Source organism: Nostoc sp. 106C, from assembly GCF_002154725.1.
GTDB lineage: Bacteria > Cyanobacteriota > Cyanobacteriia > Cyanobacteriales > Nostocaceae > Aulosira.
This window is the reverse complement of the sequence record NZ_MTAW01000131.1, coordinates 1-57,671: the sequence shown is the minus strand read 5'-3', so window position 1 is coordinate 57,671 and position 57,671 is coordinate 1. Positions and strand designations below refer to the sequence as shown.

Sequence of the window (57,671 nt, the reverse complement as noted above, 5' to 3'; positions counted from 1 at the left end):
ATTGGGGCGTGTGCAGGTGTGGTTTACTTAAAAATGCTGGCCAAAGACGTTGAGCGACTCGGTGGTGAGAAAAAGCGTCTGAGTAAAAGTCGTTTTGCTCTATTTATTGGGTTGATTGTATTAGCAACTCAATGGCATGAGCTACAGGTTATGCCCATATTCTTGGGATTTTTAACTTACAAAGCCACGCTCCTCGTCTACACCGTGCAAACTGCGTTCCTTCCTGATTCTTAATAAAGTCAGGCTCACAAAGACAATACTCCCATCCTCGCTCGTTGGGGAAAATGCTTGAAGAATGCAAATGCTTAGTGTCTTAAACGCCTTTAATTCATTTCCCCTAGCCGAATTAGAAGTAGGTCATCATTTCTACTGGCAATTGGGCAATCTGAAAATTCATGGGCAGGTTTTTCTCACCTCATGGTTTGTGATTGGCGTTCTAGTAATAGCTTCACTAGCTGCTACTCGCAACATACAAAGAATTCCCAGCGGCATCCAAAATTTGATGGAATATGCCCTAGAATTTATTCGGGATCTGGCAAAAAACCAACTTGGTGAGAAAGAGTACCGCCCTTGGGTGCCGTTCATTGGCACATTGTTCTTGTTTATCTTTGTATCGAACTGGTCAGGCGCGCTCATTCCTTGGAAGCTAATCAAGTTGCCTTCTGGTGAATTGGCAGCTCCCACCAATGATATCAATACGACCGTAGCATTGGCATTGCTAACTTCTTTAGCGTACTTTTACGCGGGTTTTAGCAAGCGGGGTTTGGGCTACTTTAAAAAATATATTGAGCCAACGCCTGTTCTGTTGCCGATCGCGATCCTAGAAGATTTTACCAAGCCCCTCTCCCTAAGCTTCCGTCTATTCGGAAATATATTGGCGGATGAATTAGTAGTAGCGGTGCTGGTTCTGCTTGTTCCTCTATTTATACCTCTGCCTGTCATGGCTTTAGGTTTATTTACCAGTGCCATTCAAGCCCTGGTATTTGCTACCCTGGCCGGGGCATATATTCATGAGGCAATGGAGGGGCATGGTGGAGAAGAGCATGAGGAGCATTGACGCTTCTCAGTAGATAGCACAGTTCCGACGAGCGTCAAAGCTCAAAACGTCGCCAAGCGCGATTTGTGAGAACTTGGTGCAGCGTGAACAACACGTCTTTACTAGTTAACCTACTTTTGTTAGTTCTGTACTTCAAGCAAGGAAAATCATCATGGATCCATTAGTTTCTGCTGCTTCAGTTCTGGCTGCTGCTCTAGCAATTGGTTTAGCTGCAATTGGCCCTGGTATCGGTCAAGGTAATGCCGCAGGTCAAGCAGTAGAAGGTATTGCCCGTCAACCTGAAGCAGAAGGAAAAATTCGGGGTACTCTGCTGTTAACCTTGGCGTTCATGGAATCCCTGACCATTTACGGTCTGGTAATTGCTCTGGTATTGCTGTTTGCTAACCCCTTTTCCTAAAACCTAAGAGTTTTGTTAGTGTAGAGACGTGAATCCTCACGCCTCTACAGATCGAAATTTTTTGGGTATTTAGTCGTTCTGATGTAAGTTGACCCTTGTTGGCTATGGGTCTCTAAAATTATGAAAGGTTGGATGTTGTTGCTAGCCATGAAAACTGCTACTCCAGCCAAAGAGGAGAGAAATGTTTGATTTCGATGCTACCTTGCCCTTCATGGCATTGCAGTTCCTGCTATTGGCAGCTTTGTTGAATGTAATTTTCTATAAGCCACTGACCAAGGTACTGGACGATCGCGATAATTACATCCGAACGAATACCCTTGATGCCAAGGAACGTTTGGCTAAAGCTGAGCGTTTAACCCAAGAATATGAGCAGCAGCTAGCAGAAGCTCGCAGGCAGTCGCAAGCTACTATAGAAGCAGCTCAGGTTGAAGCTAAGAAAATTACTGCCCAGAAAATCGCTGAGGCGCAACAAGAAGCTCAGCAAGAGCGAGAACGTGCTTCTATTGAAATAGAGCAACAAAAGCAAGAAGCTATGCGTTCCTTAGAACAACGCGTTGATGCTCTAAGCAGACAGATTCTAGAAAAACTATTAGGACCGACTCTAGCTAGATAAGCGATAGTACAGGTTCTGTGAAAGCATAGGCGCAAATGGGCAATTATCCCAGAGCGCATAATTAAGTGTCAAAAAAGGCACTTTTTTCCTTCGGGAAATTAAGACAGTTTAATTTCCCTGCGGGAAAATACAACGTATTAACAAGCGAGCAGCGCACTTGTAGATGGGTAACATGGGCACATTCTTATTACTTGCCGCAGAAGCGAACGCTGTTCACTCTGAATTGGCAGAAGGCGCAGCAGAAGGTGGTTTCGGTCTAAACCTAGACCTTTTTGAAACCAATCTCATTAACCTAGCGATTCTGGTTGGCATATTATTCTACTTCGGACGTAAAGTTTTAAGCAATATCCTGAACGAGCGACGCTCAAAGATTGCAACTGCAGTTCAGGAAGCAGAACAGCGCTTAAAAGAGGCACAAATTGCTCTATCTCAGGCACAAGGGCAGTTGACCCAAGCTCAGGCAGAGGCACAACGCATCCGCAAAGCTGCTGAAGAAAACGCTCAGGCGGCTAAAGAAGCTCTATTGGCACGAGCTGGGCAAGACGTGGAACGCCTGCGACAAACAGCAGCAGCAGATTTGAACACAGAAAGAGAACGAGCGCTTGCCGAACTGCGGCAGCGAGTAGCCGCGCTGGCATTGCAAAAAGTCGAGTCACAACTGCGGACTGGTATTGCTGACGATGTTCAACAAACAATAATTGACCGCAGCATCGCACAGGTGGGAGGACGCTGATGAAAAGTAATGTAGAAACAGCCGAAGTAGCCCAACCTTATGCACAGGCTTTGATGTCAATAGCCAAATCCCAGAATCTGAGCGAACAGTTTGGCGAAGATGCGCGTGCGTTGGTGAATTTGTTGAAAAATTCAGCGCCACTGCAAAACTTAATTGACAATCCATTTATTCAGCCTGAACGGAAAAAGGCAGTGCTCACTCAAATACTGGGTGATGGCGCAAATCCCTACTTACGCAGATTTTTGCTGTTGTTAGTAGACAAACGCCGTATTTTCTTCTTGGAAGCAATTTTACAGCAGTATTTGACGTTGTTGCGCCAGCTGAATCAAACCGTATTAGCGGAAGTCACTTCAGCCGTTCCCCTCACAGAAGCTCAACAACAAGCTGTAATAGATAAGGTTCTTGCAATCACTAATGCTCGCCAAGTAGAACTAGACACCAAAATCGACAGCGACTTAATTGGTGGTTTGATCATTAAAGTAGGATCGCAGGTAATTGACGCCAGTTTACGTGGTCAATTGCGCCGCCTTTCTTTACGCTTAACCAGTTCCTAAACAGTGAGGAGTTAGGAGTTGGGAGTTAAGAGTTAAATAAAAAGTAAAAAGTAATTTATTTTGAAATTTAACTTTTAGCTTTTGCATTATTAACTCATAACTCTTAACTTCTATAAAGATTACTCTGTTCAGTCTCCCAAGAAAAAAGATAGACACATGAGCATTTCCATCAGACCTGACGAAATTAGTAACATTATTCAACAGCAAATCGAGCAATACGACCAAGATGTCAAAGTTGCTAACGTCGGTACCGTCCTGCAAGTCGGTGACGGTATTGCCCGGATTTATGGTCTAGAAAAGGCTATGGCTGGGGAGCTATTAGAATTTGAAGACGGTACAGTTGGTATCGCCCAGAACTTAGAAGAAGACAACGTCGGTGCGGTATTAATGGGTGAAGGTCGGGAAATTCAAGAAGGTAGCTCTGTAACCGCTACTGGTAGAATTGCCCAAGTACCCGTAGGGGAAGCGTTGATTGGACGAGTTGTGGATGCCTTAGGTCGTCCCATCGATGGTAAGGGAGATATCAAGACATCAGACAGCCGTTTGATTGAATCTCCAGCTCCTGGTATTATTGCTCGTCGGTCTGTGCACGAACCGATGCAAACCGGAATTACAGCTATTGACTCCATGATTCCCATCGGTCGTGGTCAGCGGGAATTGATCATTGGTGACCGCCAAACTGGTAAAACTGCGATCGCAATTGACACAATCATCAACCAAAAATCAGAAGATGTAATTTGTGTCTACGTTGCTGTTGGTCAAAAAGCTTCCACTGTAGCTAACGTCGTGCAAACACTGCAAGACAAAGGCGCAATGGACTACACCGTAGTCGTCGCCGCTAACGCCAGTGACCCTGCAACTCTACAATTCCTCGCTCCCTATACCGGAGCCACCATTGCTGAGTACTTCATGTACAAAGGCAAAGCTACTCTCGTAATTTACGACGACCTTTCCAAGCAAGCCCAAGCTTATCGCCAAATGTCCTTGCTGCTACGTCGTCCACCCGGACGGGAAGCTTACCCTGGAGACGTATTCTACATTCACTCTCGCTTGTTAGAAAGAGCAGCGAAGCTGAGTGATGAATTGGGTAAAGGTAGCATGACCGCCCTGCCAATCATCGAAACCCAAGCAGGTGACGTATCAGCATACATCCCCACCAACGTAATTTCGATTACAGACGGTCAGATCTTCTTGTCTTCTGACTTGTTCAACGCTGGTATCCGTCCTGCGGTAAACCCCGGTATCTCCGTATCCCGTGTGGGTTCTGCGGCGCAAACCAAGGCGATGAAGAAAGTTGCTGGTAAGATTAAGTTGGAACTAGCTCAATTTGATGACCTGCAAGCCTTTGCGCAATTTGCTTCTGACTTAGATAAAGCTACTCAAGACCAGTTGGCACGGGGTCAACGCTTACGGGAACTACTGAAGCAGCCCCAAAATGACCCACTATCTGTATACGAACAAGTAGCAATTCTCTATGCGGGTATCAACGGTTATTTAGATGATATTCCTGTAGAAAAAGTTACTAGCTTCACCAGAGGACTCCGCGATTACTTAAAGACAGGCAAACCTCAGTACGCCCAAGCAGTGCAAACCTCCAAAGCACTAGGTGACTCTGAAGAAGCTGCTTTGAAGGAAGCGCTAACCGAATTCAAGAAGACCTTCAAAGCGACAGTGTAATACTGTGCTGAGTGCTGAGTGTTGAGTGCTGAATAAGACAAGGAGTTGAGAGTAAGAAAACGCAAGTTCTTATAATTTAACTTCCTACTAAGCTTAGTACTCAGCACTTTATGCCACTCGGAACTCAGGACTCAGGACTCAGGACTTAAGAATATGCCTAATCTTAAAGCAATACGCGATCGCATTCAGTCGGTTAAAAACACCAAAAAAATCACCGAAGCCATGCGGCTGGTAGCTGCGGCGAGAGTACGCCGGGCGCAAGAACAAGTATTAGCAACCCGTCCATTTGCTGACCGTTTAGCACAAGTTTTATACGGTCTACAAACCCGTCTGCGGTTTGAAGAAGCCAACTTACCCCTGCTGAGAAAGCGGGAAGTGAAGTCAGTGGGCTTACTGGTGATTGCAGGCGATCGCGGTTTATGTGGTGGTTACAATACTAACGTCATCCGTCGCGCCGAAAATCGTGCTAAGGAACTCCAAGCCGAAGGTGTAGATTACAAATTTGTGTTGGTGGGACGCAAGTCTATCCAATATTTTCAACGCCGCAATCAACCAATCGATGCTACCTACAGTGGCTTAGAACAAATTCCTACAGCAGCAGAAGCTAACAAAATTGCTGATGAATTGCTTTCTTTGTTCCTATCAGAAAGTGTAGACCGAATTGAGTTAATTTATACCAGATTCGTCTCCTTGGTGAGCTCCCGTCCAGTGGTGCAAACTCTGCTTCCTCTCGATCCTCAAGGTTTAGAAGCAGCGGATGACGAAATCTTCCGCTTGACAACTCGTGGCGGTCAATTTGAAGTAGAACGGCAAAAAGTGACTACTCAAGCCCGTCCTTTAGCCCGCGACATGATTTTTGAGCAAGATCCCGTACAAATTCTCGATTCTTTATTGCCCCTATATTTGAGCAACCAGCTATTACGGGCACTGCAAGAATCAGCGGCTAGTGAACTAGCAGCACGGATGACTGCGATGAACAACGCCAGCGACAACGCGGGTGAATTGATTAGAACCCTATCGTTGTCTTACAACAAAGCTCGACAAGCTGCAATTACCCAAGAACTTCTAGAAGTTGTTGGTGGTGCTGAGGCATTAACTTAGGGAATTGTCAATTGTTACTTTGTAATAAATAGCCAATTGCTAATCTTAAAATAACTAGCAATTGGCTATTTTTAGTATTTAGCTGTTGAGTAGTGAGAAATTACTCTAATCCAGCATCGCAAAATTTTTTGTCTTAACACACAATTTAAAAACAGCGTATTATAATTGAAGTATGAAGCACATGGGTCCGTCACGGTTTCGACAGGTTGGCGAACGCTGCTCTGTGATTCAGGTCGAGAGTGAGTCTCCTCTCGGAAATCCAAGGCTCAAAACAAAAGTAAATGCGAATAACATCGTTAAATTTGCTCGTCGGGAAGCTCTAGTAGCTGCCTAAACGCCTCTTATAGGTTCGAGCGTCTTTAGTCCGACTCCGTTAAGGGCTAAGGACAAACCCCAACGGATGCTCTAGCAAGTGTTCTCTGGTTAGCTTGCTAGAAAAGACTTAATCAGAGCATCCTACGTTCGGGATAATGAACGATTCCCGCCTTGAGGGTCAGATAGGCTAAACCTGTGAATGAGCGGAGGGTCAATACCCAATTTGGACAGCAGTTCGACTCTGCTCGGATCCACTAAAAGTATTAACAAGTCCACCTGGTAATTTGATATCCAGGTGGATTTTGTTTTTAAAATTATATAGATTTAAGTATTACTTGGTTGTAATTTACTTGGTGATTATACGGTTTTTTAAACTAGTAAGAATAGATTAAATTTGACTTTATAAGTTAAAAAAATATATCAAAACTGGGGCAAAATCCTAAGCTTCAAGGGTAGTTTAGCAAAATAAGGTAATTATATGTCTAGCGACCAAGCTGCTAAATCAATGGCATCCCGAATTGCTCTATCATCCTCAAAAATTGCTTTGGCAGCATTTGAGAATTATATAACAGAAAAACTTAATGAGAATACAGAGAGCCAGGTAAAAACGAACTCGAAGCCCAAAGTAAATATTAATGAACCCAAATCCTTCTAAAATTCTGCGATTGTTTGCTGAATTGCAGGATTGTTTATACCACGGCGACACTGTAAAAAACGCAATTACCCAGATATGCAAGCATACAAGAGACGAAAGTATTATTAAAACTTGCCAAGTTATTGCTGAAGTTTTAGAAATAAAATTTGATATTAATTTTGCTCAAGTTAACACTGACTCCCATTTTCAAGCAGTTCACCAATTGCAAAAGCATCTGAACTGGGTAATGCAAAAATATGAGGAAATACAAAAATGTGTAAATGAGTACAATCCAAAGTGGTCTGATCCTTTATTGAAAATCATCGATACTGAATTAGCAAGACTATCGCAGTTAATCATACTTCTAGATAGAGAGCCTGATATCTGTGATCATAAAGGTAATTTAATACGTCCCAACGATTTAGTTGTCTATCCATGTAAAGATGAACAAGGTAGAGATTATGACCACTATGGTGTTGTAAGAGCTACTGCAAGGGGTTACAGAATTGCACACTTTTTTACAGGTAAGACGGTAAAACCGACAGGTAAAATTGTAAGTGTGGGAATTGGATATGTTCACTTTGCTCCTTACACACCAGACTGGTTGTTTAAAGAACGTCCTGAACAAAAACATCCTGAAAAAGCTTCAGACATCGAAATTGAGGCGCGTATTCAGAAATCTAGAGAAAAAATTCTCTGTGCAAAAGATACTCTGTGGAATCTACTAAACTACAACTGCGAACATTGGGCTAGAGAAATGGTATACAATGAGCCGAGTTCTACTCAAGCCGAACAGATAAAAGCAAGAAATTAAGTTTAACAATTGAATTTAGCAGAGATAAATCGAGTGATTGCACTCTGCAATTCCCTAAATATCTTCTGGGTTAATTCCCAAATCCCGCAGCTTTTGTGCCAGTCTATCAGCGCGTTCTCTTTCTTGTTGCACGAATTCCTCTGGTGTCAGTAATTTCCGTCCATCTTGGTCGTACCAGTATAACCACTCTCGCGTTCGGCCCAAGTAAGTACCGCGTTCTTGCCCTATTGCTAAACCAATTTCTGGCATCCACACCCGTGAGCCTGGTTGCAAAATATAGTTGCCCTCAATTAAGCGATAAACTTCTAGGGGTTCTCGTTTGCGGCGATATTTGCGACTAGGCACGTAAATGGCGTAATATAAAATTCCTAATTGGGCATAATCAATTTTTTTCTGTTCATACTCGCCACCATAAGTTTTCGAGACGACTTCTAGGGCTAAGATAGGAACAGTACCCGCCTCTTCCCAAAGTACATAACTTAAGCGCCCCTCTTCTTCTACAAAGCGTTCTACTCCTAAGCTGAGAAATCCATCTGGTACTAATGGCGGTTGTAATGGTGCATAATAAATGCCCATATCTACACCAAAAAACCAGTCAGCACGGTCATTCCATGCTAAAGCCAAAATCGCTTCTAATAAATTAGGGATGAGGTTTTGCAGCTCGTTATCCACTGGGGTATCGTCAGAGTCGGGAAGTTCTCCCGAAGATGGCAAACAGTCAAGGGGGTTGTACTGTACCATGACAGTCTTGAGTTAGTAATGGTAACTATATTTTAAGGTTAAAATAATCAAGCTTCTGGGAATATCCACCTCTCAACAGTCACATTACGCCTGTTACAGATAACATTTATATATGAACGCTACACAAGAACAACTAAAACATAAATTTGAACAGGCCTTGGTGGCTGCGTTTGGCGCTGAGTATGCTGGAGTAGATCCGATTTTGGTTCCTGCTAGCAATCCTAAGTTTGGTGATTATCAGGCGAATGTGGCTTTATCCCTGAGTAAAAGATTAGGAAAGCAACCAAGGCAGATTGCAGCTGCGATCGCTGATAAACTAGATGTATCAGAAATCTGTGAATCACCAGATATAGCTGGGCCTGGGTTTATCAATCTGAAACTGAAAACTGCATACTTGGAGGCACAATTAAACGCTATTCAAGCAGATTCCAGATTAGGTGTGCCAACGGCAAAAACACCACAGCGAGAAGTTGTAGATTTTTCCAGTCCGAATATTGCTAAGGAAATGCACGTTGGGCATCTGCGCTCAACTATTATTGGTGATTCCATTGCCCGGATTTTGGAATTTCTGGGACATGATGTACTGCGGTTAAACCATGTGGGTGATTGGGGTACTCAATTTGGGATGTTAATCGCCTATCTACGAGAAGTTTACCCAGAAGCACTTACCACTGCCAACGCTTTAGATATTGGCGATTTAGTGACTTTTTACCGTAAAGCGAAACAGCGGTTTGATGCAGATGAAGCATTCCAAGAGACAGCACGGCAAGAAGTTGTCAGATTACAAGCAGGTGCGGAAGATACAATCCATGCTTGGAAACTGCTGTGTGAACAGTCAAGACAGGAGTTTCAGGTAATTTATGACTTGCTGGATGTTAAGGTAACAGAACGTGGCGAATCTTTCTACAACCCCTTACTACCGGGAATTGTGGAAGATTTAGAAAAATCTGGGTTACTGGTAGAAAACCAAGGAGCGAAGTGTGTATTCTTGGAAGGATTTACCAATAGAGAAGGTGAACCTCTACCTTTGATTGTGCAAAAATCTGATGGTGGTTATAACTACGCGACAACAGATTTAGCCGCCTTATGCTACCGGATTCAAAAAGATGAAGCAAAGCGGATAATTTATGTAACGGATGCTGGACAATCAAACCACTTTGCCCAATTCTTTCAGGTTGCACGTAAAGCCGGATGGATTCCCGATGATGTGGAATTAGTTCATGTACCTTTTGGTTTGGTGCTTGGGAAAGATGGTAAGAAGTACAGAACTCGTGCAGGAGATACAGAAAGGTTGCGGGATTTATTGGATGAAGCAATTTCTCGTGCCCGTGCAGATTTAGAAGTTCGATTAAAAGAAGAAGAGCGCGAAGAAACAGAAGATTTTATTAACAATGTTGCTGAGGTAGTTGGTATTAGTGCAGTGAAATATGCTGACTTAAGCCAAAATCGCACGAGTAACTACATTTTCAGCTACGACAAAATGCTGGATCTTAAAGGTAATACTGCACCTTATATGCTGTATGCTTATGCACGGATTCAGGGAATTAGCCGCAAGGGTGATATTAACTTTGAACAGTTAGGAGAAAATGTCAAAGTCCTATTGCAACATGAAACAGAATTAGCACTGGCAAAATATTTACTGCAACTCGATGAAGTTATTAGTACTGTAGAGCAAGACTTGTTACCCAATCGGTTATGCGAGTATTTGTACGAACTGAGTAAAAAGTTTAATCAGTTTTATGATCGTGAGCATGGTGTTCAAGTGCTAAATGCTGAAGAACCTCTGCGGACATCTCGCCTAGTTCTATGCGATCTGACTGCTAGAACCCTCAAGTTAGGTTTATCCCTGTTGGGAATTCAAGTACTAGAAAGAATGTAGAAGTTGGGATTTATGAGAAAGCGATCGCAAATGCTATAACAAGGCAGAATTAAAGTGCGATCGCTTTTTATGTTTTCATTGATGTAGGGGAATTTCAATCACAAATTCTGTACCTTTACCAGGAGTAGAAAAACATCGGATTTTTCCTCGATGTTTTTCGGTAATAATCTGATAACTAATAGATAAACCTAAACCAGTACCTTTACCAATTGGTTTAGTAGTAAAAAACGGTTCAAATAATCTCTTTTGTACGCTTTCTGGAATACCAATTCCATTATCGACAATACTAATAATTAGATGTTTAATCTCTGTAACTTTAGTTACAATCCGAATCTGGGGAGCATTTATTTTTGCTTGTTCTAAAGCATCAATGGCATTCACTAGAACATTCATCAATACTTGATTGAGTTGTCCAGGATAGCATTCTATCAACGGAAGATTGCTGTATTCTTTGATAACTGCGATTTCTGGACGGTTATTTGTAGCCTTGAGGCGATGTTCCAGAATCATTAAAGTACTGTCGATGCCTTCATGAATATTTACTGCTTTCATTTCTGCCTCATCCAAGCGAGAAAAGTTTCGCAGAGACAGCACAATTTCTGTAATTCGTTTAGCTCCTACTTTTATAGAAGTAAATAACTTGGGTAAGTCTGCCATTAAAAAATTTAAGTCAATAGCCTCAGCTTCCTCCTGAATTTCTGGGACTGGATGAGGATAGTACTTTTGGTATAGTTGCAGTAGCCTGAGTAAATCTTGAATATATTCATTGGCAGGGGTGAGATTGCCATTAATAAAGCTAACTGGATTATTGATTTCGTGTGCTACACCAGCTACTAACTGACCCAAACTAGACATCTTTTCGCTTTGCACTAGTTGGGATGCTAGCTGCTTTGCTTCTTCCTTTAACTGTGCCTCGGAGTGTCGTAATAACTCCTCTGCTTGTTTGCGCTGGGTAATGTCGTGGAGAATAACAACATATTCCCGAAAATCTTGATGGGGTCGGTCTGAAATCGAAACTTCTAGATTCCTAACGTGACCTTTGTACAGTAGTGTCTGTTCGCTGCGTGTTGTCCATTGTTTTGGGTAGTAGGCTAATTCTGGGAACCATTTATTAAGATGATTGCCCCGCAATTCCAATCGGTTGACACTAAAAAAAGATTCAGTTGCGGGATTGGCTTGTAGGATAATACCCCGATCGTCCACTGCTAAAATGCCATCTTGGGCCACAGTAAATAAGTGTTCGGCAGCTTCTCGTGCTTCTGCGATCGCTACTACCTGAGGTAAACTTGTCCAACAAGCGATCGCTACCCCAACAAATGCTACTGTTATCAGCAAAACCACAACCAAATTGCCAAAATTAGTGGTAGCAACTTTATTCAACTGCCAACCAAATAAGCAGCCAACTAAAACAGCACTGCACAAAAGAAAAATCAGGATACTCACCTGTAGCATCACAGAATCTTGGAATTGATTTGTCCGCCGTAATTGATATAGCTTAAACCACCAACTAGAGCGAAAAATAGCAATAGGAATGTAGCGCACTAAGGCATCGATTGCTAATACAATAAAGGGAGCTAATAATCCGGTAAAAAAATCTTTCCAACCCCAAGCATAGGCTCCGACTAATAAGATTACTATCTCTAGGAAAAAGATACCCAAAGTCAGACGGGGAAGCACTATATCCAACTTAGCTCGTTGTCGCCATAAACCTAAATGCAGCAGCATGAATGATATAAACCAAGCAGAATTTGCAGCCGCAACGATGTGAGCTACATCTCCCCAAATAAAATAAATCATGCCTAAAATCAGGCTGAGAGTCAAAGATGAACCAAAGACTCCGCGACGTGACACTACAGAAAATACTGGTGCTAAGTGTTTGTCTATAGCTAACTGATAGATGATGCGGGGACAGTTAGAAACTGTTGTTGCCGAACCTAATAAACAGGAACCTGCTAGCAAAAAAGTGGCGATCGCTGGGGCAAAATGTCCCCAAAATGGTGTAGAAGCTGCAACAAAATTTAAAAAAGCATTATCACTTAAATCTGGGGCATTTGCTAAACGCATAATCACCCAAGAACCACCCACAAACACAGGTAGCATTAACCAAGCAGCTATGTCTAGAAAGCTGAGAGTTCTCTGCGGATCGCGACTATCGGCTACAAAAGATGTAGCAGTTTCACAACTATAAGTTGTATAGCTGACGAAATAGAACCATTTTGCCCAGTCAATAAAGCTGAAAGTTGACCAGTTACTAGGAAAAAAGCCAGGACTAACGCTAGAAAAAGCTAAAAATCCTAAACCTTGTAGACAAAAGGTAAATAGCAAAATGAAGGCTGGGATGGCAAAAAATAGATGCAAAATGCTTAAAGCCCGTGTACCACTGAAAGCAACAATGAAAGGCAGTAATATAAAGCTAATTTTTAAAAGTGCCTCTGGACAGTTAATACTTAATGCCTCAAGATTGACTTTGATGATATCTGTGAGTACAACAGCATTGACCGAGAGAAAGGAAAGCCAACCTAGGAGATATCCAATTGCTGCATAGCGAGCAATCAAAGGATGGCGTTGCCACAGTTGAGTTGTATAGTTAGGAGTTCCTCCAGCTACATCAACTAAATTTCTACCTAAATGCTTCATCTGATAATTTAGCAGCATCCCAACAATCACACCAGGAACCCAAACAAAAACTGCTTGCGTTCCCAAAGCAGCATGAACAGCCGGCACTACTGATGTCCAACCCAGATGGGATGTCAGCCCAAAGGCCCAAGTTTCCCAAGAACTCAGGCTTCGTGGCAAACCACGAGATGGCAATTGATACAAAGCAGTACTATCAGAATGGAGCATAAGTAGCAGTTTAAGGAAACTTCTGTCAACCTTACTAGTTAGAGTTCCCACTCTGTAGGATCGATCAACATACCTGGTAGCCTAATAAAGCGTACTTTTAACAGTCAGTAGTAGCAAAATTAACAAAGCATGGATGGCAAATTAATTGTGTTTGAAGGAGTGGAAGGCTGCGGTAAAACAAGCCAAATGAAGCTTTGTGCCCAGTGGTTACAAAGTCTAGGCATTTCTGTGGTAATCACTCGTGAACCGGGGGGAACAGAATTAGGTTTGGATATTCGTCGCTTATTGCTGGAAAAAGCGGATAACAAACCAATTGCAGAGTTGACAGAAATATTGTTATATGCTGCTGACCGAGCGCAACATGTTGAACAAGAACTTAGGCCAAATTTAGCAAAAGGGAAATATATCTTATGCGATCGCTACACTGAATCTACTATTGCCTACCAAGGTTATGGTCGGGGTTTGGACATGAGTTTAATTAAGCAACTAAATTATATTGCTACTGGTGGTTTAGAAAGTGACCTAACTCTCTGGCTAGATGTCGATGTGGAAGTGGGACTGGCTCGCAAACGCGGAGATGAGCAAGTATTTGACCGCATCGAACAAGAAACTATCGCCTTTCATCACCGAGTACAGCAAGGATATGTAGAGTTAGCTGCATTATATCCACAACGCATTATCCGGATAGATGGAAGTTTGAGCAAGGAAGCTGTACACCAGATAATTCAGGCAAACTTGCGCGATCGCCTCCAATCTTGGCTTGCCTTTTAGATCAACTCGTAGCATAGTAATATTTTTAATTTTACACAGGATGCATAAGTATTACTGTGTGGTTGATATAGTATGACCATCTTAAAGTATATTCTGGTAACTGAATAGCTGTATTTTCCACATTGATCGCAAGTTATGCGATCGCGTAACTTGCCGAGCTTTGTGCCAAATAAAATTTCGGAAATTTTTTGGATTTACAATTATGAGTTCAGAACAAGCTACAAACCAGCCTCTTTGGATACAGGACAGAGATACTGTGATTGCGAATGATGCTAATGTTGAGTGGCGATATCAAACACGTCCTGATTACTCCCGTACCAATCAATTTCTGCAAAAACAGAGCCAATACAATCACCTTGAAGGTTCTTTAGAAGCGATCGTCCAAAACCTTGTGAGAACCTTTGAGATGGAAGCATCTTTTAAAAGCAATCCCCAGCAGTGGATCTCGATTGTGACGGAAAAGTTTCGGATGATGACAAATGCTGGACCAGCTTACACTGCTGAGGATATAGCAGATGCAGGAACATACAATTTATTTCTTGGTGACACAGAACAATATAAATCCTCAGAAGAAGACTTTGAATCATCAGCACAAATCTTCCATAAAGCATTTCCCAACGGATTTTTATGGGAGCTAGTTGAAGTTTTAGCAGGCCCGCCAAACGTAACATTCAAGTTGCGTCATTGGGGAACCTTTAGCGGCCCATACAAAGAACACGCACCTACAGGCGAGACTGTAGAAATAGTTGGCATCAGTATTGCACGCGTCAACGATGACTTGAAAATTTTATCCTTAGAACATTTTTTTGATACCAGTTCCTTTTTGAATAAACTGGCAACAGGTTGTCCTTTCCACTGAAGAACTGCACACTTGCTAGAAAAATAATTTAGCTGCAATAGTCAATAGTAAAAGCGCTTGGGATTAAGTTTTGAGCGCTTTCTCTATGTCGCTACTATGTTACTCAATCTAAAATGGAATAATGACTAATGACCCATTTACACCAGTTCTAGGACAACAGCAAGCTATAGAATTACTCACTCAGGCTGTCAGACAAAAGCGAGTTGCTCCAGCCTATTTATTTGTAGGTCCAGATGGTGTGGGACGGAGTTTAGCAGCACGGTGTTTTGTAGAGTTGCTATTTTCTAGTGATATGGAGGCAAGAATAATTGCGTCTTTACAAAGCCGCTTACGTCAAGGCAATCATCCAGATGTATTGTGGCTAGAGCCAACTTACCAATACCAAGGGCAACTACTAACAGCAGCAGAAGCAGCCGAGAAAGGAGTGAAGCGCAAAGCACCCCCAGTAATTAGGCTAGAGCAAATTCGGCAAATTACCGAATTTCTTGGACGACCGCCTTTGGAAGCACAGAAAAATGTCGTAGTGCTAGAACAAGCAGAAACAATGGCAGAAGCAGCAGCCAATGCTTTGTTGAAGACTTTGGAAGAACCAGGACAGGCAACATTAATTTTAATTGCACCTTCACCTGATTTGGTGTTGCCAACTTTAGTATCACGCTGTCAACGCATTCCTTTTTATCGCTTAGATACAGCATCTTTAGCTCAAGTATTAACTCAAACTGGGCATCAGGAGATTTTACAAAATCAGGCATTATTGAATATAGCAGCTGGTAGCCCAGGGAGTGCGATCGCATCTTACCAACAACTACAGGCTATCCCTCCTGAGCTACTCCAAGACGTCACCAAAGCGCCTGCTTCCTATCGTCACGCTTTAGAATTAGCTAAGAAGATTGATCAAGATTTAGATACAGAAGCACAACTATGGTTAGTTGATTATCTCCAGCAATCTTATTGGCACCAATGGTATCGAGCAGGAATCATCCAACAGCTAGAACAAGCTCGTAAATCTCTACTCTGTTACGCCCAGCCACGCTTGGTTTGGGAATGCACCCTGTTATCTCTGTATCAACAATGCAATATGTAAGATTAATATTCTGATCTAGAAAGCACCACTTTTCTTTAAAACAACCTTTAGAGTTTTGAGGATCAATTTTATATCGTAAGCAATAGACCACTTACGTTGATATCTAATATCCATAGAAACAATATCTTCAAAATCTTTAATGCTAGAGCGACCATTAGCCTGCCATTCCCCAGTAATACCCGGTTTGACATTCAACCTTTGCCAATGGTGATTTGAGTAATGCATCACTTCATCAATAGTGGGAGGACGAGTACCTACTAGGCTCATGTCCCCCAACAGTACGTTCCAAAACTGAGGAAGTTCGTCCAAACTGGTGCAGCGAAGAAACCTGCCTACACGGGTAATCCGAGGATCATTCTCGTTTTTGAAGATATGATTACCTTTGGCTTCGTTATTAACCAGATGCTTGAGTCGCTCAGCTCCAACCACCATAGAGCGGAATTTCCAAATCCGAAAAGAGCGTCCGTTTAGACCACAGCGAATTTGACTGTAAAAGATAGGGCCAGGGTTATCTAATTGAATAGCTATAGCAAGTGGAATCGTAATCAGCCCTATTATTCCTAGCCCTACAACAGCACCCAAAATGTCAATCATCCGCTTTGTTTTGCTAGTAACAGAAGGATGCACTGGAAGCTCAGCAAAATGAGCAGTGTAGGCATCATCTAGAAATCGTATGGGAATGGGGTGAGAAGTAGAGGGCTTAGACATGGTAATCACTGTTTCCGTGAGTCAGCTGAGAAAGTCGGTAATTTCAGGAAATTGCTCAGATTTTATAGAATTGCCAAGTCGGCAGAGCAAGCAAATGGCTAAGAGGGTAGTACTTGGTTAATATCGGTCAGGACGGCGTTGTAATTCTCAAAAATTTCAAATACTGAATCCATCTGAGTCAATTCAAAGATGATTCGGATAGGTGCTTGGAGATTGCAAATTACCAAACGGCAGCCTCTAGAACGTGCAGTGGAAAGACCAGTTACTAAAGTGGTTAACCCTGAACTATCCATAAAATCAACTTGAGCTAGATCAATTACCCAGAGATGGTTAGCTTGAGGCTCTAAAGTAGCCAGTTGCTCTCTTAATACCTTACTATGCTGCAAGTCTAAACGTCCTTGCGGTTGAAGCACAATCAATTGATATTCTTGTGTGAGAGCCATAAATCTTGTTATTGATTCCGGTGTTAAATCTCTATTGCAGGATTGAGAAAATGTTGGCGGGTCTTGGCTGTAAGTTTTGCGTTTTTATGTTGTTTGTTCGTCTTGACGTAGGGAAAAGGCGTAGGCCATAACCAAACTCAAAAAGACAAAGTTGCCTATGATATAGCGTCTCCATAGTCGGTTAGGCTCCATTGCTAGCCGCCACAGCCACTCCATACCAGCAGCACGTATCAACTGTGGGGCACGAGGTACACGTTTCGCAACAAAATCGAATAGACCACCCACACCCATACAAGTGATACCAGGTAGTTGGTTAGCGTATTTATCAATCCAAATTTCTTGCGTTGGTACGCCCATTGCTACTAATAGCAGATGTGGTTTGGCGACCCGAATGTTTTCTAATACCTTCTGGATTTGTGCTGGAGAAAAATATCCGTGCTGAGTTCCTGCAATTGTTAAGCCTGGACATGCTTTAGCCAGGTTAGCTGCCGCTTCTTCGGCTACGCCTGGCTTAGCACCAAGCAGATAGACTGATAGTCCTTTTACTGCTCCATCCTTACATAGAGCTGGAACTAGGTCAGTGCCATTGAGGTTGTGCACCAACGGTGTACCTAGCAAGGCACTACCCCAGCGAACACCACTTCCGTCCGCTAACACCAAATCACCCTGCTCTAATGCCTCCGCTAGTGCTGGGTTATTGGCGGCAGTTACCATAGTGTGCGCGTTGGCATAATACACGCAACCGCCTTCCCGCTTCAGTAACCGCCCCAGTAAGACATCGATTGTCTCAGACAAGGACATACGATCAAAATGGGTGTTGAGAAAACTAACTCGGTCTGCCATATGAAGCTCCTCATTTCAAATCAAGAAATACTGGAATGCAAAGCATAGGCAGTTTATATACTGCCTCTTGCTTAGGTAATATCAAGCTCGTTCAATTGTTTGGATGAAAGCGATACTTGACAACAGGTTCAAATGTTTATCTATTGAGGCTTTCAGCATAGTTGCAGTACATGCTTATGCGTAACCTTAATCAAAGACTTGGTCTTGTCTGAGACTTGATTTGTAAGTCTTGTTATAGTTTCTACTTAAGTAGTGATCGCAAATACTACCTGATGACTATTTCTGATGGCTACTTAAAGTCTGACGTCTACAGCATCCTAGTGTGAAAACAAAATTGTCCACCTAGCTATCCACTTGGCTGTATCGTACAAAGACACTAAAGCGTCATACTAGTTTTATTGAACCAATAACGCCAAAATTGCTAAGTCAAATTTTGGTTCAAAGTCTTAGCTATAATCCGGGTTACACGACTAGATAATTATTATTCTAGAAATGCAGCATCTAGGCTATTACTCTGGTTTATTCATTTAGAGTTAATCAAGAAGAAAAGACTTTACTCATCTTATTTCTCTCGATCGCTATGTCTCTTGTATCAGCCCTATATGTGCAACATCCTCTTATTAAGCCTATAGTTGCTATGGAAAGGCCTCGAATTATGGTCATTGGTAGTGATGTCACTACTGTACAAAGCGTTAGCAGCTACTGTCTGAAAAAGAATTTAGAGGTTTTTCCCTACTATGGTCTTCCCACAGTTGAAGAGATGACTCTATTCGCCCCCCATGCTTTGGTACTATGTATACCCATACCTGATGACTTCCAGTCCCAGATACTTCAACCTTGTATTTTTTGGTCAGAACAACCTATTGAGAAGAAATTACCATTAGTTTCTACCTCTACAGAACTGTATATTTATCTAGAGAAAGTCCTGGCAGCTTAAATTAACCCTTCACGGACAGCCAGAGCTGCCGCTTGGACCCGATCGTCAACGCTGAGTTTGTTCAGTAGCATACGCACATAGGACTTAATGGTTCCAAGAGAGAGGTAGAGCTGATTGGCAATCTCTTGGTTTGAATGTCCTTTGGCAATAAGTTTGAGGATTTCTAGCTCACGAGGACTAAGAAGTGGTTGTTGGAGTGGCTCAGGTTCAGGAACCTCTGGGGTTAAGAGGGTCGGTTTAAACATCCGGGAGACCTTTTGAGCTATTTGAGGATCTAGATAAGCACCACCTTGGAGGATTAATTGAATAACAGCGATAAGTTGTTCCCATTCAATAGTCTTAAGGCAGTAACCATCGGCACCAGCAGCTAGCATCCCCATCACTTGAGTATCGCTGTCAAATGCACTTACAGCAAGAATACGAATGGTAGGGCGATCGCTTTTTATCCGCTGCGTAGCTGTGATCCCATCCATAACTGGCATATCAATATCCATCAAAATAACATCAGGCTGGAGTTGAGCCGCCAATTCGATAGCCTGTGCACCATTACACGCCTCTCCAACTACACTAAAGCCAGGTTGTAGGGTGAATTGGCCTTTCATCCCTCGACGGATCAAAGCATGGTCATCTACCAGCAAAATCTTCACAGTATTCTGTTCTACACTCTCGGACATCTGTACTTCTCCTCAATTTGCTTTCATCCTGAAATCTAGCCTCATCTGTGTGAACTGGCAGAGTAAACCAGAAGGTACTACCTTCTCCAAGGGAACTCTCAACGCCAATGCTACCTCCATGAGCCTCGACGATTTGACGGCACAAATAAAGACCAAGCCCAGATTTCCCACGGCGAGTTCGTCCCTGAATAAAGCGGTGGAAGAGTCGTTCTTTCTCCTCTGGCGCAATTCCTAAACCCCGATCGCGCACACAAACTTGTACTTGGGACTCCCCGAGGGTTGCTACCTCTAGAACAATTTCCTTGTTAGCCTCACTCACCCGGACTGCATTTTCTAGGAGATTTTGTAAAACTCGTCGAATCTCTAACTCATCACCATAAATGGTCGGTAGTGATTGAGAAATTCTATAGATGAGAGCTAACTCAGACTTTAAAGTAGCTTTTATCTGAGTAATTACTTTCACAAAAATCTCTTCCCAATTAAGAGGCTCGTAGTTGAGTTGAATCCCACAACCAGCTTCATAACGGGAAACATCTACTAAGGCTTCCACAAGCTTGAGAAGATCAGTATTAGCCTGGTGGTAATCTTCAAACACTTCCCTCCAGGTATCATTTACGGGGCCAAAAGCTTCTCTGAGCATGGCATCCAAAGTATTGCGGGTGGCAAGCAGAGGTGAGCGTAGGTCGTGAGAGAGGGCGCAGATCAGATCTTCAAGATGCTGGTTGCGCTCTTTAATACTTGTTTGACGCTGATGAATTTCATTTGTCATTGCATCTAGAACTTCTGCTAATTCACCGACTTCGTCAGGAGAGGAATAGCCAATTTGCACCTCCATCTCTCCTTTCCGCCACAGTTTGCTCACTTCTGCCAATTTGTGCAAAGGAACTTTGGCGCGGCGATGCAAAACCTGGATGTTAAAACTTGCTAATAGCAAGATTGCTACTGAGCTAAAGAAATTTATAAAAATGTTTATCTGGTATAGATTGAATAAAAAATTCTTACGATCGCTCAAAAGTTTTTCTTCGTACACAATCAAGTTATCAATCTGAGTTCGCAAAGCATCGAATAAAACTATTTCCTCCCCGCTATGGCTCCTGGGAGAATTAGCAACCTTTTCTTGGCTGAACTCACTTTGCCACTGCTTATAGAGATATTTGATTCTATCAAGTTGCTTGAGTTGGCTAGGGTTATCCTTGAGTAGCTTGTATAGGCTGTTTAAGCTGTCGTTGAAAACGAATTGCTCTTGCTGGTAACCCTCTAGTGTGCTTCTTTCCTTATCTATTACAGCGTTGAGTAGATGCTGTCCTTCTCTTTCTACTACTAAAGTATGAGTAACCCTTTGACATGCTTTGTGATTAAGATAGACTAGCCAAAGGTTTAAACCATGTTGACCAAATATCAGTAAAACTAACATGAACAAGCTAGTATAAACAGGTCTAAATAAATGACTTTTGCGAGTCAATGGACTTATTGAACGTAGTAAATTAGTCGCCAACACTATTTAGAAAATCCGTAAGTTTATTACAGGTAATACGTAAGAGTTAACTGATATATTTGCTATACCCTGAAGCTTCTGCCAGTCCTAGATTTTGGTAGTACTTATTTAAGGTGTAGCTATGCCATATATTACATGCTCTCCTCTACATTTGTAGACACTCTAGTAGAAACTTCATCCTTATCATAATTATTACATTAACTATATCTATTAAAAAATATTTGTATCAATGAATACTTTAAAATTAACAGTACTTATTTTATTTTTTATCTGTCTTAGGAATTATGCCTTTTGTTAATTTAATAAATTTTATGATACAATTTCCGAGTTTATTTTATGATTTTACATACGTAAATGTACCATAAAATTTAACAATTTTATTTATGAAAATAGGAATTGACAGAAAATAGCAGATATGGTGTAGTATTTCAGGAATATAGCTTGATTTTTGACACTTACTAAGCAGGCACTAATCATTCAAAAGATGATTGAGAAAATACTGAAAAATCCCTTTTAGGTAGTAGATTCAATATTTATTGAATACTGGGATGCTTAAAGTAATTGCAATCAGCCCAGCTATCAGCAGTTTATTTCTAATACTAAGTTAAGTATCTGCTTTCAAAGTACTAAACTTCATCATCATAATGTATTTCATTACGAGCAATTAATCGAAGAAAGTACCATATTACGGAATAATTTTATCGATATTATCTTTAGTGGGCAATATAGTAAAGTTGATATATTGAGCAATATATTTTTTTTATTTACTTAAAATGCATACTTTATTACTTTTGTCAATTAATAAAAATAACTATTATAAAAAATTGATTACTTGGTTGCTATAGTTGATAAGGTTAGGGTATTCCATAGTAAATTCCCCTACCGCTAGTACCAATAAAGACTAGACCGAATTGCTGCCTGCTAGCTTCCATGACATTAGGGTGATCACCTATGAGTTTGTGCGTTTCCCCGATGTTTGACCATGTTTTTCCATCATCTAAAGAACGAAAGATTCCGTCACCTAGCCCAGTGACTTTACCATACAGATAAAGCGCTGGAAATATGCTTCCGTTTTGCGGCTTACCAAACGCAAATAAATAAGCTCTCTCTACTCCAACAATCTTTGTAAACTTTGCACCGCCATCTGTTGAACGATAAAGTCCATGCCAGTTGACGCTGACCCAGACTTTACCACTGCTCCCCGGAACCGTTTTGAGCATGGACCAGTCTTCGCTGGGAAGTGATGAGTTTACAACGCTGAAGGATGCTCCTCCGTTGGTGCTGCGATAAACTTTGCCTCTACTGTAGTAGTAAAAGATATTACTGCTGACTGTATCTGCTGCCAAGGGTTGACCCCAATACCACGGTCCCAAGGGACCATTGGGCAATCCTGATACTTTACTCCAAGAAACTCCGCCGTTAGTTGTGCGTATAGGCTGTTTCTCACTGGCGATCGCCACAAATAGATTTGGATTAGTTGCCGAGATAGCTACGCGCAGGGGTATTGTATTCTCGGGAAATGATGAAAACTTCTTCCAAGTACGTCCGCCGTCTGTAGAAGTTGCTCCCGTATAGGTATTGTTCCATCGATTACCACCGACGCGTACTATGCGTAAGGGATCGCTTTCACTGTATACAATGCTGTAGGTGTCTTGAAATCTGGGGCTGCTACTGCCACCAAACTGTGCACCCGGATAAGCATCTAGTCCATTTTTATGATTAAACCCGTCTACATCAGCCACGCCACTCAACAATAGAGCACCTCTTGGAGGTGAGGCTAAGGCAAAGCTAACCACTTCCTCATGTCCTTTTTCATAGTTAGACCAGACAGACTTTTGTCCATTAATATTATTTGTCTGCCATGTTCCAAACCAGTCTGTTAACCAGACTTTGCCAGGAATTTGTGGGTCAAATTCAATCGCTGAGGTCGCCGAGCCAAAATACCACTCAGTCCACCAAGGCACTTGCGGGTTCAACGAATGCCTTTTCTGTTCCCATGTATCTCCACCATTCACAGATTGAAATACTTTGCAATCATTTTTTGTTTGCTGGTCATGAGCAACTAAAACACGATTAGGGTTATTTGGATCTACAGAAATGGCATTGAATCCTGTTTGAGCATTAGTTGGGGAGATCCGGCTCCAGACTGAGTTCGCATATTTGCTCACACCCAATGCGTGCGTTACATACAGGACTGAGTTACTAGCGAGAGCCATGCGATTAACTTGTGATGGACTTCCTGCTATTTTGCGCCAGGTAACACCCATGTCAGTGGATTGATATATCCCATCACCGTAGGCATTAGCGTAGATCAGACCAGGCACTCTTTTGTTAAACAAGATGCCTGCAATACCAATATCTACTTTAGGCTTTCCTGGGAAAGAGCTAACTTTGACCCATGTTTTCCCAGCATCCGCAGACTTCCATAACCCATTCAACCGCGAACCGAAGAAGATGACATTGGAATTTAACGGATTAACGACTAGTCTCTCTCCCACCCATCGCTTATTCTCGTTACCGCCCATTGGCAAGTCTAGATTCAGCTTGCTCCAAGTTTTCCCTTGATCGGTGGACTTAAAGATTGTCCCCAATCCAGACCAACTAGCAGTATATTTACCAGCCGCAATATAGACAATGTTGGGGTTGTTTGGATCAAGTGCTAGCGCTTCTCCGCCATAGTAGTTGCTCTGTTCCAGCCCAAACTGGTCAGTTAGTGGAATCCATTTTTTATCTCTTGAATTCCACCGATAAAAGCCACCTATATCAGTTCTGATATAGACGAGATCCTGCTGTAGCGGATGCAGATAAACACTTGTGACATAGCCCCCTCCCCCTATAGCTACATTACTCCAGTGATACGCCGATGTATTGCTGCAACTAGGCTTCAGGGGTGCAAGTGCTATGACAGTAGCCAGCGCAATCGTACTAATGCAGCTTGCTTTGACTAACACAGCGCAGAAATTGCGATCGCTCATATCGATTGCCTAGAGTTTTTAGTATAAAAGGTAATTTTAGATAAATAAATCTTCGCAAAGCTGATGCGAGCTCAACTTGTAATCAATGACTATATCTCGTGTCGATTCTGAAGCCTAGACTGTGGGGCAACAGGCAAGGTAAACCAAAAAGTGTTACCCTCACCAAGAATACTTTCAACGTTGATCCTCCCTCCATGAGCCTCTACAATCAGGCGGCATAAGTAGAGATTAAGTTCAGATAAATCACTGCGACCTCGTTGTTGACTAAAGCGATGAAAGAGCCTTTCTTTGTATTGGGGAGCAATCCCTGGTCCATTGTCGCGCACTGATACCTTGACTTCGGTATCTCCCAGCGCTACCACCGCCAAGCTAACTGACTGATCTGGCTTGGTGACTCGTAAAGCATTCTCAAGTAAGTTCTGTACTACCCGTTGAATTTCTAACTCATTACCGTAGACAGTTGGTAGTGAAGGAGAAATTTGATGTTTAATTATTTGCTTTTGCTGCCAATTGGCGTTGCTGCGGATAATGGCTTCGGCAAAGATATTTTTCCAGTTAAGGATCTCGTAGTTCAGATTCTTCAAAACTGGAGTTTGATGCCGAGAAATATCTAATAGCGCCTCGACAAGCTTCAAGACATCTTCGTTAGCCTGACGACAATCCTCAAGTCCTTCTCTGCAACTATCACTCAGGGTGCCAAAAGCCCCACCTAGCATAGCGCGCAGAGTACCACGAGTTGCTAGCAAGGGAGTACGCATATCGTGGGAAAGCGCAGAAATTAAATCTTCAGTCCGTTGGCGTTCTGCGGTGGTTATAAGTTCCAGCTTGTCTAAATTACTTCTGAGCTCGAATTGGGACATAACTTGACGACTTAAGATCCGCAATGAATTTTGCTGTTCTGGACTGAGATCTCGTGGGATACGATCAATTACACAAAGTGTTCCCAGCACATATCCGTCGGATGTAACCAATGGAGCACCAGCATAAAATCGAATATAAGGGTCGGAGGTTACCAGTGGATTATTGGCGAATCGCTGATCAAGTAATGTATCCCGAACAATCAAAATGTCATGGGGCTGCAAAATAGCATGGGCACAAAACGCCACATCCCGTGGTGTTGACTCAACATCTAATCCGACTTTCGATTTGAACCACTGACGGCAGTCATCAATCAAGCTAATTAAAGCTATAGGAGTGTTACAAATTTGTGCTGCTAAAAGGGTGAGGTCATCGAAAGCAGCTTCGCAGACAGTATCTAGAATCCGATATTGCCGAAGAACTTCCAGCCTCGCTATTTCATTTTCAGCCAGTAGAGATTTCATTGAGCTCGCTTACTATTAATAGCGTGCAGACACACATTGTTAAGTCTCCACTCTAAATTGGAACGGTGAAAATGTCAGCCATGAATTCTAATTCATACATAAATTTCAGCCTTTAGATAGAGTAAATTCACTTATCTATTCGCATTACTAATTAACTTTGGCAGCATCTGCTAATCAAATCTATAGTGCCTTTGCACTTCAACTGTTAATTTTGGATACGAGCATAGTCATCTTGAAAGCGGATGATGTCATCTTCTCCTAAATATTCGCCATTTTGGACTTCAATCAAGACTAAGGAAATTACGCCAGGATTCTCCAAACGATGAGTTGTACACTGGGGTACATAAGTAGACTGATTATTGCTCAGCAACAGTTCTCGATCGCCACAAGTTACCTTAAAACGCATTAGCAGCATACTTGATCATCTCCGCTGAACTAATGTCAGTCACAACTACAGGTACAGGTGGTAAAGATGAATCTGCGGCAAACTTGCGCTCTACAATTGGGGCATACAATTGTTCCATCATCGCGATCGCTTTGGGATTATTGCTACCCAGTACAATCCGATCTGGGTTAAACGTGTCATACACCGCCGAGCCTTCATGCAAGAACTCGGGATTGCTGACTATATCAAACTTTGGCAGCTTATCTAAAAAGGTCTCGCTACTACTGGTACCACCAGCTGTCACCAGAACTTTTTGACGTTCTGCAATTCCGTCCATGACAATCATGCGTACCCAATCACCTGAGCCAATCGGTACCGTAGATTTATTCACGATCACCTTATACCCTCCGTTCAGGTGATGCTAGTTAATTACAGCTATTTCCAACAGTGTCTGCACACAGGTATATGTAAAAGCGAAATGTTTAGGTAGTAGCAATCATATTTGAGTTAGCTCTATGACTGCTCCTGTACAATACGGCGTTTTTGAGTTGTACCTGTACTTTTTAAAGCAACAGCCTCAATTTGTCGATAAAGGGACTGGGGTAGTAGCCAAAGGAAATAGGCAGCAGCTAAGCTGATAAGAGTACGGCGCGGTTCCTCTAACAGGATACGCCAGTTCGTCGCCATAGCTCGATTAATCAGTTTTACAGCCATTGAACTATCTTGTTGACGTACAGCCCTGCGAGCTAAATACCGCAGTTGGTAGGCTCTAGCTAATGTTTCCCATTGAGTAATTATTTCTGGAGCGTAGGAGCGTGTCTTTTCAATCACTTTTTCCCAAGAATCTAACTGTTTGAGCATATTTGCAGAAAGCCCGCCTGTATTAACTCGGTATAAGGTTAGAGCTTCAGGAATGCCTTCTATTTGCCAATCAGTCTTAATAGAAATGCGAATCCAACATTCGATGTCTTCCGATTGGCGGAAGTGCTCGTCAAAATAAAAATCCTCTACATTACCGTGAAGATTACCTTGGAATTTAATAGCTTCAAAAACTTCTCTGCGAATTACCGCCGCTGAGCCATTACCAATTGGATTCCGGCAAAGTACGTGAGGTAGCGTAATGTCTTTAAGCTTAGGAATTTGATAGAGTCCTAAAGGTTGTCCCTCATCATTAATAAAAGTAGAGCAACTGAAGCTAACCCCTACCTTTGGTGAACTGTCTAGATGAATAACATGTTTTTCTAGCTTTTCTGGTAACCAAAGGTCATCTGCATCTAAAAAAGCTAGATACTCACCTTGAGCATGGCGAATACCAGTATTTCTAGCTCCAGCTAGTCCTCGATTTGCTTGATGAATAATTTTAATTCTGGAATCTATGAATTGCTTACAAATATCTATACTTTTATCAGGAGAAGCATCATCAATAATCAGAATCTCAAAATTTTTATAGGTCTGTCTAAGAACTGATTGAACTGTAGCAGCTAGATATTTTTCGGCTTTATAAACGGGGATAACTACAGAAACTTTCTTCATTGGTGAGTGACTATTCCTATTAATTTGAGTAAATTGACATTTGAAGCATTTCATTAGGTTCTATATATGCAACCTTTCTAATGCTCTAAAACCTGGTCTTGAAGAATACGGCGTTTTTGGCTAGCTCCTGTTGTCTTTAAAGCAACTACCTCAATAAAACTGTAAAGAGATTGAGGTAGTAACCAAAGAAAATAAGCCGCAGCCCAGGTCAAAAGCATAGGGCGTGGCTCTTTAAAGAGAATACGCCAGTTGGTTGCTAAAGCTCGATTGATCATTTGCACAGCAATTGCACCATCTTGCAGACGTACTGCATTGCGAGCTAAATACTGCAAATGGTAGGCTCTAGCTAGTGTTTCCCATTGAGTAATTATTTCTGGAGCGTAGGAGCGTGTCTTTTCAATTACCTTTTCCCAAGCATCTGACTGTTGAGGGATGTTGGCAGAAAGACCACCTGAACTTACTCGGTACAAGGTTAAAGCTTCAGGAATGCCCTCTATTTGCCAGTTAGTCTGAATGGAAATGCGAATCCAACATTCCAAATCTTCTGCTCGGCGAAAATGTTCGTCAAAATAAAAATCCTCTATAGTACCGTAAAGATTATCTTGAAATTTAATAGCTTCAAAAACTTCTCTGCGAATCACTGCTGCCGAGCCATTGCCAACTGGATTGCGACCAAGTAAATAGGGTGTGGTGATTTCTTGAAGCTTAGGCATCTGATAAGTACCTAAGAATTTTCCAGTTTCATCGATAAAAGCAGAACGGCTAAAGCTAACACCAACGGTTGGTGAATTTTCTAAGTGCGCAATGTGTTTTTCTAGCTTCTGAGGTGACCAAAGGTCATCTCCATCTAAAAAAGCTAAATATTCTCCTTGAGCATGGCGAATACCAGTATTTCTTGCTCCAGCTAATCCTCGATTTGCCTGGTGAATAATTTTAATTCTAGAATCTGTAAATTGCTGACAAATTTCTATACTTCTATCAGGAGAAGCATCATCGATAATTAAAAGCTCAAAATTTTTATAGGTTTGATCGAGAACGGATTGTACCGTAACTGCTATGTACTTCTCGACTCCATAAACTGGAATAATTACAGAAACTTTATTCATCTTTCATACTGACTATACTGAAGTCACCTTTTGAGGTTGTACTGTTAGTACAATAATCTCTGAGCTAGGCATGGAAATACTATCTGCTGGCTACGATCCCACATAATCTGCAAGCATCCAATTAAGTGTGAGAGTTATCCATCTGGCTATCCGTCTAGTTGTGGGACTGCCTCAACTCCCAATGCAGTCTAGACAAGACAAATTTACAACTGATGAAATTAAGCGATCGCTTAGAAATTTTATACATCCATTTGAAAGTCAGCCTCAACTTCCGTTCACCTTCTGAGTTAAGAGAAAGTCACTCAGTTGTTTACCGATAGCCTCAGGCGAAAAGTAGTTTTCTGCTCGGCTTCTAGCACGCTTGCCTAATTCACGTCCCCAAGTTTGATCATCCAAAACACGACCAAGTGCCAACGCCAGCGCCGTTGCATCACCACGAAGCACTACTAGCCCACCTGAAGTTTCACCTTCCTCAAGAATGTCGGGTACACCAGGAGCATCAGCTGCTACTATAGGTAAACCACAAGCCATTGCCTCAACTGGCGCTACTGGAAAGCCCTCTTGTCGGGACGGCAGGGTATAAACATCAGCAGCAGAGAGGTATTGTTGAATTCGGGTGCGATCGCGCACAAATTCGTTTACCCACACCACGCCCCGCAGTTGCATAGTTTCAAGGCGTTGGTGCAGTTTATTGGCATCGCTACCTGTTCCTACTAGCAGCAGCCGTAGGTCTTTACCTGGTCGTTTGTCGCATATTTCTTTCCAAGCGTCCAGTAGCACGTCCAGCCCCTTGCGCTCTATTTCAACACGCCCGTGCCATACTACCACAGAAGCATCAAGTGGGATATCGAGCGCCGCCCGTGCTTCGTTGCGGTCAATAGCACGCCATGTTTCTATATTTAGTGGGTTAAATATCCGGGCTATCTTGGCAGAAGATACCCCATAATCGGCACTTACCCGCTGAATTTCGGTTTGTGTGGGGATGATTAACCCTCTACATCCTCGCATTGCCAATGGGCGCAGGGGATATTCTAGAAAACTTTGCAGCTTGTCGCCACCCTGGAAAGTAGCAAACACTGGCAAATGTATCAACTGCCCCAAAAGCACACAAGCGTCAAATCGGGCGTACTCATACTCTTGACACAAGATAGCATTGCAGCCCTCGCGCCGTAGTTCCACAGCAAGCAAGCGCAGAGGTGTAGATAGGTAAGAGCCTAAATTTTTAACCGCATCTTTGAGTCCTACTAACAAAGAAGCGCGATCGCTCTTCGTAGCGTAGACATCGCTAAACTTTTCATTCTCGCTCACCCCGGAAACGTTGAGCGCTTGGCGTCGAACACCACGGTAGGCGCGGTAGATTCTGGCAGCAGGCAAAAGGCATATCGTAGCACCAGTTGGTACATGTGTAAAACGGGATGGTTCAGTAACATTTGCCGAAAAACAGAACAGCACCGTCCGCACACCTACCATTTGCAAAGCATCGATGTAGCCGAACATCCAACTGCCCATAAATTCGTTGCAGAAAACCTCGAATGAAACCCCGATGCTGTCTAAAAAGTCTTCGATCAGATCGCCATATGGTAATAAAGCGATCGTTGGCTGCGATGGGGTGTTTGTCAGTAGCGGGCGATCGCTGTTCTTTTCGTCCTGCTTGAAATTGGGATATGTCAACAAGTCTGGGGAAGTACTTAGCAACCTGGAAAACTTTTTCATCATTGGACTAGAGGCTGACGATTTGGGCGAATTTTGTTGATGGACTGGAGAAAATTGTTAGTAATACTAGGTGAAAATATTCTTAGCAATAAAAACTTGAGCAATAACTTTTGAAATCTTTTGTTTAGTAAAGTTTGTGGCTGTAGACGAATTGCCATCCACAAATGCTGTCCAGCTTCTTTAATTCCACTCATGTCGGTGCTGTGTTTGAGATATAAATCTGCACAGTACTTGTGAAAAGAAGTAAAGCTTTGATTTTTCAGATATTGAAGTTCCGGTGGAGCCGCTCGATATGCCTTTTCCAAAACAATCAGACATGCTTGCTTCATCACCTCAACTTTGGAGGACATTGCACCTGAAGAGCGACGATAGAGAATTTGATGCTTGGGGACTACAGCAAAATGCCAATGAGCCGCCAGCCGCAGCCAATAGTCCCAATCTTCACAAGATTTAAGTGTAGGATCGAATTCTCCTGTTGACTCAATCGCTTGCTTGCGAATTAAAGTATTTGAGCCGTTATAAATGAAATCACCGACTAATAAGTTGGCATAAACATTACCTTCAAAAAATACGGGTTCACATCCTTTGAAAGATAAAGATTCTCCTTGTTCCTCCATGAAATAAGTCCAGCTATAAGCAACTCCTGCCTTTGGATGCTGTTGCAATGCTGCTAATTGTAGCTCCAACTTATCTGGTGTCCATAAATCATCGGCATCGAGAAAGGCAATAAATTCTCCAGTGGCATGAGAAATACCACGATTGCGAGCCACTGGTAAACCACAATTGCTGTAGGAGAATATTTTGAGCCGAGGGTCTGCAACTGAATTAAGTAATTCTAAAGTTCGGTCAGTCGAGCCATCATTAATAACAATTAGCTCAAAATCAGAAAAGGTTTGTTGCTGAACTGATGTAATTGTTTCTAAAATAGTTCGTTCAGCATTGTATGCCGGAATAATGACGGATATGGTTGCCACAAAGTTTAACCTCGCTTGGATCTCAATATGTTGCCTTGGTTCGTAAACTGATGCAAAAATCACTTAACATCCTGATAACGCTACTAGATCCTTAGTTAGGAAATAAATCCAATAGCTCTTGAGCAGCAACTTTGATTTGCGAAGGTTCTTTTACGAATCTGCAAAATGGAATTGAGTAAGTCCAAGTTTCATAAAATGCTTCATTTTTATGGTAATCATTAGGTAAAAAGATATGGGTAATGCCCATCAGAATGCAGAGAATATGACCATGCAATCGGTTTGTAATAATGAGACGATGCTGCTTAAATTGATAAATACCTTGATGCATGAAACCTAATGAGCGGCGATGCATGTAGGGGTTATAGAGGCTATTGAATTTAGAAGCATATGGATGGAAATATTTACATATCTGCCGTAATCCCCACTCAGTAGGAATTAGTATGCCTTGTTCCCAGCCTTCCGAAATTCTAGCTATGTGCTGATTAACCCACCCGCTAGTAATCTCTTTGTCAGATTTTTTTTCGTCTTTTATAGTAAGCCAATCTTCTACTACTAAATCAGGTAGATCAATAGAGACAGGAGAGGAGGTTGGATTCAACTCTTTGTCCTTGCGGCAGTGATACAGGATAGAGTGGTTTCGAGAAGAATTGAATGATAGACCCGGCATTTTAACCATTTCCAGAGCCATATCAGGTGCTCTGATTACCTGACAGTTGTAGAAATATTGAGTAGCAAGTTCATAGCTGTAATCATCACGGGCAAACAAAGTCAAATTAGGATGGGAATTAAAGACATCGACAGCTTTCATTAAATTAGAACGTTGAGCAAAATAAAAGCTTTGCGGCAGGAGAATAATTGGGCGGTCTTTGTATTTAGAAATAATCCGCTCACGAAAGTTTTGAAATTTCGGCCAAAGGTCGCCTAGATTACCCCCGCCATGGAGGAGTATAGGAGCTTTACCAACCTGTTTCTCCATCTCTGCTTCAGAGAAATCATCAATACTTGTAGCGTAGTTGATTTTTGTTTTTAAAACATCAGTTAAGTAAAATACTTCACCCAGCCAGATAAGGTGATCGCCTATATTGCCATGATCGGGATAGTCCAGTAACGCACACTGTTCAAATGCTTCTAACTTTTCTAAAGCTTTGTGCAGAAGTTCTTTAAGCTTTTCAGGTGTTGAGTTAGAGTTTTTGTCAGTTATCAATGAAGAAGTATAGTTAGCAGGCATCAAACAATTTAACTCGTATTTATGATTTTTGCGCAACTGAGAAAGATGAATTTTTGGCGAAGACATATCTAATAGCCCAGACACTAAAAATAGGCTGCGCTATTACCTGACAAATAAGTACTGTTGCAGCTACCCAGAAGATTCCCCATTTCACAGATACTAGTAAGGCAATTGCGAATAACACTGTGTAAATTAAGTTGCAGTACAGATTGATATGAGTTTTTCCTATGGCGTTGAGTAGCAAAGCAGTGGCATTATAAAGAGGAAGTGGCAGAGCCGAAAGGCAGATAAGAACTAAAACTGGAATTGCCGATACCCATTTTTGCCCAAAAACAATCGGTACATAAAATGGAGCCAAGCTCGACTGTAAAAGAATGAATGGAACTACGATTATTGCAGTTGATTTGAAGCTACTAAAATACCGCTTTTTAAGCTGCTGTAAGTTTAAGCGAACTGCACAAAGATGAGGAAACAAAGCCGAAGTAAATGCATTCATTACATTTAAACTTATTCCCAATCCAGCATTGAATGCGAAATAGTATATTCCTAGGGCATTAATTCCTAGAAAACGTCCAACTAGTAAATAATCTATATTACCTCTTAGCTTACTTAATAATTCAACGCCCAGTATATCTTTGCCAAAATTAGTAATTTCCTTCCAACCTTCAAGCTTGAATGATTTGGGAGGTCGCCAGGAATGATTCATACAATTAATTACTATCCATATGGGAGTGGTTATAACAGCGGGTAAGACTGCGGCCCACATTCCAAATTTTAGTATGGCTAGAACTATTGTTAAAATATTGCAGAGTAACGACTGAGTGACATTACATAACGCCGTGATATTTAACCGATTTTCTCGTTGAATTAGTGCAGACTGGACCAGGAAAAACGGTAGCATTAAGTAGACTAAAGCGGTAATGCAAATTGGCAAAATAACTTGGTTATTTCCATAAAATAAAGCAATTGGAAAGGCAGCAATACACTGAATAGCAAAAAGTGAACCGCATAAAATCCAATTCAGCCAGTACGACGTATCGCATATAACTTTTAAATCCTGTTCATCTGCCTGAATAATTTTAGACCCAATCCCAGACCTGAGGGTAAAAACAGTTGCAAATTCATTGGTAGTCAAAACAACTGCTACTAAACCGTAATCGTAAGGATTAAACAGGTGAGCAAGAGTAATAGTTGTCCCTAAGCGGAAGATACGATTTGCCAACTCCGCTCCTCCTAGCCAACCAACATTGCGAATAAATTGGCTTGATAATAATTGCTTCAGGTTATTCATTAGCATTTAATGATTATGTTCGCAATATAATTCAATAGTTAAATGGCTTATCGCTAATTATTAACAAGATTTTATTACTCTTTTATCTAACATATCTAGAATTTTGCTGTCTTGTTCTAAATCAAACTTTCTAGCAAAATGAATTTCTTCTTTAATTAATGCTGAATAATCATTTAATGTTATTATATTAGGATGGCCATTTTGAGTATCATTAAAATTCATATAACGTTTATTATGATTAAAAATCTTCAACAAACCATTATTAACTAGAATAGTTTGTATATAAGATTCATCAGGAATACAAGATTTTTGGTAGTAATTCCTAAATTGGGCATTTCGGTTGGAAAATTCATGTAAATAATGAACGCACTTCCTTGAGAGAGTATGAAAATTAGAACCTGCATAGCATAAAAATTTATCATTAAATGGAGGAGAAACAGCACGAATTCCTACCATTAAACCGTAAGAAGAATTAATTCTAATAAAGGGCTGAGTATTATTAATTACGATTCGAGGAAATTTAATTAATGCTCGTTGCCAAAGTGATAAATAACCGCCAGAACGCCAGTACTGGTACAGATAGCGATCGCTGCCTTCCCTTCTCCTTCTTTCCCAAGGATTTTGCTCTGAATCAGAAAGCGCATCAAAATAGCAGGAAAATCCATCATACTTGGTTTCAGCCAGAAATTTCTCAATTTTAGGCAGTGGTTGAGTAGGATAGTCTTGACCAGTGATGTTGATAAGCCAATCAAATTCAATATGATGGCTAAGAAGCCAGTTAACAGCGTCTAAATAACCTTGAACTATAGAAAAATCTCCTCGTCCTCCTTGACCATTTATCACTTGAACCTCTGGTAATTGCTGTAAGGGTGTTATATCTAAATTACAAGACTTGAAGTCGTGACTAACTAAAACGTAAGAATTGGGGCTTGATTGGGTAATAGTTTTGACAAGTCTATATATCTGTTTTGGATTTTTATGACTTTGAATGAGATAAGCAATCTTCATACTAATGTTGAGTTCGCAGCTAAAAGAATTTACAGAGTAAGACTATATTTTTTTATAAAAATAATAAAAATAAGAGTTTACGTTTTTTCTTTAAACGCAATTCCCATAAGCACTAAACCTGGCCAATAAAGATAAGCTAGACCCTCTATTCTTTCACCAAAAGTAAAGAAAATGAGAACTAACAGTACACTTAACCCTATCCTGGCGGTTGGATTTTTGTGTGACTTATAAAGTAAATCTATAAAGCTCCATATCAAAGGAACAAACAATGCAACCGCACCTACTAATCCTTTGTCAAACAAAAGACCAAACCAGGTGTGGTGAGTACCAATAGGCATATGTTTTGTAAACGCAGGTCCACGCGGCTCAACAATTCCATGTCCCCATATAGGTGCTTCTTTCCAACGTTCTAGGGCTACGCGACCTAAGAGTTCTCTAAGTTGCGAAGAACTGGCACGAGCTTTAGAGAACTGTTCTTTAGAGGTTTGAAGAAAATTGATGAGTGGAGGGGCAAAAATACCTGCAAAAAAACTTACTACTCCTGTTGCAATTTGGATCTTTGGTCGAGTTATATTAGCCAAAAACCAAGTGAGTAATGGAACAATGACAATACATAGAATAGCCAAGCGTGAAAATGACGCTATAATCATGGCAACAGAACCAATCATGCCAATAAATCGCCATTTTTTATTAGGCTCTTGACATACAAGCAAGAAATAGATGCAGGCTACGAGTCCCAAGGCTGGAGGCCAAGGTGCAAATAATTGCAACCGAGTTTGATAAGTTTCTTCTTCAAAACCATAAAGTACTACGTTATAGAGTTCCGCGCCATTACCTCCTATAATCCGCAGTGGAGAAGTGTATAAAGTAGGTGGTAGATGTAATGTAAAGGCTAGATAGCAAATGGGAATAAAAATTATACTTTGTAAACAGATAATACAGACACCACGGTAAAGCAATTTTGGTCGGATATTCAGGCACCCAATTAGAGGAAATAATGCCATGTAAGCCCATGTTCTAGCCCAATTAATTGTTGAAGTTACTATCCTTGCTATTCCTAAATCAAAGTTGGTATGAGCAACAAATAAAGCAACTTCCATGGCTAACATGGAAATAATCCAAACCCATACAGTCAAAGGAATAGTTACTTTTTCTTCATTTGGTGTATTTTCTGTTTGGTTCCAAATCTTTTTGCATAGGTACAAAGTGAGCAACCATGCAATTATAGACATTAAGATGTATTGCGCTCCCAAGAAGTAAAAGCCATAAATTCCTATGAGGCAGTACCAAACTACTTTTTCTTCTAAATTTTGAGGTTTCATCCAATCGGGAATTACAAATGTTCAGTTGTAATATATAAATTTATTTTGGTTTCTAGAGCTTCTTAAACATTTGACTCTCTTGGTCTTGGTTCTGATTCTAAGTATGTAATGTCTCAGCACGTATGTATAACTATCTAAATATCTTTAGGTGTTATATTTTTGCGTTTCTGATCGCGCAGCCAGAGTAACACTAAACCACTAGTCGCAAAAGCGGAGCCAGCCGCCGCACCAAAAAAAACATATAATTTTTTTGGTGAAGAAGAACTATTGGGTAAACTAGGTTCTGCAACAATTTGAATCAATGGATAAGAACCAAAGGCATTTGACTTGCCAATATCCAGTCTAGTCAGAGTAGAAGAAAAGACTGCTTCAGCAACTTGCATATCCCGTTTGAGAGCATCCAAGTTAGACTCCAACTGTCCCAAGTTTTTAAGCCTATTCTCAAGCTGGGAAATTTGTTGATCTAGTGCTTGAGCTTGGGCTGTCAATCCCTTTTGGTCTGCCTGAACTGTAATCAGTTGCTGCAAAAGAGCTTCCCGAGAAGCGGTGCCAGAGTTTGTGCTACTAAGGTTTAATTGTTGTAAGCTTGTTAAACTGACCGACCTCCCTAAGAGAGACTGACCACGAGCTAGCACAGCTTCTCGCGCAGCATCACGCTTGGCTTTCTCTGCAACTACTGTTGGATGGGAAGGCAAAAATTTGGATTCTAAAGCAACTACAGCACCACTAGATTCACTATAGTTTTTTAAGTTCTGCTGAAATATCTGATCTGTTTGCAGGACAAAAGCATCTGTAGCTTGCCCGGGAGATAGTTTCAAGTTAGCTGATAGTTGCGCCAGACGAGTACTAGCCTGCTGCTGTTGAGCTTGTATTTCGGCTCTTTGTCTGCGTAGCTGTTCAATATTTGTTGTTAGGTCTTTAATTTGCTCGTCGGAGTTCAAACCTGAACGTGCTTTGTAATCAGAAAGACGCTTCTGAGCGCTTTGCAATTTTTTTTGCGAGGAATCTAGGGATGTTTGAAAACCTACGTCTCGTCGGATACCTTCTTGAGTTCTAAGTTGATTGAGTCTTAATTCCAATGCTTTATAAAAAGCTAAAGATTTATTGCGAGCTTCTTCAGGGCTTGCACCTTGGAATTCAACCGTCATCATAGTGGTGTTATCTAGTACCTTAATGCGCGGTTTGCCAAACTTTTGTGCAGGCATATTGGCTAAAGCTGCTGCTGTTTTCAATACAGGTTCGCTTTCAGCAATAAATTTATAATTTTCTCTTGGGTCTTGAGTTGAAGTAGAAGAGTAGGGAGAGGAGTTTTCATAGGAAGCTTGTCCAATACCAGGCAATGTCACATTCGCATTTGACGCTGCTCCCGGCAAATTAATAGCTGACTGACTAGTATAGGTTGAAGGTGTAACTTTTAAATACAGAAAAGCTAAAGCCCAAAAGACTAAATTGGTAGCTAAACCCAGAAAAAAGTAACGTTGCCATCGTCTTCGGGTTGCTGATAATTTTCCTGATTTGCCAGAGTATTCAGCAGAGATTTCTATCCAATTAGTCATTAAAAATCCTCTAACTTGGGAACTGGCGGAAATTACAGAGCTTAAGTAACTTGTGCCTTGAGCGACCTAAGACTTTATTTGCAATCCTTAGTACAGTTTCCTATAGAGACAGAATACAAGACACTACCTAATGGTTAAAACCACGTCTAATAAGGACTACATCCCAGGTGGAAGATAAAATTATCCACTCAGATATCCGCTTGGATATAGCGTGCAAGTGCATACGTGCTACTTGCGGGTATAACGATGCTTTACCCCAATGGGAAAATATTCTGGATCGCCAGTAGGAGCTAATGCAACTTGCGGCATTTGATATTCTGGGGGAACGTAGTTAGCAAACTCGCTATTGAGACGTAGAAGTTGCGAGAGAATAGAGGATGCGATCGCCTGTTTTTTATCAACGCTCGCTTCTACTCCTGGTGCTAACTCTACAATCACAGATAAGAATCGGTTTTTATCTGCGTCTTCTTTAACTTGCAATACAAATTTACCTGTTACCCATTCAGGAATTGGCGATCGCTCTAAACCTACTGTGACATTTTCTGGGTAGATATTTGCGCCAAAGTAGGAAACTGTAAAGTTAGAACGTCCGAAGATATAAACAAAAGGTAGTTGACGAATTCCTCTAGTCGCTTGAGTGTCAACGCAGATATGTTCATCTTTGAGTGGATCAAATCCCCATTCTGCTAAAAACTGAAGCATGGCATCGTAACTAATGATCCCGCCTGTATCTAAAATGTTATAACGCACCAAAGGAATGCCATTATCTCCAGAAAACAGCAATGTGCCATTCTGCACTTCAAAAAACCGACTGATGGGATCGTACTGTACCAGTGTTGGCAAGCGAGATTCCCCAAATAAAGTTCTAGCTGCATCAGGATGTTGTGCTAAAAAACGGCGAATGCAGATACTCAAAGGTGTTTCATTGCCTAATACACCTGCATCAGCAGTTCCATAAAGTGATGCAAAGTCGTAGCAAGGATTTTGCGAACCCATCCTTTCAGCAACCAGACTCCGCCATTCTTCACTAAATACCTCTCCCGCCATCACTAACTTGATATGATATTGCTGCCACTGCACACCACAAGCAATTCCTGTATCAATTACATCTTTGAGAAAAGGCGGATATCCCAACAAGATAACTTGGTCAAATCCTAAACCAAGTTCCTGTACAGCACGCAATATTTCTGCTTTATTATTACCAGGAGTAATGACAGTAATCGGGTAACCTTTGCTGGCAAGATAGCGACAGCAATTGGTAGTGAACATTCCACCTACCCATGTACCCAAAGTAAAGCAAATTACTGCTAAAGCGCGTTTGGTATCTGCATAGAAACTATCGTGAAAAATCTGCTCAAAGCGTGTAGCAATTTGGAGTTCGTCGGCGAAGAAACGGGGCCAAAATGTAGGTTTACCTGTGGAACCAGAGGAAGCCGCTATCATGTCACATTCCGACAACTGTCCATTGCGGCACAAATCAGCTAAAGGATAACGCGATATATAATTTTCTTTGGCGATCGCTGGTAAGTTTTGAAAATCCTCTAAACTCTGGATAGCATTTGGATTGATTCCCTGTTCTGCTAGAAAAGCTTTGTAAGCTGGGACATTAGCAGCCACATCATGAAATAAAGCCAAAACGGCTGATTGAGTTGGTGTTTCTAGATGCTGTTGTAGTAGGGTGTCTAGAGGGGTAGACAAAAAATCACCAAACGCTGTAATTGCTCTTTGCTGTTGTGATTTCCAGTTCATGATGCTTTTTTCCAGAATGCAACAAATTGCGATCGCGTAGTCACTATATCGAAAAATTATCCTGCCCACTCCAGTTGTTCACCATACCAAAATTACTCAATATTGGCACAATAAGAATAATCTAATTGTTACCACTGCAATGGTTTTAGCTCATCAAGGAGAAACAGAAGCTTTATTAAGCTGTAACAAAAATATTACGGCATCAAGACAAGTAACAATTGTTTGTTAACGTCATGGTATTGCTGGACGAGGCAAGAGTTGCAAAAATTTCTGTAAAGATAGCTTAGTCTCTTGTAGCAATTTATAAAAACCTAGTTTATCCCTCAGCGCCATGCAGGTCTATTGCACTAAACAACACGTAAATAATGACAGTAACCGTTTTTGTACTCACTGCGGTGAACCCTTGCCTCTTCCTGTAGGGCAGCTTGTGGATAAACACTATCGAATTATACGTCAATTAGGCCAAGGTGGTTTTGGTCGTACTTATTTGGCAGAGGATAAAAATAAATTAGGCCAACAATGCGTACTGAAGGAATTTGCACCGCAAGTACAAGAACAGCAGGATCTACAAAAAGCTAAAGAGTTATTTGAACGAGAAGCAAATGTCCTTAAAAAACTCCAGCATCCCCAAATCCCGAAGTTTCACGCCTCGCTACAAGAGAAGTTAGGGGGTAGAGATTTTTTCTTTTTAGTACAAGACTATATAGATGGTGATAATTATCGCCAGTTATTAGAACAGCGTCAAAGTCAAGGGCAGAGTTTTAGTGAAGAAGAAGTACTAGCATTATTGGAAAAAATATTACCAGTACTGTCTTACCTTCACTCCAAAGATGTAGTTCACCGCGATATCTCTCCTGAGAATTTGATTTGGCGGCGTTCTGATAATCTACCAGTATTGATTGACTTTGGTGGCGTGAAGCAATTACCAGCTTCTCAAGGTTTTTGGTTTACTCAGTTGGCTGTAAATCATACTTTGTTGGGGAAAAAAGGCTATGCTCCAGAAGAGCAACTACGCCAAGGCAAAGTTTTTTTTAATAGCGATTTATATTCTTTAGCGGTCACAGCTTTGGTGCTGTTAACAGGTAAGGAACCGCAAGCACTTTATGACAGTTACCAAGGAATTTGGCTTTGGGGAAAAGAAATAAAAGTCAGTATCAAACTTGAAGCAGTCTTAAAAAAGATGTTGGCTTATCAACCTAATGCTCGCTACCAAAGTGCTAATCAAGTCTTGAAAGAGCTACCGTCACAAGTTCCTACTAAACCACCAAATCCCTACATTACCAAAATCAAGACGATGGTGGTTGCCCCAGGACGCAAACAGACTCATCAAATTATCAGTAAAATCCAAAGCAAGACGCAATTAATAGCTAACAAAATGCCTGTTCCTGCTTGGATGCGTCCTTTTGCTGTTAGTCTAGCGGGAACGGCTGTGGTAGTTTTAGTTGGCGCAGGTAGTTTTGCTGTAGTAAATGGCATTATTCGTGGTGTATCGACAATTTCTCTACCAAAAATCCCATCAATATCAATTCCTACAAGTAAACCAGTTAGTGACAAAGGAACAAGTCGCATCAGCCAAATTTTAAGTCGTCGCCAACAACTGGAAATTCCGGAAGGATTTTTCATCCGGATGGTAGATAATTTGTTTTATACACAAAAGCCAGAATTACAGGGACGCAGCCTTACTTCTAAAGCAGAAGATGCAGGATTACGGGAGGAATGGTATGGTATCGCCGAAAACCTGTTGCAAAAACTGGAACAAGCTAATCTTAGCCCAGCGGCTCGTCGTAAACTAGGAAGCTACTCTCAGAGAGATTACGATACCTGGAGGCGACAAGCACAAGCTGGACAGTTTGGTAAATATACGTTAAACCAATTAACAAAAGATACATACGAAAAATTTGATCGCTTGTTTCCCGGTCAGACGCATGGGAAACTGAATCAACAAACTTACGGTCAGATTTGGTATGCGATCGCAGCCGATCAAGTAAGTAAGGTACAATCTGGCAACTAAGGAGCAAGGGAAATGTGGAGCAGGGAGCAGAGAAGGGAGAAATAACTATAACTCTTGACAAATGACAAATGACTAATGACTAATGACTATTAACTAATTAATATGCATCCTGTCTATTGCTCCAAAGGACACGAAAATCCCGCAGGTAGCCGCTTTTGCCTGAATTGCGGTGAGAAATTATTAGATACGCCCGTAAGTTATAGTATCCAACCAGGGCAAGTTTTAGGCGATCGCTATTTAATTGTGCGTCAAATTGGGCAAGGTGGGTTTGGGCGCACTTATTTAGCTGAAGATATCAACCGTTTCCGCGAACTTTGTGTTTTAAAAGAATTTTCTCCCCAAGTTCAAACAGCTTACGTTTTACAAAAAGCTGAAGAACTATTTCAGCGAGAAGCTAGTGTTCTCTACAAGCTACAACATCCTCAAATTCCGCGCTTCCGCGAAAATTTCCGCATCAACTTGGATGGTAAGGAATACCTGTTTTTGGTGCAAGATTATGTGGAGGGGCAAACTTATAACTCTTTATTAAATACCCGCAAACTGCAAGGTTTGGGGTTTACAGAGGCGGAAATAAGACAGTTGTTGCAGCAAATTCTCCCTGTTTTGGACTACATCCATTCCCTAGGAGTAATTCATCGGGATATTTCTCCAGATAATTTGATTCTCCGCAAGCTCGATCAATTGCCAGTATTAATCGATTTTGGCGGAGTTAAACAAGTAGTAGCAACGGTAGCCTCTCAATATTACCAACCTGGTGTAGTGGGAGCGCCACCAGCTCCAACTCTACTAGGTAAGGTGGGATTTGCACCTCCAGAACAAATGCAAACTGGTTTGGTGTCTCCCCATAGCGACTTATATGCTTTGGCGGCAACCATGTTAGTTTTACTGACAGGAAAGCAGCCGCAAGAATTAATTGATACTTACACTCTCAGTTGGCAATGGCAACGAGAAGTTACTTTAAGCCCAGCTTTGGGGCAAATATTAAATAAAATGCTATCGCCTAGACCAGGCGATCGCTACCAATCGGTGCGCCAAGTCCTAGAAGCGCTCAACCAGCCAGAGACGGTAGGCCACGTACCCACGCAACCGCCTACTCAAGCTCCGACTCCTCCCACCACATCTGAGACAATTGCGATCGCTTCCCCCCGTTATCCATCTCCAGTGGCGATCGCTCCGCCTCCGCCTCAACCCATAAATTCTTGGACACCAACCAAAACCTTCCTAGTGGTACTAGTAACGGCGGGAATTGCAGGAGTGGGTTTGTGGGGAGTGAATAATCTCATTCACTCACGTTCTGGTGGAGACGATGGCGGAATTTCACCCTCACCAACACCTACTCCTACTACTACTGCACCTCAGTATTCCCCAGCAGAACAGCAACGCAAAGATAGATTGAGCGCTCGTAGGCAACAGTTGGGTATAGACTATAACTTCTACGTTAACTTGGTCAATCAACTCTTCTGGGAAAAAAATCCCAGTTTAAAAGGACGCATCCTCAGCGATCGCCCTGAAGATGAAAGTTTGCGAGCACAATGGGATCAAGAAGCAGCAGAAGTATTAGACAAACTTACACAACTCAGCACAAAAGCACGTCAGCAACTCGGAACTTACACATCAGCAGAACGCGATCACTGGAAAGTCGAAGTTAACCAAATTAATGTTGGCAGTCGTTCTTTATACGATCTGGGAGATGCTGCTTTCTTCGCCGCATTTCCCACCCAGCGTAACAAGGATTTTGCCAATCAACCCATTGGACAAGTATGGTACGGGTTTGTCAGCGACAAACTGAGTGCGATTTTGGCTGGTAGTGCTTTTCAAAAAATCGTCTTTGACCAAGGTGCTACAAGTAAAACAGTTAGTGGTACTCTCAGCCCTGGTAATGGCAAAGTTTTTATTGCTGGACTTGCCAAAGAGCAATCTTTAGAACTAAATCTCAAAGCCAATTCTAAAGTTTTGCTATCAATCTATTCGCCTTCTGGCAAAATCACATTTTTGGAAGATTCCACTAAACGCAGTTTGTCAACCAAACTACCTGAAAATGGATTTTATGAATTTGTTGTTGTTTCCACAGCATCACAAGCAGCAGATTATCAACTGAGCATTACAGCCCAAACTCCTACCCCACCCTCGCCAACACCAACTGTCACCGAAACTCCTATACCTACACCTACGGTGACAACAACGCCATCACCGACATCAACTGTCACCGAAACACCTACACCTACTCCCACAACCACACCTTAGACTACTTCGCGTTTGGTAGGGGGCAAGGAAGCAGAGAAGCAGGGAAAGGAAGAAATAACTAATGCCTAATGCCCAATTTCATTGATGATAGTTAAATTTTTTCATTGGGACTGCCTTTAAATGAGAGTCCTAAAAATGCTATTAGTGAAAATTTGCCTGACACACTCTACAATTTCAGGTTAATGTTTTCAGATATCCACTCAGCAAGAGTTTTCGGGTATTATTCGTGACCAAACAAGACCACAAACCCTCTCGTTCTTTCGCTGGAATTGCTGGCATTGTTGCCATTGCTACCTTAATTAGTAAAATTTTTGGTTTAGTAAGGCAGCAAGCGATCGCTGCGGCTTTTGGTGTTGGTGCTGCTGCCACTGCCTATAGTTATGCCTACATTATTCCTGGTTTTTTATTAATTTTACTCGGCGGTGTCAATGGGCCGTTACATAGTGCCATTGTTAGTGTTTTAGCCAAGCGCAAGCAAGAAGAAGCAGCGCCTCTTGTGGAAACAGTGACAACCTTAGTTGCTGGAGTGCTGTTAGTAGTAACCTTGGCGCAAGTTGTGTTTGCGGATGTGATCGTGGATTTCGTCGGTCATGGTTTAAAAGAAACCACCAGAGCGATCGCTATTCAACAGATCCGCATCATGGCTCCAATGGCTTTATTTTCTGGTTTAATCGGTATTGGCTTTGGTACACTCAATGCGGCCAATCAGTATTGGTTACTCTCCATTAGCCCATTACTATCGAGTATTACCGTTGTTGCGGGCATTGGAATTTTAGCTCTGCAATATGGCAAAGACATTATTCTGCCAGAATATGCTTACATCGGTGGCATGATGTTAGCTTGGGGAACTTTAGCAGGAGCAATTCTCCAATGGTTGGTACAGTTAATTGTGCAATGGCGGTTAGGGTTAGGCACATTAAAGCTGCGGTTTGATTTTAAATCTCCTGGCGTTCAAGAAGTAATTAAAATCATGACTCCGGCAACCATTTCTTCTGGAATGATGCCAATTAATGTTGCCACAGATCTTTACTTTGCCAGTCCTATTCCCGGCGCAGCGGCTGGATTTAACTATGCCAATCTTCTAGTGCAAACTCCTTTAGGGATTATTTCTAATATTATTTTGTTGCCCCTATTACCGATGTTTGCCAAACTTGCTGCTCCAGAAAATTGGCACGATCTCAAATTACGCATTCGCCAAGGATTGCTACTAACTGCCTTTACTATGCTACCGTTAGGGGCGTTGATGGTAGCTTTATCTGTCCCCATCGTTCAAGTAGTGTATGAGCGCGGTGCTTTCAAGCAAGAGGCTACAGAGCTAGTTTCTTCGTTGCTAATTGCTTATGGTATTGGGATGTTTGCTTATTTAGGGCGTGATGTTTTAGTCAGAGTATTTTATGCTTTGGGCGACGGTCAAACACCTTTTCGCATTAGTACTATTAATATCTTCCTAAATATTGTACTTGATTGGTTTTTCGTTAAACCTTTTGGCGCTCCTGGTTTGGTGTTAGCCACAGTAGGCGTTAATTGTAGCTCCATGTTAATGCTGTTATGGTTGCTCGATCGCAAACTCAATGGTTTACCTTGGCGTGAGTGGAGTCTGCCAATTATCGGTTTAACTACTGGTAGCATAGTGTCTGGAGTAGCTAGCTATGCTGCTTTGGTAGGTTGTCGCCAGGTGTTCGGTAAAGAAAATTTACTGATTCTGCTGTTAGAGTTATCTATTGCTGGCTTAGTAGGAATTGGTGTTTTTGCTATCTTTGCCTCATGGCTGAAGATCCCAGAGATAAATACTTTTATATCTCGTATGCGTCAGCGCTTTTTGAAGAAATAGTTTTTGTGATAATTGCTATTATTAGCCATAGGTTTTGCACCTATGGCTAATAGGAGTGTTCCAAACAATAAATGATCCAAAACCTGTCATTGCGAATGAAGCAAAGCGGAGGGTAGCAATCGCAGAGTTTGAGATTGCTTCGCTACACTCCGTTTCGCTCGCAATGACAATTGGGCATTTTTTTACTTGGAGTACTCTAGCTAAATTCCTGTCGAAAATATTACTCAATCAACTTCTTTAGTAGGGGCCCGGAGGCCATGCTATGGATTTTAGGGAAAATGTGTTGGTAGCAATAACCTGAGGTACGTTATTACCCCCTCCTACTACTGCTTTTGACTGCTCATCTGAAAGCTCCTCAAAATCTACTTGCGTTAGTTCGATGAGCTTTAGCGATTTCTTGACATTAGATGTAGCTCCAGAAGGATTACCTTGATTTTTCTTAAACATATTGTTTTTCCTTTTGCGATTGGTTAATTTGTGTTTCAGTTGATTTAAGGGCGGCAGAAAATAATAACAATTCTCTAAAAGTAGACAACAGATGATGAATGACGCGGGGACGCGGAGACGGGGAGATAGGAAGATTCATTTGTAGCCAGATTTTAGAGAAAAGGTATAAGTTATCTAATGGCTTGTAGTAATTAAAACTTAAATCTCTACCCAAAACTTACAATAATATTGTTCAAAAAGGTAAGTAGGAAAGGGCAAATCTCTGTCTATATTTGCCCTTTTTGAATAGTAAGAAAATCTCACGCTTTTTCTATTACTTATTAGTCTTTTTCCCACTTGAACAGGTATTGATGACCGCCGATCAACTTCTGGTTAGCGTTGGTAATACAATATTCATTGGTATGAACACCAAAAGCTTTTGCCTTACCAAGTACAAGATACTTAACTCCTCCTTCCTGATTAATATCGATTAAATCGGAGGTTTTTATAATTCCGTAGGCAACATCTCGATTTGGACCTGCGCGGTCGATTACTGTCTGGTAACCTTCTTGATTAAATAAGATAATTCCTTTCCACCAGTCCACATTACCAACAAGCTGCAAACCAATTTGAATTTGATCGGGTGGGCAGACTCTTCCTTGATCGTAAAACCGAATTGTGTCTCCGTCGCTCATGCTCTGACCGACTTGTTCAAGCTTGATATCATACACTGCGTAAGCCATAATTTACTCCTTAAATGTTCTAGTAATTGTGATTGGTTTAGTTTTAGTCCAATAGACTTTGTATCAACATAAATTTGGCTTTATCTACCAGTTATGGCAGTTAAAACTAATTTTTAGTTATTAATTAATCAAAATCTATAGACTGTATCAAGTAAAGAATGCTGACAGTCAAGAATTAATTGTTAGCTATTTCTAAAAAGTTTTATTGAACTAGCTTTGATTTGATTGACTGTGTTGCATCTGTATTTAGTCATCAACTTTCTCTTGTCCAATTACGCAAACTAACCATCAGTTTTAAGAACGTCCTGACTTTTGCTGAACTTTTAGGAATATTTAGGATTAATTAAATTCAATTGAAATTTAAAATTAACTGTCTGCAAAATAAACATATTTCAAGCCTAAAGGTAACTTTCTGATATCACTTTGTAAGTGTTGATTAAAGAAGTTACAGAAAAGTTCAGGTGAAGTTCCGGTATATGGTAGAGTTTTGATGTTCAATAATGCCCTTTAGTACACGATGAACTTTGAGGAAGGGCTGGAAGTTGCCGATGAAGCAGTCTTCGCACGCTTTGGAAGACGACTGAATGATTTGGAAATTGCCATACTCAAAGGCTCCTGGTCAGGGCAAACTTATGAACGAATTGCTGAGATTAACCAGTACTCGGTGGGTTATCTAAAGCGCCACGTTGGCCCAGAACTTTGGAAAATATTGACAGAGGCTTTGGGTGAAGAAGTTAGCAAGCTCAACTTTCGTTCGGCTTTACAAAGAAGAAGACGCAACATTACAACGCATCAGCAGCTAATCTTAACTGAACATTCCCTTGAAAAACAGCAGAATTCTCCAAAACTCGAAACTTCAACTTCTGCCAAAACTGTGCCGCCTGCACTTACTTCTACTCCTCGCTATGATTGGGGCGAAGTGGTTGCTGTACCTAATTTTTCCGGGCGCACTACAGAAATGGTAACTCTAACTCAATGGGTTGTGGCTCAACGTTGTCGTTTAGTAGCAGTGTTGGGGATGGGTGGTATTGGCAAAACAGCTCTATCGGTAAAGTTGGCAAATCAAATACTTATTTCATCAAAGTTGCGTGGACAGAAGGAATTCGACTCTCTGATTTGGCGAAGTCTCCGCAATGCTTCAACCTTAGAAACCCTATTGGCAGACTTGGTAACATTTGTATCGAATCAACAAGAGACGAAAGCAGAGATAGGACGGTTAATTCATTATCTGCGTTCTTGCCGTTGTCTGCTGATTTTAGACAATATGGAAACCATCATGGAAGCAGGTTGTGCTGGACAGTTTCGCCCTGGCTACAAAGACTATGGAGAATTTTTGAGAGCAGTTGGAGAAGCTGCCCACCAGAGTTGTATAATCATCACCAGCCGCGAAAAGCCAGGAGAAATTTCTGCTTTGGAAGGTGTAGAGTTTGGGGTACGATCGCTCACTGTCAAAGGTTCGCCGGAAGCGGCTCAAGCTATCCTTCAGCTACAAGGATTGCAAGGTTCTAAGTTGCAAAGGCAAGCATTATGCGATCGCTATGGCAACATTCCCTTAGCATTAAAGATTGTCGCCAATTCAATTCAAGATTTATTTAACGGCGATATAAGAGAATTTTTGGAACATGATACAGTTATTTTTAATGGTGTTCGTCGCTTACTGAATCAACAGTTCCAGCGCCTCTCGACATTAGAACAAAGCATCATGTATTGGTTGGCAATTAATCGGGAATGGACTACTGTTGACCAATTGTGTGAAGATATTATCCCTGCTGTTTCCAAAACGAAGATTTTGGAAGCTTTGGAGAGTTTAATTTGGCGATCGCTGATTGATAACCAATTCAATAGCTATACCCAGCAACCGATCATCATGGAATATGTAACTCACCAATTGACTGAACGCATCATTACTGAACTCACAACTTTAGAATTTTCTTTGTTCTCCAGTCATGCGCTGTTGAAAACCACAGCCAAAAACTCTATCAGAGACATACAAGCTCAGTTAATTTTGCAACCAATTGCAGACCAATTACGTAGAACATATCCTACAAATTTTGCTCTAGAACAGCAGCTTCAGAGAATCCATGAGGCACTGCAAAACTCAGAATGTAGATTTTCTGGCTACTTTGGTAACAACCTCAATAACCTTTGCTGTCAACTGCTTGAAGCTTAAGTGTAGAGTGGGAAATGCCTACCCTACTAGGTGATATGGAAATGGAGATCGCTTCGTTGCATGTAGCTGCAATTATTTGTTGGTGTTCAGCATCAAAATAGCATTTCCGAAATCTTTAACGCATAATCTTGAGAAATAGTTTCTATCCCAGGGCCTATATACAAGTGGCAGAATATTGACTCTTGAGAATGAGGGAAAGCTCTCAGGAACTTTATAAAGTGTTACCTGTACATAGCAAACTACGGAATTTACAGATGACTTCTCAACAAGGAAGCAAGAACAAACAAAGTGAAACTGCCTCTAAAAAAGAAGGTGCAACAGCAACAAAAACCAATGAAAACAATAACTTGGAGCTAGATTCACTTTTTGAAGCTCTGGAGGGGGATCTAACTTCTTTAGATAATGAAGCCGCTGTTAATTTAATTGATCAGTGGTATAGTTCTTTGCACAAAGCTAAAGAACCAGAAATCAAAGAAATTGCTAATAGTCTCAAAAACCTCAAGCAACTTGTGAAAAGTGGTAAAGCCACAGGTCATGAGATTGGAGAAGTACTCATCGAAATTGGCGAACAAACAAGCGACTTGGGTTCTGACGCTGACAAGGAACTGAAAACTCCTTTGCAGAGATTGGGTAAGCAACTCAGCAAAATCGGCGTTTCCTTGGGTAAGCAAGAAGACCGCGAGCAAATTGAACAAATAGACTCGTTGCTAGAAACTCTTGAAGGAGACTTGACAGAGATTGAGCCAGAAGCGGCGCAAGGTGCAATCGATACGTGGTACACCTTACTGCACAAGTCTGAGGATGAAAATCTCCAAGAAATCGCCAATGGATTGAAAGAACTTAAGCAACTGTTGAAGCGCAAAACTGCTAAAGGTGCAGACTTTGCACCAGTGCTGACGAAACTAGGCGAACAAACCGAACAAGCTGGTGCGGAAGCAGCAAGGGGATTTAAAGGACCATTGAAAAAGCTGGGTAAGTTATTGAGCAAAGCTGGTCAATCATTAGCCGAGTAATTAAGCTTAATAAAAATCTCTCGTAGTAAGGACTTTAGTCCTCAATAACAGGACTAAAGTTTTTACTACAAACTTCTTAATTATTACAGCATAATCAAACCCAGCCGGACACCAACAGTTACAGCCTCGGTACGGGTGGAGACAGCAAGCTTTTGAAAAATAGATGAGATATGAAACTTCACAGTATGCTCAGAAATCTGCAAGTGTTTAGCGATCGCTTTATTACCTAAACCAGAACCAAGCATTTCTAATACCTCAATTTCCCTTGGTGTCAGAGTTTGTACGGCAGTAGCCGCTACTTTTTCCCGTATGGGCAGTAACTCTAAAAAATCCGGGTGTAGCACTACTAAACCATCAGCGATCGCGATCGCAGCAGCGATAATTTCTGACTCTGTACTGTCACCAGGTAATATACCCCGAACACCAGAACGTATTGCCGCTTCTAAATTAATGCTTTCTGGTTCCTCTGCAATCACAAGAAATCCTACAGGGTATTGCTCCTCTTGAAACAGTAGCAATTTGTCCCAGATTGATGATTGCGAATTGCTACCTAAATCTAGCAGCACTACATCAGGTTGTAATTGCCCAACTTCCCCGATCAAGGTATCCAAGTTGGATGCACTCCCCACAACATTCATCTGGGAATTGCCACTCACAACAGCCGATAAACCTGCCCGCACCACAGGAGAAGTAGCAACTACCACCACCCGAATCATGTTGCCTCCACCACAGTTTTCCCACTCTGCAATTCAACATAAACAACAAGTTGCTGACCGCCACGCCAGAGTTGTAACGGCAATGATTCCCGATCTTGGCTTTGTTGCAGATATTTGCCCAGGTCATCGCTTTTAGTAAATAATTGACCCGATACGCCAATTAACACATCACCAATTTTTACACCAGCCTTTGCCGCCGCACTGTCAGGAAGGACAGACAATACCAATAAACCAAAGTTGCGTTGACCTATCAGCACAGGTTGTAATGTTACTCCCAGTTGCGGACGACTAGGAGCAAGCAAAAAGCGGTTGACAGCTAAACTGGGGATAGCTACAGCCAAACCGTTAACGACCATCGTGTTAATCCCCACAACTCGACCGAGACAGTCGGCTAGCGGTCCCCCAGAATTGCCAGGATACAATCGGATATCAGCCATAACTGCTCCCTGATGACGAGCATGGATGATCCCTGCGGTGACTGCTCCAGTATCAGCAAACGGATTACCCACCGCCAAGACTAACTCACCTACGCGCAGTGCATCAGAATCACCAATAGTTGCAGTGTTTAAGTCAGTGGCAATAATTTTCAGAGCAGCTAAATCTTGCTGTGGGTCGAAATGGGTGCGTACAGCATCAAACACTCGTCCATCGGACAATTCCACCTTTGCTTTGTTGTTAATTGCGACATGAGCGTTGGTGATAATTAACCCATCACTTTGCCAGATTACACCAGAACCAACTCCTTGAGAATTGCTTTGAACTTTAACCGTGCTGTGGCGTAACTTAGCAGCTAAAGTTGCCAATTCATCAGTGAGGTATGTAATTTTTGTAGTCATATTCCCTTCTGTCCGGTTGTTGAGCGTAGTCGAAACACAGCCTGCTTCCTTCTGCTTGAATTAGTTAACGTGAATGGGACGAACCTCTCCTACCATGTCTCCCTCTTCTGTGATGAGAGAAATCATTGGCTTTTTCCGCACGTTCTGAACGTGGGGACTGCTCAAATGGTCGTTCGCCAACTGCGATCGCTAACTCAACTAACACTCCACCCCGCACTACTTGCATGGGGACAGTTTTACCGACGCGATCGCTACTATTGAGCAGCGCCATCACATCCGCTGTATCGCTCACATTTGTGCCATCGAATGTGACCAACACATCGCCAAGCTGCACACCTGCATTATCAGCCGGGCCAGCAGACTCGACATTAACAACAATCACACCAGTAGCAGCAGTTAAATTCAACGCTGTTTTCAGGTTATCCGGCAAGCGTACAGGTTGCATTCCCACACCTAAATAACCCCGGGCAATGTGTCCTTTTGCTATCAATTGATCGATTACACGATTGACTGTAGCCGCTGGAATAGTTAAAGCTGTACCGCGCCTTCCTGATGTGTTCATGCCTACCACATAACCAGCAGCATCTACAAGCGGACCACCTGCAAAGCCTGGGTAAAGGTTAATATCTGGGCGGATGAATTGGTCGATATTACCACCATTCATGCTCCGCCAAGCACCACTGATAACACTCACAGCACCCAAAGCCGCCCGCAACTCGCCTTCGTTGCTTCTAGCTATTCCCAGTACCAAATTACCGACTTTCAGTGTTGTCGCATCGCCAATTTTCGCCACAGGGGTTTCTACATCTGGGAGTTGGAAGACAGCTATATCAGTGCTAGAGTCATGTCCCAGATGTGTAGCAGCGACAGAACGCCCATCTGATAAAGTGACGCTGATTTCGTCATAACGCTGAAGCGACTCATCGGAAGTAACAACGATACCATGACGCCAGTGAATCCCACTTGGGGACATGCGTGTGCCAGCATTCACTGCAACCACAGCACTTCCAGCTTGTTCTACGGTATCAGCTAAACTGTTAGACAATTCTAGTAACGAAGACATCTAAATTTCTCCACAAATTTTCTGAGATGCTCATATCCTGCCTTGTTTTACTCAAACCTGGCATCGGAAAATTGGGGAGAATCTATCCTAGAAAAATGGCTAGTATCGCCGCACAAAAGTCAAAAGAGTTTTATTATTGGCTGTTGCAACAATAAAACACCTGTCTCAAATCTTCTTTACGTCGCTGCATGAGACAAAAAAATCAACGCCGACACCAAGAGCATACGCAACGCCACAACCGACGCAACCATCTGTCTTTTCTACTTTAGTAATAGATTTCTTACCTGTTACATCAATATCTATCCGTCAATATCTCGCATCAATCAATAGGTAGATAAATTGTGTGCATCTATAAAGTTTCAAAACAGTGAATGTCCCAGATTTTTAAGTTTCCATTTCATGTATGCTTCAATTGAAGGAAAATATTGAATGATGCCATCTAATCCTTCCGGTCTTCCTTGGAGATAAGCCTCTAAATAAATAGAATCATGCATTTTGGGCAAAAACCCAGCATCGCGATCGCGACAACCTTGTTGATAACGAATTTCTCTTAAATGATTTAGCATATAAATAAATCCATTCGTTAAATAGCTATCAAGTTTCTACTTCTACTCTATGCATTCCGCTTGATAGTAGCAAATACTCATTTTTTTCAAACTGATAAATACAAGTTATTGGTATTCTAAAATTTAACTGATGAAAAATTTTACGCTCTTAACCTAGCAGAGCGCTCATTAACTTTCAGCAAAACTTAAATAGCGATGCCTACGGCGGGCTACGCCTACGCTATGTCTTCAATCGCCATCAAAATTGGTTTGACTGCAAATTTTAAAATTATTACCAAATGTAAAGACGTAGTATGCTACATTTTGGTCTCTAGAATAAGTCCAAAGTTATGAGAAAAAACTTCATAGGATTACTACTTGGCGGAGTTGTTGTCAGCTTAGGACTGTCGCCATTGTTAGTTCAAGCACAACAGCAAATTTCTGATGCCCAAGTTGCGGCGATGGTAGAGGCGCTGCGACAAGCTGCACCGCAAACAGGCTCTCAAAACGATGGATTTTACAGCCAATGGCAAGTAAAACCAGAAACTCTCAAAGGATGGTCAAAATACTGTCTCAAAAAAGAGCTAACACCGACACAGTTTGAAAACAGCCCCGTGACAGCACGCTATGTTGTGTCGTGTATCACGCGCCGTGAGTTAAACCAGCAGTTTCTAGCTACCAACAATAATGAAACTGCGGCTGTGCGCGGTGTAGCTTGTTGGTGGATGACTGGGAGCTATAAAGGCTGTGATAGCGGCTTTACCGCTACCTATGTCCAAAAAGTTCTCAACTTGTACCAGCAGCAGCGTTCAAAACCAGCAGCTAGTCTATCACCGCGATCGTAAGCTTTTCTAAAATTAGGGCTGTCTGGAGCGTACATACTGAACTGGCGCTTCAGAGGTCTATAAGTAGCCTTAATTGCTGAGCAAAATAGCTTTTTACGTTACCGTTTTTGTCTTAATGATTAGGTATTGTAACTGCGAGAATTTTCCACAAATTAATTAGCAAATTATCGAGGATCGATAGCAGGTTTTGTTGCAACTAAACGAACTTGATTTTGCTTAACTACTACCGTGATCAATGGCAAAGAACGCTTAGCTGGACCATGAACGACTCGACCCACCGAATCGTATTGAGATCCATGACAAGGACAAATAAAGTGGTTTTTCTCGGTATTCCACTCAACTGTACATCCTAAATGAGTACAAATCGGACTTATAGCATACTCGGCAATTTGGGGACCGTCTTTAACGATCAGATAATCGACGCTATCATTTGCTAATCCCTTAACAGGAATGGGAATTCCGGGAGTTGCGGTGGCTAATAGTGTATTAGCCTGAATTACCCCGCCTTTAGTATCTTGCGCCTTAACTCCGGGAAGATAATTTTCACAACGCGAATTCTGGGGGAAAAACGAGCAAAGGGTTTCTAAATCTACCTCTCGACTTTGGCTAGGTTTTGGAAAGAGATATCCTATCGCGACTGAGGTAAGACCACTACCAGCCATGTAGATTAAAAAATTCCGCCGTGTTTTTTTCCCTAATAAAATTTTGCTATTACCAAAGAAAGATTCTTCCATAATAAGAAAATTTTTTAAAATCAGGTTAAATATATTGTGTTAAAAACTGAAGGGTAAAAACTACCATTTAGATAAAAATACATAATTCTTTATTTTAGGATAAAGAATTATCTGCAATAATTTGCAATATTTTCTCTATCTTCACTTGAGAACTAATCAAAATATATGAAGGCATAATTTAAAAATTATAAATTATTAATAGTTATTAGCCTATTTTCCCAATTGAACAGATTGTGTTGGATGATGATTTAATCATCAAATTTAATTTTGATGCTCTTGGTGATTCAATAGTCATGTGTATAGGTGAATATTTAAGCTAACTTGTTTGCGATCGGCAATTAAATAATTGATGCCGATCGCACATCCAATTTGACTTCTTAAACAATTATTTCCTAGCAATTACCCAAACTGCGTGAATAATTCCGGGAAGATAACCGAAAAATGTCAAGATGATATTAATCCAAAAATCTCTGCCTATACCTACTTGCAAAAACACACCTAAAGGCGGTAGAAAAATGGCAGCTAAAAGACGAATTAAATCCATGTAAACCTCCTGTTAATCTTAATAGCGAGCAGACTTTTAATGAACTAATTAAAAATTGCTCAGATATCCTTGACGATCTCAAAGATAACATTTGCCGATTGACTCAGTGCGGCTCGTAATTCTAGGCAAATCTAGCTAGTGACTAACCGCCACTGATTTTAGCTTTATAACCAAGCTTGGTCAAAATCTCGACAATTTTCTGCTTATGATCGCCTTGAATTTCAATTTCATTTTCCTTAACTGTGCCACCTGTACCGCATTGGGTTTTTAGCTGTTTGACTAAATCGTCTAAGGTTTCAGGTTTAGACTGAAAACCACTAATTACAGTGACAGTTTTACCTTTACGTCCTTTGCGGGTAGCTTGCACTTTGAGATTTTGCTGTTGCGGTGGTAATTCGAGATTGGGTCTTTCCAAAGCAGGCGAGTTATCGTTGCCAAATTCGCGATAGATGAAACGTTTGTCGGAAGAATTGGAAGAAGACATAAACTTTAATTAAGAGTCTAGGGTCGAGGGTTAAGGGTAAAGTGTCAACTTGGATGGGGATTCTAGAGTAAATGCCTAGGTTTTGCGATCGCACTTCGTATCCTATACGGCTCAGACTTTTCTATAATTAAGTTCGTCCCGTCATAGAAATCAGTCCGTGACTACCACACCCATCTCTCCAAGTTCCCAATCTACTGCTCAGGTTCCCGATACACAAGGACGCTTTGGACGCTTTGGCGGTAAGTACGTCCCGGAAACATTGATGCCTGCGCTTGCTGAACTAGAAACAGCTTATCAGCAATATCGCAATGAGCCTGAATTTCTAACAGAACTACAACAACTGCTACGAGACTATGTAGGACGTGCTACGCCTTTGTATTTTGCGGAACGTCTAACTGCTCACTATGCTCGCCCAGATGGTACTGGCCCGCAAATTTATTTAAAACGGGAAGATTTAAACCACACTGGCGCTCACAAAATTAATAATGCCCTTGGTCAAGTGTTGTTGGCAAAGCGCATGGGTAAGCAGCGGATTATTGCAGAAACTGGTGCTGGACAACATGGAGTAGCTACGGCTACCGTCTGCGCTCGTTTTGGGCTGGAATGCATAATTTATATGGGCGTTCATGATATGGAACGCCAAGCATTGAATGTATTCCGGATGAAATTAATGGGGGCAGAAGTACGTCCAGTGGCTGCGGGAACCGGAACTCTCAAGGATGCAACTTCTGAGGCAATCCGGGATTGGGTAACGAATGTGGAAACAACTCACTACATCCTAGGTTCGGTAGCAGGACCCCATCCTTACCCGATGATGGTACGTGATTTCCATACAGTGATTGGACAAGAAACTCGCGCCCAAGCCCAAGAAAAATGGGGTGGGTTACCGGATATTCTCATGGCTTGTGTGGGTGGTGGTTCTAATGCAATGGGGCTATTCTATGAGTTTGTCAATGAGCCGTCTGTGCGGTTAATTGGAATTGAGGCGGCGGGAGAAGGCGTTAATACTAATAAACATGCTGCGACATTGACAAAAGGACAGGTTGGTGTTTTGCACGGAGCGATGAGTTATCTGCTGCAAGATGAAGATGGGCAAGTAATTGAGGCACACTCAATTAGTGCGGGGTTAGATTATCCTGGTGTGGGGCCGGAACACAGCTATTTAAAAGATGCTGCTCGCGCTGAGTATTACAGTGTGACAGATGCCGATGCTCTAGCAGCATTCCAAAGATTGTCGCGGTTAGAAGGAATTATCCCAGCGCTGGAAACATCTCATGCGATCGCCTACTTAGAAACTCTCTGTCCCCAGCTTAGTGGTAGTCCCCACATTGTGATTAACTGCTCCGGACGTGGTGATAAGGATGTACAAACTGTAGCCAAGTTTTTAAATCCGGCATAGTTGCTTGAACTGGGAATTGGACATTTTCTCCTTCCAGTTCCCAAAACTGTCCTGAATGCTTGCGATCGCTAATCCAATTGATAATTTATCGCAAGTGCTACTTATTTATACTTACGGGTTTCAAAATAACTTGTATCCGTCTTAGCAGTCTTAACTAAAGCTAGATGGAATTACTGAGGCTTTTGCAGACAAAATTGATGTTTGATGAACTATGAGGATAGATAACACCTCTATCTCATGGATTCATCATGGACAGGACTTACGCAAGCAAAATTTGTCATTGCGACCGAGATTGCCACGCTCCGCTCGCAACAGGCTCCGTGTAGGGAAGCAATCCCAGAATTTCAGGCGATTACGTCGCTACCCTACTCTTCGAGAACGGCTTTGCCGAACGGGAACGACTTCGTCGAACGCTCGTAATGACGGAATTCCGTGACTTTTGCGTAAGTCCTAATGGAATTTAGCACGATCAAAAACAGTATTGCCTCTTAGGGAATATAAGCTTTAACAAGGCTAGAAAGGGAATAAGAGAGCCTGCGTTCAAATGAAAGTTCTAACTCCCCTTTAGAGTACTCCAAGTAAAAAAATGCCCAATTGTCATTGCGAGCGAAACGGAGTGTAGCGTTCGCGTAGCGTCTCGCAGAGAAGCAATCTCAAACTCTGCGATTGCTACCCTTCGGGAACGCTCCGCGAACATTCCGCTTTGCTTCATTCGCAATGACAGGTTTTGGA

The 57,671-nt window shown here is 41.7% G+C and carries 50 protein-coding genes, 1 other RNA gene and 2 pseudogenes (1 of these 53 running past the window's edge); 23 read left to right on the top strand and 30 right to left on the bottom strand.

Going from position 1 to position 57,671, the window contains the following annotated elements; all coding sequences use genetic code 11:
• The 11 genes from BV375_RS20435 to BV375_RS20390 form a co-directional block, all read left to right on the top strand.
• Positions 1–234, top strand: partial view of an ATP synthase subunit I gene (locus BV375_RS20435; RefSeq protein WP_243713997.1) — the final stretch only. 246 nt of this gene lie to the left of the window's left edge; only the last 234 of its 480 coding nucleotides appear in the window; its start codon lies off the left edge, out of view; it ends in the stop codon at positions 232–234.
• Positions 235–295: 61 nt separating this feature from the next.
• Positions 296–1,057 carry a F0F1 ATP synthase subunit A gene (gene atpB / locus BV375_RS20430; protein ID WP_208095878.1) on the top strand — a complete coding sequence of 254 codons (762 nt, stop codon included), beginning with the start codon at positions 296–298 and terminating at the stop codon, positions 1,055–1,057.
• A gap of 151 nt (positions 1,058–1,208) precedes the next feature.
• On the top strand, positions 1,209–1,454 hold the full coding sequence (gene atpE / locus BV375_RS20425) for an ATP synthase F0 subunit C (RefSeq protein WP_008233924.1): 246 nt from the start codon (positions 1,209–1,211) through the stop codon (positions 1,452–1,454).
• 181 nt (positions 1,455–1,635) lie between these two features.
• Positions 1,636–2,067: a F0F1 ATP synthase subunit B' gene (locus BV375_RS20420; protein ID WP_086687634.1), complete on the top strand. Its 432-nt coding sequence runs from the start codon at positions 1,636–1,638 to the stop codon at positions 2,065–2,067.
• Between the two features lie 163 nt (positions 2,068–2,230).
• Positions 2,231–2,800 carry a F0F1 ATP synthase subunit B gene (locus BV375_RS20415; protein ID WP_086763673.1) on the top strand — a complete coding sequence of 190 codons (570 nt, stop codon included), beginning with the start codon at positions 2,231–2,233 and terminating at the stop codon, positions 2,798–2,800.
• On the top strand, positions 2,800–3,354 hold the full coding sequence (gene atpH, locus BV375_RS20410) for an ATP synthase F1 subunit delta (RefSeq protein WP_086687632.1): 555 nt from the start codon (positions 2,800–2,802) through the stop codon (positions 3,352–3,354). The genes BV375_RS20415 and atpH overlap by 1 nt, the downstream gene beginning before the upstream one ends.
• A gap of 156 nt (positions 3,355–3,510) precedes the next feature.
• The gene (atpA, locus tag BV375_RS20405) at positions 3,511–5,031 is read left to right on the top strand and encodes a F0F1 ATP synthase subunit alpha (RefSeq protein ID WP_086763671.1); all 1,521 of its coding nucleotides are present in this window, start codon (positions 3,511–3,513) and stop codon (positions 5,029–5,031) included.
• Between the two features lie 153 nt (positions 5,032–5,184).
• Complete coding sequence (locus BV375_RS20400) at positions 5,185–6,132, top strand: F0F1 ATP synthase subunit gamma (protein WP_086763669.1); 948 nt, start codon at positions 5,185–5,187, stop codon at positions 6,130–6,132.
• A 183-nt stretch (positions 6,133–6,315) separates the two neighbouring features.
• Positions 6,316–6,704, top strand: a transfer-messenger RNA (tmRNA) gene (gene ssrA, locus BV375_RS20395).
• A gap of 221 nt (positions 6,705–6,925) precedes the next feature.
• Positions 6,926–7,102, top strand: coding sequence for a hypothetical protein (locus BV375_RS37015; RefSeq protein ID WP_166507486.1), 177 nt, complete (start codon positions 6,926–6,928; stop codon positions 7,100–7,102).
• Entirely contained in the window at positions 7,083–7,895 is an 813-nt protein-coding gene (locus BV375_RS20390) for a hypothetical protein (RefSeq protein WP_086763667.1), read from the top strand. Before BV375_RS37015 ends, BV375_RS20390 begins: the two co-directional genes overlap by 20 nt.
• Positions 7,896–7,949: 54 nt before the next feature.
• Here BV375_RS20390 and BV375_RS20385 read toward each other — a convergent pair whose 3' ends face one another.
• Positions 7,950–8,636 (bottom strand): Uma2 family endonuclease, encoded by a 687-nt coding sequence (locus BV375_RS20385; protein WP_086763665.1) that lies wholly within the window; start codon positions 8,634–8,636, stop codon positions 7,950–7,952.
• 112 nt (positions 8,637–8,748) lie between these two features.
• Here BV375_RS20385 and argS point away from each other — a divergent pair, with 112 nt between their 5' ends.
• On the top strand, positions 8,749–10,515 hold the full coding sequence (argS, locus tag BV375_RS20380; RefSeq protein ID WP_086763663.1) for an arginine--tRNA ligase: 1,767 nt from the start codon (positions 8,749–8,751) through the stop codon (positions 10,513–10,515).
• 75 nt (positions 10,516–10,590) lie between these two features.
• On the opposite strand, the gene BV375_RS20375 is transcribed toward argS, so the two are convergent.
• The gene (locus BV375_RS20375) at positions 10,591–13,359 is read right to left on the bottom strand and encodes an ATP-binding protein (RefSeq protein WP_086763661.1); all 2,769 of its coding nucleotides are present in this window, start codon (positions 13,357–13,359) and stop codon (positions 10,591–10,593) included.
• A 129-nt stretch (positions 13,360–13,488) separates the two neighbouring features.
• Between BV375_RS20375 and tmk the strand changes: the two genes are divergently transcribed.
• The 3 genes from tmk (at position 13,489) to holB (ending at position 16,073) form a co-directional block, all read left to right on the top strand.
• Positions 13,489–14,130: a dTMP kinase gene (gene tmk / locus BV375_RS20370; RefSeq protein ID WP_086763659.1), complete on the top strand. Its 642-nt coding sequence runs from the start codon at positions 13,489–13,491 to the stop codon at positions 14,128–14,130.
• A gap of 202 nt (positions 14,131–14,332) precedes the next feature.
• On the top strand, positions 14,333–14,989 hold the full coding sequence (locus tag BV375_RS20365; RefSeq protein WP_086763657.1) for a SnoaL-like polyketide cyclase: 657 nt from the start codon (positions 14,333–14,335) through the stop codon (positions 14,987–14,989).
• Between the two features lie 121 nt (positions 14,990–15,110).
• Positions 15,111–16,073 (top strand): DNA polymerase III subunit delta', encoded by a 963-nt coding sequence (gene holB / locus BV375_RS20360; RefSeq protein WP_086763655.1) that lies wholly within the window; start codon positions 15,111–15,113, stop codon positions 16,071–16,073.
• A gap of 15 nt (positions 16,074–16,088) precedes the next feature.
• Here the strand turns inward: holB and BV375_RS20355 are convergent, their stop codons facing one another.
• The 3 genes from BV375_RS20355 to BV375_RS20345 all read right to left on the bottom strand — a co-directional run bounded on the left by BV375_RS20355 (position 16,089) and on the right by BV375_RS20345 (position 18,067).
• A complete protein-coding gene (locus BV375_RS20355) occupies positions 16,089–16,781 on the bottom strand; it encodes a sugar transferase (protein ID WP_086763653.1) in 693 nt (230 codons plus the stop codon).
• Between the two features lie 98 nt (positions 16,782–16,879).
• Positions 16,880–17,224 carry an STAS domain-containing protein gene (locus tag BV375_RS20350; protein WP_086763651.1) on the bottom strand — a complete coding sequence of 115 codons (345 nt, stop codon included), beginning with the start codon at positions 17,222–17,224 and terminating at the stop codon, positions 16,880–16,882.
• Positions 17,225–17,308: 84 nt separating this feature from the next.
• Positions 17,309–18,067 carry a WecB/TagA/CpsF family glycosyltransferase gene (locus BV375_RS20345; RefSeq protein ID WP_243713996.1) on the bottom strand — a complete coding sequence of 253 codons (759 nt, stop codon included), beginning with the start codon at positions 18,065–18,067 and terminating at the stop codon, positions 17,309–17,311.
• A 637-nt stretch (positions 18,068–18,704) separates the two neighbouring features.
• Here BV375_RS20345 and BV375_RS20340 point away from each other — a divergent pair.
• Positions 18,705–19,004 carry a hypothetical protein gene (locus tag BV375_RS20340; protein WP_243713995.1) on the top strand — a complete coding sequence of 100 codons (300 nt, stop codon included), beginning with the start codon at positions 18,705–18,707 and terminating at the stop codon, positions 19,002–19,004.
• Here BV375_RS20340 and BV375_RS20335 read toward each other — a convergent pair.
• The 16 genes and pseudogenes from BV375_RS20335 to BV375_RS20260 form a co-directional block, all read right to left on the bottom strand.
• Entirely contained in the window at positions 19,001–19,678 is a 678-nt protein-coding gene (locus BV375_RS20335) for a response regulator transcription factor (protein ID WP_086763649.1), read from the bottom strand. The two genes, BV375_RS20340 and BV375_RS20335, sit on opposite strands and share 4 nt — an antisense overlap.
• Positions 19,629–21,092, bottom strand: a complete 1,464-nt coding sequence (locus BV375_RS20330; RefSeq protein WP_243713994.1) for an ATP-binding protein — start codon at positions 21,090–21,092, stop codon at positions 19,629–19,631. Before BV375_RS20330 ends, BV375_RS20335 begins: the two co-directional genes overlap by 50 nt.
• A gap of 935 nt (positions 21,093–22,027) precedes the next feature.
• A complete protein-coding gene (locus BV375_RS20325; RefSeq protein WP_086763645.1) occupies positions 22,028–24,148 on the bottom strand; it encodes a sialidase family protein in 2,121 nt (706 codons plus the stop codon).
• An 89-nt stretch (positions 24,149–24,237) separates the two neighbouring features.
• Complete coding sequence (locus tag BV375_RS38780; RefSeq protein ID WP_086763643.1) at positions 24,238–25,470, bottom strand: GAF domain-containing sensor histidine kinase; 1,233 nt, start codon at positions 25,468–25,470, stop codon at positions 24,238–24,240.
• 205 nt (positions 25,471–25,675) lie between these two features.
• Positions 25,676–25,867 (bottom strand): annotated as a pseudogene (locus BV375_RS20315) (mannose-6-phosphate isomerase); the annotation flags it as partial.
• A gap of 1 nt (position 25,868) precedes the next feature.
• Positions 25,869–26,273 (bottom strand): annotated as a pseudogene (locus BV375_RS20310) (UDP-glucose 6-dehydrogenase); the annotation flags it as partial.
• 95 nt (positions 26,274–26,368) lie between these two features.
• A complete protein-coding gene (locus BV375_RS20305) occupies positions 26,369–27,388 on the bottom strand; it encodes a glycosyltransferase family 2 protein (protein WP_086763641.1) in 1,020 nt (339 codons plus the stop codon).
• A 77-nt stretch (positions 27,389–27,465) separates the two neighbouring features.
• A complete protein-coding gene (locus tag BV375_RS20300; protein ID WP_086763639.1) occupies positions 27,466–28,494 on the bottom strand; it encodes a glycosyltransferase family 2 protein in 1,029 nt (342 codons plus the stop codon).
• Between the two features lie 264 nt (positions 28,495–28,758).
• Positions 28,759–30,210, bottom strand: a complete 1,452-nt coding sequence (locus tag BV375_RS20295) for a glycosyltransferase family 4 protein (RefSeq protein ID WP_243713993.1) — start codon at positions 30,208–30,210, stop codon at positions 28,759–28,761.
• Positions 30,207–31,181 carry a glycosyltransferase gene (locus BV375_RS20290; RefSeq protein ID WP_086763687.1) on the bottom strand — a complete coding sequence of 325 codons (975 nt, stop codon included), beginning with the start codon at positions 31,179–31,181 and terminating at the stop codon, positions 30,207–30,209. The genes BV375_RS20295 and BV375_RS20290 overlap by 4 nt, the downstream gene beginning before the upstream one ends.
• Before the next feature lie 91 nt (positions 31,182–31,272).
• Positions 31,273–32,475 (bottom strand): polysaccharide pyruvyl transferase family protein, encoded by a 1,203-nt coding sequence (locus tag BV375_RS20285; RefSeq protein ID WP_243713992.1) that lies wholly within the window; start codon positions 32,473–32,475, stop codon positions 31,273–31,275.
• A complete protein-coding gene (locus tag BV375_RS20280; RefSeq protein ID WP_086763633.1) occupies positions 32,429–33,706 on the bottom strand; it encodes a lipopolysaccharide biosynthesis protein in 1,278 nt (425 codons plus the stop codon). Before BV375_RS20280 ends, BV375_RS20285 begins: the two co-directional genes overlap by 47 nt.
• 54 nt (positions 33,707–33,760) lie before the next feature.
• Positions 33,761–34,708 carry a beta-1,6-N-acetylglucosaminyltransferase gene (locus BV375_RS20275; protein WP_086763631.1) on the bottom strand — a complete coding sequence of 316 codons (948 nt, stop codon included), beginning with the start codon at positions 34,706–34,708 and terminating at the stop codon, positions 33,761–33,763.
• A gap of 77 nt (positions 34,709–34,785) precedes the next feature.
• Positions 34,786–36,030, bottom strand: coding sequence for an O-antigen ligase family protein (locus tag BV375_RS20270; protein WP_086763629.1), 1,245 nt, complete (start codon positions 36,028–36,030; stop codon positions 34,786–34,788).
• A gap of 134 nt (positions 36,031–36,164) precedes the next feature.
• Complete coding sequence (locus BV375_RS20265; RefSeq protein ID WP_086763627.1) at positions 36,165–37,586, bottom strand: hypothetical protein; 1,422 nt, start codon at positions 37,584–37,586, stop codon at positions 36,165–36,167.
• A 228-nt stretch (positions 37,587–37,814) separates the two neighbouring features.
• A complete protein-coding gene (locus BV375_RS20260) occupies positions 37,815–39,335 on the bottom strand; it encodes a phenylacetate--CoA ligase family protein (protein ID WP_086763625.1) in 1,521 nt (506 codons plus the stop codon).
• A 331-nt stretch (positions 39,336–39,666) separates the two neighbouring features.
• On the opposite strand from BV375_RS20260, the gene BV375_RS20255 reads away from it, so the two are divergent.
• The 3 genes from BV375_RS20255 to murJ all read left to right on the top strand — a co-directional run bounded on the left by BV375_RS20255 (position 39,667) and on the right by murJ (position 45,421).
• Entirely contained in the window at positions 39,667–41,346 is a 1,680-nt protein-coding gene (locus BV375_RS20255; protein ID WP_086763623.1) for a serine/threonine-protein kinase, read from the top strand.
• Positions 41,347–41,448: 102 nt separating this feature from the next.
• Positions 41,449–43,590 carry a serine/threonine-protein kinase gene (locus BV375_RS20250; protein WP_086763621.1) on the top strand — a complete coding sequence of 714 codons (2,142 nt, stop codon included), beginning with the start codon at positions 41,449–41,451 and terminating at the stop codon, positions 43,588–43,590.
• A 226-nt stretch (positions 43,591–43,816) separates the two neighbouring features.
• A complete protein-coding gene (murJ, locus tag BV375_RS20245; RefSeq protein WP_086763619.1) occupies positions 43,817–45,421 on the top strand; it encodes a murein biosynthesis integral membrane protein MurJ in 1,605 nt (534 codons plus the stop codon).
• Positions 45,422–45,658: 237 nt separating this feature from the next.
• Here the strand turns inward: murJ and BV375_RS20235 are convergent, their stop codons facing one another.
• The gene (locus BV375_RS20235) at positions 45,659–45,868 is read right to left on the bottom strand and encodes a hypothetical protein (RefSeq protein WP_086763616.1); all 210 of its coding nucleotides are present in this window, start codon (positions 45,866–45,868) and stop codon (positions 45,659–45,661) included.
• Positions 45,869–46,188: 320 nt separating this feature from the next.
• Positions 46,189–46,590, bottom strand: coding sequence for a hypothetical protein (locus BV375_RS20230; RefSeq protein WP_086763614.1), 402 nt, complete (start codon positions 46,588–46,590; stop codon positions 46,189–46,191).
• A gap of 517 nt (positions 46,591–47,107) precedes the next feature.
• Here BV375_RS20230 and BV375_RS20225 point away from each other — a divergent pair.
• Together BV375_RS20225 and BV375_RS20220 are read left to right on the top strand one after the other, a co-directional pair.
• Positions 47,108–48,760 (top strand): NB-ARC domain-containing protein, encoded by a 1,653-nt coding sequence (locus BV375_RS20225; RefSeq protein ID WP_243713991.1) that lies wholly within the window; start codon positions 47,108–47,110, stop codon positions 48,758–48,760.
• 254 nt (positions 48,761–49,014) lie between these two features.
• Positions 49,015–49,773 (top strand): hypothetical protein, encoded by a 759-nt coding sequence (locus BV375_RS20220; RefSeq protein WP_243713990.1) that lies wholly within the window; start codon positions 49,015–49,017, stop codon positions 49,771–49,773.
• An 83-nt stretch (positions 49,774–49,856) separates the two neighbouring features.
• Here the strand turns inward: BV375_RS20220 and BV375_RS20215 are convergent, their stop codons facing one another.
• From BV375_RS20215 to BV375_RS20200, 4 genes are all read right to left on the bottom strand, one after another.
• Positions 49,857–50,489, bottom strand: coding sequence for a response regulator transcription factor (locus tag BV375_RS20215; protein WP_086763610.1), 633 nt, complete (start codon positions 50,487–50,489; stop codon positions 49,857–49,859).
• Positions 50,486–51,325 carry a trypsin-like peptidase domain-containing protein gene (locus tag BV375_RS20210; protein ID WP_086763608.1) on the bottom strand — a complete coding sequence of 280 codons (840 nt, stop codon included), beginning with the start codon at positions 51,323–51,325 and terminating at the stop codon, positions 50,486–50,488. The genes BV375_RS20215 and BV375_RS20210 overlap by 4 nt, the downstream gene beginning before the upstream one ends.
• A 64-nt stretch (positions 51,326–51,389) precedes the next feature.
• Entirely contained in the window at positions 51,390–52,388 is a 999-nt protein-coding gene (locus tag BV375_RS20205; RefSeq protein WP_086763606.1) for a trypsin-like peptidase domain-containing protein, read from the bottom strand.
• A 359-nt stretch (positions 52,389–52,747) separates the two neighbouring features.
• Positions 52,748–52,954: a hypothetical protein gene (locus BV375_RS20200; RefSeq protein ID WP_086763604.1), complete on the bottom strand. Its 207-nt coding sequence runs from the start codon at positions 52,952–52,954 to the stop codon at positions 52,748–52,750.
• A gap of 329 nt (positions 52,955–53,283) precedes the next feature.
• Between BV375_RS20200 and BV375_RS20195 the strand changes: the two genes are divergently transcribed.
• Positions 53,284–53,778: a hypothetical protein gene (locus BV375_RS20195; protein ID WP_086763602.1), complete on the top strand. Its 495-nt coding sequence runs from the start codon at positions 53,284–53,286 to the stop codon at positions 53,776–53,778.
• 164 nt (positions 53,779–53,942) lie between these two features.
• Here BV375_RS20195 and BV375_RS38775 read toward each other — a convergent pair whose 3' ends face one another.
• The 3 genes from BV375_RS38775 to BV375_RS20180 all read right to left on the bottom strand — a co-directional run bounded on the left by BV375_RS38775 (position 53,943) and on the right by BV375_RS20180 (position 55,540).
• Entirely contained in the window at positions 53,943–54,512 is a 570-nt protein-coding gene (locus BV375_RS38775; RefSeq protein WP_086763600.1) for a Rieske 2Fe-2S domain-containing protein, read from the bottom strand.
• Between the two features lie 385 nt (positions 54,513–54,897).
• The gene (locus BV375_RS20185) at positions 54,898–55,056 is read right to left on the bottom strand and encodes a YqaE/Pmp3 family membrane protein (protein WP_086763598.1); all 159 of its coding nucleotides are present in this window, start codon (positions 55,054–55,056) and stop codon (positions 54,898–54,900) included.
• Between the two features lie 142 nt (positions 55,057–55,198).
• Positions 55,199–55,540, bottom strand: coding sequence for a translation initiation factor (locus BV375_RS20180; protein ID WP_086687584.1), 342 nt, complete (start codon positions 55,538–55,540; stop codon positions 55,199–55,201).
• Between the two features lie 157 nt (positions 55,541–55,697).
• Between BV375_RS20180 and trpB the strand changes: the two genes are divergently transcribed.
• Positions 55,698–56,939, top strand: a complete 1,242-nt coding sequence (gene trpB, locus BV375_RS20175; RefSeq protein WP_086763596.1) for a tryptophan synthase subunit beta — start codon at positions 55,698–55,700, stop codon at positions 56,937–56,939.
• Positions 56,940–57,671: the final 732 nt, after the last annotated feature.

Excerpts from the sequence above, each read along its gene's own strand:
- atpB (WP_208095878.1), top strand. The coding sequence starts at position 296 with ATGCAAATGCTTAGTGTCTTAAACGCCTTTAATTCATTTCCCCTAGCC.
- atpE (WP_008233924.1), top strand. The coding sequence starts at position 1,209 with ATGGATCCATTAGTTTCTGCTGCTTCAGTTCTGGCTGCTGCTCTAGCA.
- BV375_RS20420 (WP_086687634.1), top strand. The coding sequence starts at position 1,636 with ATGTTTGATTTCGATGCTACCTTGCCCTTCATGGCATTGCAGTTCCTG.
- BV375_RS20415 (WP_086763673.1), top strand. The coding sequence starts at position 2,231 with ATGGGTAACATGGGCACATTCTTATTACTTGCCGCAGAAGCGAACGCT.
- atpH (WP_086687632.1), top strand. The coding sequence starts at position 2,800 with ATGAAAAGTAATGTAGAAACAGCCGAAGTAGCCCAACCTTATGCACAG.
- atpA (WP_086763671.1), top strand. The coding sequence starts at position 3,511 with ATGAGCATTTCCATCAGACCTGACGAAATTAGTAACATTATTCAACAG.
- BV375_RS20400 (WP_086763669.1), top strand. The coding sequence starts at position 5,185 with ATGCCTAATCTTAAAGCAATACGCGATCGCATTCAGTCGGTTAAAAAC.
- BV375_RS37015 (WP_166507486.1), top strand. The coding sequence starts at position 6,926 with ATGTCTAGCGACCAAGCTGCTAAATCAATGGCATCCCGAATTGCTCTA.
- BV375_RS20390 (WP_086763667.1), top strand. The coding sequence starts at position 7,083 with ATGAACCCAAATCCTTCTAAAATTCTGCGATTGTTTGCTGAATTGCAG.
- BV375_RS20385 (WP_086763665.1), bottom strand. The coding sequence starts at position 8,636 with ATGGTACAGTACAACCCCCTTGACTGTTTGCCATCTTCGGGAGAACTT.
- argS (WP_086763663.1), top strand. The coding sequence starts at position 8,749 with ATGAACGCTACACAAGAACAACTAAAACATAAATTTGAACAGGCCTTG.
- BV375_RS20375 (WP_086763661.1), bottom strand. The coding sequence starts at position 13,359 with ATGCTCCATTCTGATAGTACTGCTTTGTATCAATTGCCATCTCGTGGT.
- tmk (WP_086763659.1), top strand. The coding sequence starts at position 13,489 with ATGGATGGCAAATTAATTGTGTTTGAAGGAGTGGAAGGCTGCGGTAAA.
- BV375_RS20365 (WP_086763657.1), top strand. The coding sequence starts at position 14,333 with ATGAGTTCAGAACAAGCTACAAACCAGCCTCTTTGGATACAGGACAGA.
- holB (WP_086763655.1), top strand. The coding sequence starts at position 15,111 with ATGACTAATGACCCATTTACACCAGTTCTAGGACAACAGCAAGCTATA.
- BV375_RS20355 (WP_086763653.1), bottom strand. The coding sequence starts at position 16,781 with ATGTCTAAGCCCTCTACTTCTCACCCCATTCCCATACGATTTCTAGAT.
- BV375_RS20350 (WP_086763651.1), bottom strand. The coding sequence starts at position 17,224 with ATGGCTCTCACACAAGAATATCAATTGATTGTGCTTCAACCGCAAGGA.
- BV375_RS20345 (WP_243713996.1), bottom strand. The coding sequence starts at position 18,067 with ATGGCAGACCGAGTTAGTTTTCTCAACACCCATTTTGATCGTATGTCC.
- BV375_RS20340 (WP_243713995.1), top strand. The coding sequence starts at position 18,705 with ATGGAAAGGCCTCGAATTATGGTCATTGGTAGTGATGTCACTACTGTA.
- BV375_RS20335 (WP_086763649.1), bottom strand. The coding sequence starts at position 19,678 with ATGTCCGAGAGTGTAGAACAGAATACTGTGAAGATTTTGCTGGTAGAT.
- BV375_RS20330 (WP_243713994.1), bottom strand. The coding sequence starts at position 21,092 with ATGTTAGTTTTACTGATATTTGGTCAACATGGTTTAAACCTTTGGCTA.
- BV375_RS20325 (WP_086763645.1), bottom strand. The coding sequence starts at position 24,148 with ATGAGCGATCGCAATTTCTGCGCTGTGTTAGTCAAAGCAAGCTGCATT.
- BV375_RS38780 (WP_086763643.1), bottom strand. The coding sequence starts at position 25,470 with ATGAAATCTCTACTGGCTGAAAATGAAATAGCGAGGCTGGAAGTTCTT.
- BV375_RS20305 (WP_086763641.1), bottom strand. The coding sequence starts at position 27,388 with ATGAAGAAAGTTTCTGTAGTTATCCCCGTTTATAAAGCCGAAAAATAT.
- BV375_RS20300 (WP_086763639.1), bottom strand. The coding sequence starts at position 28,494 with ATGAATAAAGTTTCTGTAATTATTCCAGTTTATGGAGTCGAGAAGTAC.
- BV375_RS20295 (WP_243713993.1), bottom strand. The coding sequence starts at position 30,210 with ATGATGAAAAAGTTTTCCAGGTTGCTAAGTACTTCCCCAGACTTGTTG.
- BV375_RS20285 (WP_243713992.1), bottom strand. The coding sequence starts at position 32,475 with ATGTCTTCGCCAAAAATTCATCTTTCTCAGTTGCGCAAAAATCATAAA.
- BV375_RS20280 (WP_086763633.1), bottom strand. The coding sequence starts at position 33,706 with ATGCTAATGAATAACCTGAAGCAATTATTATCAAGCCAATTTATTCGC.
- BV375_RS20275 (WP_086763631.1), bottom strand. The coding sequence starts at position 34,708 with ATGAAGATTGCTTATCTCATTCAAAGTCATAAAAATCCAAAACAGATA.
- BV375_RS20270 (WP_086763629.1), bottom strand. The coding sequence starts at position 36,030 with ATGAAACCTCAAAATTTAGAAGAAAAAGTAGTTTGGTACTGCCTCATA.
- BV375_RS20265 (WP_086763627.1), bottom strand. The coding sequence starts at position 37,586 with ATGACTAATTGGATAGAAATCTCTGCTGAATACTCTGGCAAATCAGGA.
- BV375_RS20260 (WP_086763625.1), bottom strand. The coding sequence starts at position 39,335 with ATGAACTGGAAATCACAACAGCAAAGAGCAATTACAGCGTTTGGTGAT.
- BV375_RS20255 (WP_086763623.1), top strand. The coding sequence starts at position 39,667 with ATGCAGGTCTATTGCACTAAACAACACGTAAATAATGACAGTAACCGT.
- BV375_RS20250 (WP_086763621.1), top strand. The coding sequence starts at position 41,449 with ATGCATCCTGTCTATTGCTCCAAAGGACACGAAAATCCCGCAGGTAGC.
- BV375_RS20235 (WP_086763616.1), bottom strand. The coding sequence starts at position 45,868 with ATGTTTAAGAAAAATCAAGGTAATCCTTCTGGAGCTACATCTAATGTC.
- BV375_RS20230 (WP_086763614.1), bottom strand. The coding sequence starts at position 46,590 with ATGGCTTACGCAGTGTATGATATCAAGCTTGAACAAGTCGGTCAGAGC.
- BV375_RS20225 (WP_243713991.1), top strand. The coding sequence starts at position 47,108 with ATGAACTTTGAGGAAGGGCTGGAAGTTGCCGATGAAGCAGTCTTCGCA.
- BV375_RS20220 (WP_243713990.1), top strand. The coding sequence starts at position 49,015 with ATGACTTCTCAACAAGGAAGCAAGAACAAACAAAGTGAAACTGCCTCT.
- BV375_RS20215 (WP_086763610.1), bottom strand. The coding sequence starts at position 50,489 with ATGATTCGGGTGGTGGTAGTTGCTACTTCTCCTGTGGTGCGGGCAGGT.
- BV375_RS20210 (WP_086763608.1), bottom strand. The coding sequence starts at position 51,325 with ATGACTACAAAAATTACATACCTCACTGATGAATTGGCAACTTTAGCT.
- BV375_RS20205 (WP_086763606.1), bottom strand. The coding sequence starts at position 52,388 with ATGTCTTCGTTACTAGAATTGTCTAACAGTTTAGCTGATACCGTAGAA.
- BV375_RS20200 (WP_086763604.1), bottom strand. The coding sequence starts at position 52,954 with ATGCTAAATCATTTAAGAGAAATTCGTTATCAACAAGGTTGTCGCGAT.
- BV375_RS20195 (WP_086763602.1), top strand. The coding sequence starts at position 53,284 with ATGAGAAAAAACTTCATAGGATTACTACTTGGCGGAGTTGTTGTCAGC.
- BV375_RS38775 (WP_086763600.1), bottom strand. The coding sequence starts at position 54,512 with ATGGAAGAATCTTTCTTTGGTAATAGCAAAATTTTATTAGGGAAAAAA.
- BV375_RS20185 (WP_086763598.1), bottom strand. The coding sequence starts at position 55,056 with ATGGATTTAATTCGTCTTTTAGCTGCCATTTTTCTACCGCCTTTAGGT.
- BV375_RS20180 (WP_086687584.1), bottom strand. The coding sequence starts at position 55,540 with ATGTCTTCTTCCAATTCTTCCGACAAACGTTTCATCTATCGCGAATTT.